A 45,549-nucleotide genomic window follows, 5' to 3' on the forward strand; every position below is an offset into this window, starting at 1 on the left:
GGCGCAAACGGCGTCGCCATTGACATTAAGGGAAAAACCCGAGATCTGCGAATCATCGATAATCAAATCCGCGAAACGCGAGCCCCGATGCACCGGATCGGCATTCGCATTGGAAAACAAGCCGGTGAAATCTCTTTAAAGAATAATCTGTTCGCGGGATTCTCGCGGGATGTGGATGACCAGCGCGATCGTAGTTAGCAATCGATTCACCGTCACCCGTGACGAAACGATTGACTCATCGGCCACTCGCATCGTGTGCCAACTCAAAGCGACAACTGGCAATCGCGGCTGAATTCTATCCAAACAAGGGCAGGGCGGTACCGTCGCTGAGCGGTAACGGGCGATCTTCTAAATCGTGAATGGTAAAAGTCGGATCGATGCCTAATGCATGAAAGATCGTCGCGTGCAGATCTTCGGGCGTGCACGGATCGTCGAGAGGTTCGATCCCGTTGGCATCGGAGCTGCCGTAAACCTGCCCTCCCTGGATACCACCGCCAGCAAACCACATCGAATAACACCCGGGAAAGTGATCGCGGCCTGCGGAACCGTTAATTTTCGGTGTGCGGCCAAATTCACCCAACATGACAACCATGATGTCGTCGAGCCGTCCCCGCTCGTGCAAATCAGCTAACAAGGCACTTGCCGCTCGATCGATGGGAGGCAACAAATCCGACTTCAATCGCACAAAATTATTTCCGTGCGTATCCCAGTGATCACCTTGACCGCTGTTCAGATCACCGGAAGAACAATAAACGGTGATCAAGGGCACACCCGCTTCTGCAAGACGTCGCGCCTGAAGCACACTTTGACCGCAGACATGGTTTCCGTAAGCTTCACGCAACTTATGTGGCTCACGCCGCAAATCAAATGCTTCTTGTACCGTTGGCGACATGAGCATATTGATTGCCTGGGTTCGTTTGTGACTAGTATTTGCGAAATCAGACGGGCTAAAGTAAGTTCCTTCAAGATTCTCCAGAAGCTTGATTCGTGCTCGAAATCGCGATCGGCCAATGCCACCAACAGGTCCTAGATCTACATGCCCCGTTTGTCGCGACAACCCTTTGAATGGTCGTCCTCGCTTGGGGCGAATGAAAACAGGATCAAACGTATCTCCAAGAAACCCACCAAATTGGCCGTTTAACACTCCGCGGTCAGATACAGGGTACGGCATGCTGATCGTCTTTGGCAGCGCCGCAGCAATCTTGTCGTTAACCGCTCTCGGTTCCAACTCAGGTTCTGCCGGTGGTTGTTTGACCTTTCGTTCGAACGCTTCCGGTGGAAGATCACCTTCAATCAGCGAAAGCTTGAGATCTCGGAGGGCCACATCATCGTAAAGAGTTGAGTCAGGACCATTTAACATGGCAAGCGTTAGCCAACGCCGATCCGATTCAATGAACAGATCGATTCCATGAGGTAATTCCATTTGAGCGCGCTGTTCACTCACATCGACAGGCTTTCCGTCAATCCAGACGCCCGCTTGAATCGCGGCGTGAGCCGGCACACTGGGCGCTCCATTCACGCCAACAAATCCTGTCAATTTCCAATGTCCCGTTTGATTCGCGAACTGTTTTCGCCGGACGGCGGTCAAGTCGAATGTGATGAACTTGTTAGCGTGGGCTCCGAAGCCGGGCTGCGGCACGTTCGACTCGCCGGCGCCCGGTAGAAAAAGGTTTCCACCTCTCCCATGGGTATCACTTCCCCAATCACCCGCCGTGCTATCGCCGGCCAGGTACGGACTAAAATCGGCCACTGGGCCATCTAACTGCCGTGTTAAGGGACAACGATCCTGTGATGCCAAGGATATCTTCCCAATCAGTTCAACCGTATCGTTGTTGGTATAGCCATCTTGTCGGTCAAAATTTCCCGTTGAATATCTGCCAGGACCAAGTACGTCGGTACTGAGACTTGTTGATTGGATAATTGGAGCCTTCAGGGGGGGTGAGTCTTCGTGAGGCGTTGGTACCGTCAATTCCCCATCCTGATCGATTGCGTCGTCGACAATCGAGGCGGCACTGCTGCTTGGATTGTTCGAATAATCACGATCAAGTGCCTTGGCCACTTGCGAACCAATGCAAGGCCAATCGTTTCGTGAGGGAAGCTGGACAGGTTCGACTCCAAACACCGTCGGAGGATGCCCGGTAAGACTCCAGTAAGCTGCCTTGCGATGATCAGTCGCCTGATGGTGAACGCTACGCACGAGCGCAAGATGATGCATTTGCTGCGACATCAACGGTAAGTGCTCACAGATGCGCAGACCGTTAACAGAAGTGGAAATCGAATTGAATTCTCCGCGAATGTCTGACGAAGCTTTCGGTTTCATGTCCCAAGTATCAAGATGGCTCATTCCTCCCCACGTAAACAACAAAATAACCGATCGTGCCTTGCCACCTTTTGTTTGAGAATGAGCAAAGGCCCGTTGCAGCGCGCTGTTGAGAGGAAGCCCCACAGCAGATCCAATTCCGAAACGAAGCAGACTGCGTCGCGTTATCTGTGGAAGCTCAAACTGATCAAACATCATCAAGGTCCTAAATCGAGAAGTATTTCATTGGATCCTGTCAATCGAATCAGTAAAGTTATTCTGCTGCCGTGACACGCACTTCTCGCAGTAAGAAATTCGTTTCGGCTGACTGCTTTGAGTGAATGGAAAATCCGACATGGCCAGAAGGGTGAACCACGAATTTATCGATCGCACCGAGGTGATCAGGCTTTTCTTCTTGCATGGAGACGGAGCTTGCTTTGAATCGATTTATCTTGAATCCATTGATCCAAACGGTAATCTCCGGATCAGATCCAACACAACGAACCTTGACTAGATTCCAGTAAGCACCGTCCCATTCATTCAGAAACTCGCTTAGCTTACAGCAGTCCAGTAGCTTGTCTCTGGACAGACCGTCGTAATTCACCCTGCCATCGAATTGAACATGATCATGCGTCGCCGCACCAACACCGCGTTGCTCACGAGATTCGACTACCAGAAAGGGGCGAGAGGCGCCGGTTGCGGACTTTGGAAAACCCACAATGCCTTCGTCGATGTGGTCGAGACTGAGTGCAATTCCGTCGCCCACTTCATCGGCGCGAAGGAGAACACTTGCAGAAATACCCCACGATGAACGGTATTCAAAGCAAAGTTCAAAATCGCTAAAGCTCGACTGACTCATCAACGTCGCCCCAACACGACTCGACGAATTGACAGCCGCGATCGTCTGATCCACGACTTCCCAAGCCGCCGGCGTTTCTGGGGCTGAGGGAGTCATCGACCACCCCGTAAGACTATTGCCATCGAAAAGGGACGTTACCGTCGGCTGCTTCGCAGGCAGTTCGACCTTTTCGACGCGATCAATCCAGACAATCTGACTACCGCGCAGAGCCGCCTCCTCGAGAAAATTATAGACGGCACCTGCTTTGGAGTAATTCCCGCTGATCCGGATCGGTTTGTCATAGATGACTTTCCCATCCACCACCGCTTCCGACTTTTGCAAAGCATCCCAGATGTAATACATGTGGGAGAAGTAATAAAGCCGTTGGTTTGTCCTGAAATGAATCAGCTTGTCACGTCCAACGTAGAGTCGACCTACCTCAGAAAATTCTCTCCCATGAATACCACCGCGCCACACGAGGGGATCGTCGCCCCGCACCTGGATTGAACCAAGAACGCACTCTAAGACTGTGGCCACAAGGAGGTAACGTATCATCTTGGCACTCGGTTAAATGAGAACTTCACTGAGGGGACCTTCCTGGATACCTTGCTCCAATCCGGGAATCTTCAATCCAAAGTGATCCACCGGGCGCCCCGACGCGTACAGCAACGTATTGTGAATCGTATTGACCGTACGGTGGCCTCGGCGATCGACATCCGCATAGGTAAGACATCGCCCCCCCAACTTGATCCGAGGATGACCACCGAGAATGACGTAAGGCCATTCCACACACTTCGTATGATGTTCGTTGGCAGCATCGCTCAAATAAACGATCAGCGTGTTATCAAGCATCGTCCCAGATCCCTCTGGGATAGTTTCCAGCATTTTTAGTGTTCGTGCGATCAGATCAAAGTGAAATGTTCGTATCGTTTGTGAAGCTTCGATTGCGACAGTTTCTTGGTTGTAAAGCGCATGACCGATTGAGTGTTTTTCCAGTCCAACGCCCAATTTATCAAACACAATCGAAAAATCCTGATGGCCAACTCCTGAGGCGATAGTGGCAACATTGGTCAGACCACTGACCAGAGCAGAAGTCGCCATTTCAAAATGACACTCGAGTCGATCAACCGGATTACTCGAAAGATATTTATCCGTCAGTGGTGCCACTCGACCCTTGACCGCCAGATCCAGATCCGCGATGGCGGAATGCCGATGCCCGATTTGCTCATAGGCCGCGAGATAGCGGTCCAACTTCTCCTTCTCCACCGCGCCCAAGCGGTTTTGAACCGTTCGAATATCATCTTTCACATAATCCAATAAACTGGTTTTTACTCCCAGGTTTTTTTGATCGCCGATCGCCGCAAACATGCGTTTATAGGCGGTCACCGGATTACAAATCGTCGCGATTGGACTGTTGGCACCCGAAGCCGAACTGTTGAACACGATATCCAGGTTTGCCCGTTGCGAAATCCCCAACACAATATTCTTAAACAGCGTCGCGTTCTGGCGTCCTAATTCATAATCGACAGTTGGACCCAGAATGTGTTTGCCTTCCCGTGTGTTGAAACACCCCAAAGCTCCAAAATAGGTCGAGTGTCCACCACCACAAATACGGCCAGAGATTCCTTGTAAGATCAACATGCGGTTTACATAATCGGCCACCGGCTGCAGTGATACGGGGAGATGGCTGGGATCGATCTGCTCCTCGACGGTCTGTTTCCTCTCACCGATGGGCGTGAGCGTCAGGTTGGTCGGGTGCACCTGATTGGGCGGGCAACCGTTGCCCTCCAACACGAACAAAAAGCGAGTGGGTTGTCCGTGACCCTCAACCTCGGCATGAAGCCTCCCGATCAACGGATTCAGCAGCACCGATCCGGCAGCTGAGAGACTGACCCCACGTAGAAACTCTTTGCGGGTAAGAAACCCGGGACAACCGGCCTCGCCGTTTTGCTGTTGAAAAGGTTTTTCTTTCATAGCCTTGACTCATTACTGGGAAGGTAAACCCTGACGCTGTATAAACGAATCTGAAACCAGCAATTCTAACAGGGACTCTTTCAGACTGCCCTCGTGTTGGTGATAGGCGACTTCCATATCTCTTAATGTTTGGGCATCACTTAAGGTTTCATTGCGTCCGCAGAAGAAGCGGAAAGTATGTCGCAAGAACACCTGATGCACACGTTTCGAATCGGCCAAGCGCTGCAACAATTCGATCGGATCTTTGACCACTTCGCCATTCAAAACACCTGTCGTGTTCACGGGTTGGTCAAGTTCTTGCGTTCGATGCCGGCCCCACAAATCAAATTGTTCGAAAGGCAATCCCAACGGATCCATTCGTTGATGGCATCCCCAACAGTCATCCTGCCGTACGACCTGCATTTTGCCCCTAAGAGTCAATGTGGGATCTTCGGGAAATCTCGCGTCAACTTCGACCGGCGTATCGGGAATCACCCCCCCCAGAAGCTTCGTCTGGATCCAGCGCCCACGTTGAATGGCGTGATTTTTGGTGTTATCCGAGAATGCAATCAACCAAGCCGGATGACAGAGGATACCGGCTCGTTCCTGCGAAAAGTCTCGCCAGCCGGGATCTTTCCCCAAATCTTCTTTCGCGAGATTGTAACAAGTGTGGTAGAAGAGATGCCCGTTCGTTTCATCTTGAAACCACTTCGGCGCAAAATTCGTATTGAAGGCGCCCCTCACATTGTATTCACTCGATGTTAGCAATTGCTTCAGAACGTCGCGGTCCTGTTCGACAATTCGAGCAACAAATTTTTCGACATCCTCCATCATCCAACCGGGGCGGTAGCGGCGATGATGCTTGTCCTTAAAGACAAAGGCAGCATTCCCGTACTCAAAATACTCTTCCATGAAACGCAGAACCCGTTGATGCGCCGCATTTGTTTGCAAAAACGGCCAAATCACGTCCTTCAACTCAGCCTTGGATTTTCTTTCATAACCTTCCGATGCTCGCACAAGATCTGGAGTCGGACCTGTACGATTAAGGGCAAATCCGACGGCACAAGCGTACTGCAGTGGTGTCAAACCTGCTCGATCGCCTGAGGCAGAAGGCTCGCCACCGATTTCAAACCGAAACAACGACTCGGGTCGTAGGTAGGTGGCCGCAATCATCGCCTGATTGGCCCGCTCGATACTGGCTATTTTTACCAACTTTTTCTGAAGATCCAACAGCGACTTTTTTTCCGTAGCGGTCGCATCTCGGTGATATAGTTTTTGAAAATGCTCGTCGAGAATTTGACTCCACTGAGCATCGCCAGCTGGCAATATCCGATAATCCCGCAAGCTACCCGAGGCAAGCTGTGCCTCAGCGAGTTCTTCTGCAAGGCCGATGAGTAGCTCCGTCTCTGTCAAACCAAAGTCATGGATGTGGGCGTAATCCTTTGCGGTGTGAGCTGGACCTTTGTACGGAAAAGCCGGATGCTTCAGCCCTTTCTGTGGAACCGGAAAAGTCGCGACCGGAATGAACTTGATAACATCTCGCCCCACAATACGATTTACTCGAGCCGAAAACGTCTCTGGACTATATCTCCAAATACGAGCTGCCGCCGCCGGCTGCGACTTGGTCAGCCGAGTTTTAAAGAGACTGTCATGGTCAACATAGTTCCCGTAGCCAGGAAGTAACTTTTTGTCGATCGCAACGGCTCCGCTTGCCTGGATCAGTCCGTCCAGCGAGCCCAGCATCTTGGCGCGCTCAGCAATAGTTGGCCGATCCGCGTCAGCGGGTGGCATCTGCTCCAGGTTGATCTGATCATAAACAGACAACAACAGTTGACGGTCCAGTCGGCTGGGATCCCGCAACAACGACTGCAGGTTAATCTCCCCATTTTGCTCCTGATCATTATGACAGTCGATGCAAAACGTTTGCATAAAAAGCTGCGGAGAGTCTGCCGAAGCGGGTGTTTCCTGGGCCGTTGCGCCCATCGAAAACAACATCACACTGGAAGCGATTACCGTGCTGAAGGTCACTTTCATCATCGAGTACGGTTCCATTTGGCTACAAGTTGCTTAATCAGCCAGCAATTGCTGCACACCATCTTAACTGAAATCGATACCGAATAGAAATTCTAATGATTGAGACAAATACGAGAAAACTCAACGAAATCGAGGCAGATCGTTCGATTGATAGAACACGAGCAACTTAGAACTTCTCGTATGCTGCCACTGCGGGGCAATACGCCCAGACAGCGTTTAACGCCGATCGTCGGTCGGTCGATTTCGCCTGCAAGGCAAAATCCCAGTGACGATCCGTCTTTCAACGTGTGAGCGGCCGTCATTCTGCGAAGAAGCCGAGTCAACGAATTCAGATTTTCTTCTTCGGCGATGAATCGAGCGGAAGAAGAGACAGCTTCGATGACGCGACAGGCTCAACCGCGCGTTGACTCGACTGACGTGCTTCCCGAAATAAGCTGTCGTTCTTGGAAACATCGTCCAGCTGATCTACCGTGCGATTGTTCGACTCTTGTTGAAGTTGTCGAACAGCTTCGTCCCTTAGTTTTCCCTCGTCCAGACTTCCACTCGACTGATCACTGCGACTTGTGAGTGCAGACGCAAGTCGATCGATCACGCCATCAAATTTGGCAGCGATCTGGGGTAATCCAAAATCAGGAACGGCAGTTGACGATTCCGCAACCATCGCTGCGATAGGTCGAGCAGCCTGCTGGTACGCGCCCTCCTGAAATGCCTTGACGAGATCTCCGGAGCTGAATTCTTGATCTCCGTTCCAATCGCCGCTGGCCCAGGTCGAATTGGCCGCAATTCCATCTTCGTACTCACCCGCTTGAAATACGGCTACCAGATCTGCTGAATCGAATTTTCCATCGAGTGTTGCGTCACCATATGGCACCTGCAAAACTTTTCGCACCAAATGATCGTAGTCTTGCGTGTCGATGACTCCATTCCCATCGACATTGAAGGCCGGATCTGTCGAACCCGTAAAAATCGCGGTAACTAACATCGCGATGTCAGCATCATCGACCGCTTCGTCCAGATTAAAGTCACCGGGCTTTGAAGGCCTCGGCGCGGGTGAATAGAGAATGCTCAATTTTGGGCGTTGACTAACCGTTGAATGCTCACGGGAATAGAGATCGACTCCGTCCGTTGCGCGTTGTGGATTCGCGATCACAACCCCATGATTGCTAGCCGCTGGATTGGCGAGCCATGACTGAACCATCGCCAGCCCAGATGGGTTCATATCGATGACAACCGTCCCATTTGAGCCATTCAAGGTACCGACCTGCGATCCGCGATCGGACGCACCACGTGCGCCACCGACTTGCCATGACTGACCGGTGGTGGAATTATTCCAGGTTACTTGGGACTCATTCCAATCTTTCCGCATCTGATAGACGCTATATTCATCACCGGGATTGGACACGTCCAGGCTGATGAAGGCTCCCACGACAACGGCATCTGCCGGAACACTCAAATCATCCCAACGAAGAAGAATGGAAAGTTCGGTTCCACCGTCTTCACCGTCAACCTCTAAGTCACGATCTGTCAATCCGTTATTGCTATCTGGATCACCTTCGCGAATTTCTGCGTCGCTAGCTCCACGGTAACCGTTGGCACCCTGTTGAAACGCGGCGACTTGCGCACCAAAAACAACGGATTCCAACGTCGCTTCACCTTCGAGTCCGTCACCGTTGACTGCAGCAACTCGATATCGATTGGGAGCCGATGATGAAAACTGTAGATCGCCGGTAAATCGAGTGACGACTGACGTACCCACCACCTGCCCATCACGATAGATTCGATAGTGATCGATACCACTTTCATCATCACTTGATGCGGTCCAGGCTAACGCGACAGTAGACGAATTTTCGACCCGACCCACCAGATCGGTCGGTTGTGTTGGCGGTGTCGTATCCTCATATGCATTTTCGCGGCCCGGTGTTCCACCGCTAGTAGATACGCCCCAACTCGCAACATCGTTCCCATAGGCCGACCCATCAAATCGACTCAAGGAAGGTCCAAGCCCATCGGGTTGCAAGGCCCAGGGCAGCTGATCGTTGTACTTCACCGCATCCACGATTCCGTAAGCACCCAAAGGCAGATCCTCGATAGGCATTTCGAGAAAAATCTTTTCGCCATCATTGTTCAAATTGCCATGGATCTCTGCCGAATAGGTCCAGATTGGCACGGACGCATCAATTCGATGACGAAGGCGGAACGCCGCTTCATCCGCCGTCGGATCACCCGCCTCGGATTGCTGCAACAAAACGCCGAAGCCACCCGCCGCGAGCTGCGCTTCTGAAGAAAATTCGAAGTCAATCGCACCGCGAACTCGCCAGGAACGTCCCAGTCCCTTGCCGAGTTGCAAGGGAGTCTCGGAGGTATTCCATAGTTCGATAAATTCTGATTCATCCGAGACAGGATGGTACATGACTTCATTGATTACGACTGGTCCCACGATCGGCTCATCATTGGCTGCACCGGCAGTGGGTGACTGCAGTCGAACAAAGTCCGTCGCCGAGGTCGACTTCACATATCGTCCTAGCGACACTCCCACCTCGGCACTCGCATACGCCTGATCTTCTCGATAGCCGAGCAAACGGCCCTGCTGATCGCCACCGCTCAAATAAATCTGACCACCAAAGCGACTTAGTCCAAACGGTTCCAGCGCGCCAGGATCGGTGCTTCCGTTGCCAAACTGCGTCGCCTCATCGACCACCAGATACCCCCTTGCTGGCACCGTTGTTCCCGCCAGGAATTGATATTTCCGCAGTTGTTCTGCCGAATCAGCGAGGTACCAGTGACCAATATCGATCGACTGTCCCGTCGCATTGTGCAGTTCTAACCAGCCGCTCCCATTACTCGTTGCCAACAACTCATGAATGACGAGTCCCGCAGCATCCACACCCGTATCTGCGTCACCAGGCGATCCCCCTATCAAACGACTTGTTCGCCAAGCAGCGGCATCATCAAGTTCTGTGCTCGTGTCACTTGGATTGCGAATGGTCAAAGAATATCCCTCGCCATCGACAAGTCCGAACCAGTCATCTTGATAATCGAATTCGAATAGCGTTTCGCCTAATACGTCCACCGCTTGCACGATTTCACCGCCGTTATTGAGCGATCCTGCGTACTCGCCGGCAATCGTAATCGAATCGAGAACATCCGCATAGCGTATCGAAAACGCTTCCATGTTGCTGACAACAACAACCCGTTGGCTGGGAGTCAGGCGATTTGTGGGACTGTCGGAAAACTGGAATTCCACACCATCGACCAACTGGACACCCTCCAGATTGATCGTCGCATCCCCGACGTTCACGAACTCGATAAACTCAAAATCATCGTTGTCAAACGAGGGATTGATCGCAAGTTCTGCTGCTGTCGGTTCGGCCGGATTAAAGTGAACCTCCGAAACTCGCATTCCCGATTGGTCAAATGTAAAGAATGCTTCCGTGAGGGCGCTCCATTCCGTACCGATCAACGTGCGTGCCTTTAAGGTCCCCGATTCGATGAGCGAAAATGACTCCGTGAACCGAGTCGCGCTAGTCGCATTGACCGCTCCGCCCGGTTGACGCGGATCGCTGCCGTCGGTCGTAAACCAGATCGTTCCCTGGCCACCGTTCGGATTATCCAGTCCGATCCGCGATCCGGCTGGCACAGCGCCACCATGTTGCCGTGCGCCATCAACTTCGAACTCAGGGGCCTCCGTATCTGGATAAAGGTTCTCTGCACGTAGCTGATTCATCACAATCGCGGTACGCCGCGGGAAAAAGGTTCTCAGCATGTAATCCAGTTTACTCTGCCATTCTGCATTGCGAGTGTACGGGGTACCTCGATGCTGGTCTCCCCAGCGAGCCGATTCGGGTCCGATGGCTGGCGCGACCAGATCGGTGATTTCCACCATCCGAGCGGCGGGCATATTTCGTTCTGGGTTGGCAGGATCCCAGTTAGAATTGTTCGGATCGACGTAGAAAACACCATGATTGAAGAAGTGCTTATGCACTCGATCGGCGAATGCAAGTTGGAATTCGTCATACCGTCTCAGCGAACCGTAGGCCTGTGCTGCGTCCTGGGGTTGGTTGTTCGCGTCACGAATCACGTTCTCGTTGAGATGAGTCCGATTACTAAGATCCATCGAAATCTCGCTATCCCAAGCAAAAAACTGATAACCTTCGCTTTCGTCTCCACGACGCCGAGCCGCATACCAATTTCTGCCGGGCCAATCGTCATTTCCACTGTAAAAACTGATCAACAGGTAGTCGATATAGTTTTCAATGTCTAAATAGTCTTCTCGTGACGCATCGTTGTTGCCGTTGGAATCATTGCCTTGTAAACGTTGATAGGCGGCCCATTTGGAAGCCGTTCCGGATGCCGTATTCACGGACCGTGCCAAAGATTGCATTCTGCTCCAGGCTGAACTACTTCCATCCACGACACCATTGTGATTCATGGCGTCCCATTCCGTTTTGTCACCCCCCAAATGTTGTGCGGCAAAGGACGCATCCGGACGTTCGCTCGGATTATAAAGCCCCCAATAGATCCCATTGATGTAAAGATGGGCGTAGGCGTAGCCTGCCGCCGTATGCCCCATCGCAGCCTGGGTCTGGCGATGCCATTGGTCGCGTGCAAAGAGTGGATCGCCACCAGCGCCGCCCCACCCCCATCCGTCATTAAAATGTGCTCGCAGCACGACGGTATCAAACCGATCAACGCCGTTGCCGAACCATGGATAGTCGAGCTTGGTCTCGCCGTACTGCTCCTTAAACAACAGTCGCATGTTATTTTTGCGAGACAAGCTTCGCGAGGCACCCCCATGCATCCGAATTCCCGCGTCAATCTGAAAACCTTCGGTTCCATCCGGATAAATCAGCTCTGCCGAAACCGGTCGTTCCCAGGCTTGCCCCCGACTGCCGACGTTAGAATAGATACCGCGTGATCCAAACATATCATCGATGTCGAGCACCAACGAAATAGTGGGCAACGATTTCAGATCGTCTGCAAACGACGCCGCATAGATTCCATCATACGAATCATTCGGACCTACCACATCGGGATCCAAACCATAGTCAGCACCGCGACCACCCCAACTGGAAGGAAAACCGGCATTAATCGTCGCTCGACTTGTTTGCTTGATGATATCGCTAGGGAATAGATAGGTTTGCGTATCGACGTTGCTCGATCGCAAACCTGTTTTGTAGGCAAGTGCACGCAATGTCGTCGTGCTGGCCACCGTAATCGGAGCGACGTATTCCAGACCGTTACGGATCGTCCCGTTGGAACTCACTTCTGGGGGAGTGCCATCCAAGGTATAGATAATCGACGCAGCCGGTGTCGTGGTTGAGATGCTCACATCGACGGGCGCATCGTAGAATCCCCGGTCAGCACTGAACTTGGTGTCGGCAACCGTATTATAGCCCGCCTCCACACTCGCCTTACCCGGTGTAGCGTCTGCAAAAAACTGCCCCGTTCCTTCGCTGCTGGCTAACAATTCCATCTGAAGCAAGAGGTCAGGATCGTCCACGGAAGCGTTTAGCAGGTGGACGGCCAGGACATGATTACCGGCAGCCAATTGAGACAGCGCATCTCGGACATCAATATCCTCAAACGTAATTGCAGCGGCAGGGGTCCTCGTTGCAGTCGCTGTCGAGTCAAATGTCAAATCGGCCGGCGCGTTGCGAGCTACCAATGGCACTCCATCCAGGTAGGCTTGAAATCCGTCGTCATAACGAGCGCGCAATGTCAGTTCATCATAGGTCGTCACGTCCGCCGAATTGAACTCGAAACGAGTCCAAAGCGATGGGGTCGTGCCTTGCATCGCAGCAGCGACATCGGTCTGAATCAAATCCTCCAAACGCGGATCGCCACCCCCAAATCCGATGCCAGCGATCGTCGGAACCACACCACCAAACAACGGCCCAGAATCTGGGTTCTGCGTTCCAAGCGTCGAGCTGTCAGCGCGAACAAAATTGTCGGCCACATCATCATCGACAATGCCAGTCCGCGTTAAGACCGTTGTGGCGCTGCCTCCTGTGCCTACGGTCACCTCATACGCATACGTGCGATCATTTAATGCGCCGTGACTGAAATCCGAAATCGTTTGCCCGGCGCGAGTCGGCGTAACCGGACTGTTGTCGTGATTGGTCACTGTGGCCGTTTTGCTAAAACGCACCTTCGCGCTACCGTCGTGCCAGGCACCTGCGTAGACATCCGCTTTGGAATCAAGCGTAAACTGTTGCGCTCCCGCTCCATATTTGACCGCATGGATCGAATTCCCTGCGGCAGGAGACGTCGCTGGACTCACCCAGATTGTCCGGTAGCTGGTTCCACCGGTCGCCACCGCCAGGAATGTTCGTAGGCTGCCATTGCCATCGGAACTGGCGGCAATCGAGATCTCCTGGACGTCGTAAGTCCCTGCAGGCAACGACTGAAGATATTCAGGTTCGACGTTAAGTCGCACCCCCGGTGAATCGATCTCATTTGCCCCGGCCAGATTAGCGCCGGACCCAATCATGACGGGGTCAGTAATCACACCGCCCGTGGCTCCGACCGGCGCACCGTCCCCTTGCCAATGATTGGCAAGCACAAGCGCCTGATGCGGACCAACATCAACACGAATCGTAGCAATCTGGGCCGCCGTATAGCCCCAGATCACCGTGTCCTGGACCTCACCCTCATCGCTCACAATCATCGCCCAGCCAGATCCGTCCAGCTCCCAGGGTATCGAAGCCCCCCAATATTGATCGGTGACTTGATCCGTGCGATAGAGTATTTCGGCGGAATCCACGTATCGAGGCAAACTCCAAGAACGATTCGCCACTCCGCTCGGACCCTGGGATGGATCATTGATCACCACGGTCCAACCAACGGTATCAATCACCGCGTCCGAAACATTTTGGATCTCCACCGATTTCGTTTCGTCACCCGTAGTGATCTCAGTAATCAGTAAGCCTGAACCAGCAACCGTTTGCTGTTGGGTAAATTGACTATCATCGAAATCGACGCCAGTCCACGTCGTAGGGTGGTCGCCAACCGTGGGTACCCGGTATGACAACGGTGCCGATGACGAAAGGAGTGTCTCGCTAACTCCGTCAATGCTGATTCCAAAGCTGATGTCCGCGCTCTGCTCCGGATAGTCGAGAAAGGTCGGATCATAATTGACACCACCAGGCTCAACGAGCAACAAGTCCCCGCCAGCACCGTCCAATCGAAAGTTCGTATGGTAATTCCCCTTCGCATCCACGTAGTCATCAACATCTTGCCCCGAGGCAAATACGACCAGATACTGTCCGCCGTCCAGATTCACATTGGGCAACGACCATTGGCTTAAATCATCACGGTCGTCGGTCAAATGCCAACCATCAAGACTTAGAGCTGAAGAGGTGGGATTATGGATTTCGATCCAATCGGAGAAAACACCATCGCCATCGGCAAGTTCCGAGTCATTGACCGCCAGAAATTCGGTAATCAGCGGACCGGCAGCTAACACCCTTCGCGGCTCAAGCGACTCGAGGGATGTTCTTTTGGTGCGGTGACTGCGTAAATCTCGAGTCGCCTTGGCACGAGCCATACGACGGCAACTGACTCGGTTGGAAAAACTAGAAAACAGCATGCGAAAAGTCACCTCTGCTCCGAGACTACTCTCAACCCAATAGAGAACCAGACCCATCTCATGACACACTCCTCACACTGAGGACGAAGCGACGATCGCATGCGAGAGCACGCGTGCTGAGACAAGCTGTTAACCATTCGTCGAAATTAATAAAAACTGACCGTTTTTAATTTATTCTGAATCAGCCTCTATTGTACAGCACCGTCTCACAGAACGCGTAAACGATCTGTAGATCCCAGACTCAAGGTTAGTTTCGATGATGTTTGAAGAATTAAACGTCACAAAATCGAAACTTTCTTCGTTGATGCATTCAAGCGTCACCTCAGCGGATCGAACTCCCCACTGCATTGCCCACGGTGTCAACGATCGTGACTTGGCACGCAACCACAGGGGTGAATCAGAAGACTCGTCACGCTTGCCACCGTTTGGCTGTAGCACCAACAAAAAGAAGTCGTTTATCGCTTAAATACGATTTTGAGAGTTTGAACTTTCTAGATTTTGCGATCGGCAGCACCGATGCCAACCTTGCGGATGCCGTGCTGTGGATCGCGGACGGATCATTGAAATTGAAACGAAAAGAGATCCGCATCGCGAAGTTCGAACACCAGCTTGATCGGACGACCGGACAAGGAGGTCACGTCAGAGTCAACACGGTCGTCGCGAATCCACTCCACAGGACGATCGAGCGAATCGCCGTAGATCCAGGGGCAATCCTCCATGGCAAAACCGGGCACGGGCTCACCTTTTTCATTCTGGACTTCGATACGAATGCCACCTCGAGCAGAACTGGAATAGTTGATCGACATCCGCTTGCCGCTAAAACGCAATGTTTTTGTTGACAGACGCCCGCCCGACATGGGTGCATTGACTGCCACAAACCCATCCATGCGGAGGGTGTAACGGCGAAGCTTTGCCGGCTTCCCATTTTGCAGAGTGCCCTCATTCAAATACATCGACAGCTCATCCGGCGCGTCATCGGCTACAACCGATCGGGTTTCGACCAATCCCAGATTTTGGTAGTTGTCGCCGTAGAACCAACTATCCTTCGTTCGCAGTCCAGGACGAATAAATGCTTCTTGCCAGACTTCGAAATTAAGTCCATCACGACTGGCCATAAATAGCCCTTCCGTGACCGCGGTCCCTTCTCTGAGCGAGGCGGCTGCTCGTTTTTGACGATAATCAAACTGCGGCAGATAGCGCATCGACGGACTGCGCCCGCGGTCTTCATAGCGAGTGGGAAAGCCGAGCAGAATGTGCGGGGCTCGATGATAAGGATTAATCTGATTGGTGTAGAGTTGGCCGCCACGACTGGGTGAGTAGTTTAAGAAGATGGGCTTCGTCCACTTGACCAAATCATCGGATGTTTCCGTCATAATATCACGCCCGTCACGAAACTCTCGATGGTAAGCGCGATAGGTGTTTCGATAAGCGTCCCAAAAGACCAGATTTTGGGAATCAAAAGCGCCTTCTGTAATCACGGGTGCATCCTGTGATTTTTTCCACTGAATCCCATCGGCGGAAACGAGCAAATGAAGCGGCGCGCCACCGATCGCCTTAAAACGTTCGTCTGCAGATACACCGGGTCGGCTATCGATAAAGGGGCTGAAATTATGTGCAATACCGCCAAATTGATCTTCGGAAATAACAATATTGTTATTCTTTGACCCTGCAAACTCGATCAAACCAATTTTCGGCCGTCTCCAATGGATACCATCCTTACTTTCCGCGTAGCAATAGGTTTGGGGATGCGTTGCCTCTAAGCCATATCGATAGTCGCCGCCGCGATAATACATCCGGTAGCGATCTCCATCTTGTATCACCGTAATATAACCCAGGCCATTTCCTTCCCAGGGCTTGTCACACACCAGCACGATTTCGCGCGGTGTAGGATGCTGCAAGACTCGCCGAGCCTGACCTTCCAGTGATTCCACCAGAACTTCGTCGACAAACAATTCACGACGCGATCCAATATCGACGACCGACTTGTCAGGAGATTCTGCGGCGAAAGACGCGACCGTCAGCCCCATCAGCAAGCCTGCAGTCGCAGTGACAATCATTGGGTTCATCATTCAAGTCTCCACCAACATTTCCAGCTATTCGCCGATCAATTCTGCTGCCAATTGTAGAGCGTCTGCTCCGCATTTACGAATTAACATTGTTGAAACAACGATCCACCTACCGAAAAGTTCAGCTCCAATCACACGGGCTAGAATCCTGCCAACCCATTTCAGGCGAACTCATGCCTGAGGATCAAACGAGAACTTCGTCCGCTGATTGAATCAACGCGCCAAGTCGTTGCAACCAACGAGCCGCCGGCGCACCATCCGTCACCCGATGGTCAAAAGTCAGACTTAACGTCAACATCTGGCCAATGACAATTTGGTGATCTCTGACGACAGGCTCTTGGACGATACGGCCGACACCGAGAATCGCTGCCTGTGGCAGATTAATAATCGGGGTAAAACTGTCGATCTCAAACATGCCAAGATTCGTCACCGTGAAGGTGCCACCTTCGATATCACTCTGAGACAAGCTACCCGACTTCGCCCGTTGAATTAAGGTTTCCGAGCATTCCGAGATCTCTGCCAACGTCAACTGGTCGGCATTTCGGATCACAGGAGCAACCAATCCGCTTTCCAGATCCACCCCGATGGCAAGATTGATTTGGTCATAAACCCAGATGCCATCATCATGCCAAACCGCGTTAAGCTGAGACTGTTCTTTCAAGGCGACCGCTGCAAGTTTGACCAGCATGTCATTGTAAGTTGGTGTTTTGGAAACTGGCTTTTCCGCTCGCCAGTTCTTGCGACACGAAACCAGTGCCGAAGCGTCTACTTTCGTCGTCAGCGTCACGGGTGCGGTTTGGTGAACTCCGGCAAACATCCGCTGCGCAAGCGTCTGACGAATTTTCTCAGCCGGATGATGCACGCCGGCAACGGTCGGAGAAATCGTTTTCTTGAAAGCCGCATCCATGGACGACCGCAAGGAGGGTGCGCTACCCAACCTCTTAATAAATGCATCCACATCTCGTTCGCGGATTCGACCTCCACGTCCCATGCCCTTGATTTGGCGCAAATCCACACCTTGTTCGCGAGCGAAACGACGCGCCCGAGGGCTAGCAATCAATCGCGAGTTGCTCGCCGCTGGTTGCGTACGGTTGAAAGAGTCGTTGCATGATTTGGCTTTTAAAACATCCTCGGAGGTAACACGCCCTGTGGGATCGGGTGTGGCAATATCATTCAGGTCGATTCCAAGTTGTTGAGCGAGTCGTCTGGCTGCGGGTCCGGCCACACGCGGGCGCGATTCAGCAGCCGATATCCCATCGTCGTTTGTCCGCTGGACGTTGTCCGCAACCACCCTTTTGCTGTCGGTGCGATTCACTTGGGTACCGACGCTTGCGGGAGCCACCTCGTCGGCTGCCAAAAGAAAACCGATAACTTGCCCCACCTGAACGATTTCGCCAGGCTGGGCCGCGTCAGCAGGAATGCAGAGAACGCCTGAGTCAAATGATTCAATTTCCTGCACGGCCTTTTCACCCTCGAGTTCGAAGATGAAATCCCCCTGAGCGACGAACTCTCCTGGCTGCTTGAGCCACTTAGCCAACGTGCCCTCATCCATCGACCAACCCAAGCGGGGAATTCTAATTTCAATCATGATTGCATGCCTGATTATCTGGCTCACCGATCAAGTTTGCCAAAGCCTATTCCTCTGACAATTGCTGCGCCGCCAGGACAATATCATCAACGCCTGGCACAACCGCCGTCTCCAAACTCGGTGCGTAGGGCGTTGGCGTATATACACCATTGAGTCGCTTGATTGGTGCATCCAGATCATCAAAGCCCTGATCAGAAACCAGAGCTGCGATTTCGGATGTCAGACTACAGGGACCAAAAGCCTCATCAACAACCAGCAAACGTCCTGTCTTCGCCACCGACCTTAGGATCGTCTCAAAATCAAGTGGCGATACGGTTCGCGGATCGACGATTTCCGCCGATACGCCTTGCGCCGACAATTGCTCAGCCGCTTCGATTGCATGATGGACCATGAGAGAAACCGCGACGATTGTCAGATCGCTTCCCTCTCGTACAAGCTTCGCGCAACCGAACGGTATCTCAAAGTCTTCCGCTGGAACCGGACCTTTTTTCGCCATTAGCTCACGATGTTCCAAAAACAGCACCGGATCATTGCCCCGCAAAGCGTGCGTCATGAGGCCTTTCGCGTCGTACGGCGTCGACGGCATCACAACTCGCAAACCGGGAATGTGTGAATAGATCGAATGATATAAGCCCGAGTGATGCGTTGCCGCAGAGTGGCCAATGCCTCCACAGCCACGAAGCACGATCGGCATTTTCAATCGACCACTACTCATATACTGCATTTTGGCGATCTGGTTGATGATTTCACCAAACGCATCGTTGATAAAATCGATAAACATAAAATCAACGACCGGACGGGTTCCCGTCATAGCCGCGCCACAAGCCAGGCCTACGAATCCCCGCTCGCAAATCGGCGTATCGCAAAGTCGATCTGCACCGTATTTGTCGTACATTCCAACCGTGGTCGCAAAGTTGCCTCCTCGAACGCCAATTCCTTCCCCCATCACCCAAGTCGTCGAGTTCCTCTCCATTTCTTGGTCGAGTGCTTCATGCGTGGCCGCAGCAAAAGTGACCCTTCGCTCACCCAGGTCAGGCAGTTCTACGACTGGCTGAGACGGTTCTTCACAGTAAACGTGTCTTGAGGCGCTGGATGACTTTGGCCAGCCGGCAGCTTCCGCGGAAATGCAGGCTTGTTGGACGCGGGTTGATACGTCGGCAGCAATCTCAGACAGCTCGGACTCCGTCACTAGCTCCGCTTCGATCAACCGTTGAGTAAAACCCTGGATCGGACAACGCTGCTTCCATTTGTCGACGTCTTCACGGGTTCTGTAGGTGAAATCAACCATGCCTTCCGCATGCGATCGCGTGCGGTACGTCTTGCATTCGATCAGGGTCGCGCCTTGACCTGCTCGAGCTCGATCAATGGCCTCGGCAGCTGCCTGGTAAACGGCCATCACGTCATTGCCATCTATTTCGAATCCTGGCATGCCATAATTTTCAGCCCGCCGTCCCACATCAGGAATACCGCTGGAATAATCAAAAGGAACCTCGGTTGCAAATTGATTATTTTCGCAAACAAAGATAACTGGCAGATTCCAGATACTGGCCATATTCAAGCCTTCGTGGAATGCGCCGTTGTTGACGGCTCCGTCACCAAAAAAGGCAACCGCCACCCTATTTTGCCGCAGAATCTTGAAGCTGTAGCCGCCACCGCAAGCCTGCAGGATGGAAGGACCGACAATACCACTGGTCCCCATCAGACCAATCTCAGGCGCGAACAGATGCATGCTACCCCCACGACCGCGCGACACACCCGCTTCACGACCAAATAACTCAGCCATCAACTTTTCGGGTTCTAATCCCTTGGCCAGCGCATGACCGTGCCCACGATGGGTACTGAACACGACATCATCACGGTTCAGCTGCGCACAAACAGCAGCGGCGACTGCTTCCTGTCCTACAGACGTATGGCAGGCACCCAGGACTAATCCTTTTTGATGACTTCGAGCTAGTTCCTCTTCGGTTTGACGAATAATCTGCATCGTTCGATACAGCGACATAGCCACATTGCGGCTCAATCCGTCTAGCTGTCGATTGGCTATCCTATCCGTCACTTCATCGTTTCCTCTCTGCAAAATACCGGGGCTGATCATGCCCGTGTATCATCCTTTTGCCTGATGCCCTGGCGTACCGCCAGCGTTCATGGCCAGATTGCCACCATCCATGGGAATAATCGCACCAGTAATCCAGGTCGAAGAATCGGCAGCAAGCAACACAGCGAGTGCTTGGATATCGGATGGCGCACCCATTCGCCCCACAGGGATACCGCGTAGAAATTGTGATTCTAAGGTCGGATCGTTGTTCATTCGTTCCACCAAACTCGGGTTGGTGACCTGGGCCGGCGTCACGCAATTTACTCGCACACCTCGGTGGCTCCATTCCGTACTCAACTCTCGCGTCATCTGGATCACCGCACCCATCGCCATGCTGTAGGCGATATGTCCTCGTCCCAATGCGGTGGAACTTGCAAGTGATCCGATATTCATAATCGAACCCAATCCCTGCGACAGCATGCGGCGCCCTGCCTGCTGACACATCGCAAAGCGACCAACGACTAAGTTTTGCAATACACAATGAAGATCATCAATCAGCAGGTCTTCGGGGGGACAAAGCTGTCCGTCGCCCGCAATGTTGCCCAAGAAATCAACCCGGCCAAATTTATTATCAACATCATCGAACAAGTCAGCGATCGCATTTGGATCCGACACGTTCGTAGCTTGAACGAGCGTCTTACGACCCATGTGCTCGATTTGATCGGCAGTCTCTTCTGCACCCGCGAGGTTTCGGTCAACCAACACAACATCGGCTCCACATTCCGCCAACGCCAAGGATGTTGCCTGTCCCAAGCCCTGAGCGGCCCCGGAAACAACCGCCACTTTCCCGGTGAGGTCAAATAGTTTACTACTCATGCTATTTCCATCCCATCACTCGGAAAAAAAGGGGACGACCTTCACGCAAAAAACGAGCACCGTCATCCCAAGATAAAAAATTCCACAACAAGCAATCCCTAGTACATTGAACCACTTTGGCTGTATTTGCTTCGGCAAAAACGATCGATTCAACCACAAAATATGAAACGATGTCACCGCAAGGGCTACGTTATTCAGATTCGCAATCACCACCACCATCAACGTCGGCGCATTTCCAAAGCTGAGAAAGATGGTTGCAGCAATAAACGACCAAACCACATAGCATCCGAGCAAAAAGTAATAAATCCGATTGGCTTGGTGTGGCTGCATCTTTCCGCGGATTTTCTGATTTGAGGACCAAAAAATGTCAGTCCATCGACGAGCAAAGTCGTCGACGATAGACATCTGACTCGGCAAAAAAACCATCAATCCAACAAACAGGGTAATTTGCCAAAGCAACTCGCGAACGTTTGCTGAGATACCTTCCGAATGACGAATCCCGTCAGCCGAAATCAGCGGCTGTGCGTAGGGAACTTCCGTGCCAAACATCGTCGAGCTATGAGCAAACTCAATCGACAGCAACGCCGGTAACGCCATGCCCATGAAACAACCCGGAGCCCAGATGCAAAACTGGTCGGTAATAATATATTTCCACCAAGCCCTCCACTTGCGCAAGTTCTCATCGTTCATTTCAAAGACTTTACCAATGTGACTTAGCGAGACTTTGCGACCACCGACGGCACTGGCAATTGCACCCACCTGGCTTCCCATCCCCCAGCCTTTGTCGCGAACGAAATTACTGTAGGTGGAATTGCCAAGCCCACCTCCGCCAGCATATCCCGCGAACGCCCCCAAGACAGCGATGTTGGCGAGAGCGATCACCGGCCATTCCCCATGTTCGGCATAGTAGGAAAAAGCATTGACAACGGTTTCATGACCCTGGTTGTCGTTGACCGGTACATTTCCGAAACGCAGAAATCCGGAGAAGACATCATACCAGCCCTGAGCACTGACAAAAAACAGACCGATGAACAAACAGAATCCCAGTACGATGAACACCTTGGCCGTCATAACCAGCTGCAGCATGTTATAGACCTTGCCGCCAACCAGGACAGGAAGAACGACAATCCCCAGGCACACATAGGCAACCGTATTCACTAGCCAGGTGTCCTCCAAGGTCGGTGCACGATTCAGGTACATTGAGACGATCAACACGGCTGCATTGGTCGACAATCCCGGAATCAATGTCCCCAAACTGAGCATCATCGCGACACCCTGCCAAAACACGGGGCCGGGTTTCGTCCGCATGAATCCGGTGAAAACTGGCTCACCCGTGTAGAGCGTATAGCGACCGCATTCCACGTTGTAGAACACCTGACACAGGATCGCGACCGTCGCAATCCACATCAGGCCCCCACCATATTCCGCCGTAATCGTCGGCCCAAAGAGCCATTCACCACCACCAATTTGAATCCCACACATGACGATGCCTGGCCCGATGAATCCGGTAAGATTTTTCAAGCCCAATGGCTTCGGCTCGGGAAGTTCAGCAACGTCCCAGGTAGGGAGACAAGTTTCAGGAAGCTTCGCTTTTGCATTTTCAGTCATGCAACACCATCGCTCGCCCAGGACCACCGTGGCAGTTTTTAATTTTCACCGCAGCGAATAAAAAGTAGGAGTTCTTGGGTACATTGCGGACATTCACTAAAAACTCGACACCCACCATCTCTTGAGATCCAAGTGTCCAATAGGTCATCAGCGCGCGACGGGGATCGACACCACCAAGATCAGGTGCATCCGTGGCAACACAACGAATACCCTTCGATTTAAGATAGACGATCGCCGCCGGCCCGGGAGCCGGCCAACCTTCCGACTTTCCCAGCAATGGATCGGTCCACAAGCCAACATCGTCCGGCGCTAGTTTCAGATTTTTTTCAACATGATCGGTTCGAAAAATGACAATGTCTCCCTCACGCAAAGTGCCGTTTTTCGCTTCGAATGCCCGAATGTGATCCGGTGAAATTTCCGGCGAAGCTGGCCAGTTTTCCTTGTTCGTGGTGTTGATCAATGAAGTCACATCGATCACCCGAGCCTCTCCGCAGGTCCAATCAAGGGGTACTTTTTCGGTGGTCATTGAGCTAAAGCCACGCTTGCCGAATTCGCGCTCATATTGCTGCAACCAGCCTCGCACCTCCGGCGCATAGGGAACATAAGTGTCTTCGGCCGGCAGCGCATACGCGGGAGGAACTAAATGCGTTCCTGCCATGCTGTCCATCAGATGAGCATGATGATAGAGGTCCAACGTTTCGGCGTAGAGAAAATCGATTTTGAGATAGACCTGACGATGTTTGCCGGTACCGATGCCGGGCGAAGTCAGAGGCAATCCCTGTTGGAGCGTCGGTGACAAATCGATCGCTCGCTTGGCCTTTGCTGCGGCAATCAGCCGCTGCGGCAACTTGCCCCCGACGATGGAGAACGCACGACCTTCTCCGTAGGGACCGTCTTTGTGCTTAGGACCTAGCATGGTGTAAAAGGCCCCTGTCGCGGGCAGCGCACCGAGATTGGTGGCACCCTCGGTCCAAATCATGCCGTGTTTTAGTCCGGCGTAATGTGTGGGTTCCGCCAGATTCGGTAGCGGCCCCATGCTCGCACTATCGGTACCAAGCGTCATGACCTTACGAGTTGCGAGTAACTCCATGCAATCCGGATTGGGATCGGGATAACCGGGGGCCTTCCGCTCAAGAATATCGGCAATGTACCGAGTCCCTTCGGGAAACGGTCGGTAAAATTTGTCGGAGTAATCACTGCGAAACAACACCACGTCACCAAAGCGCAAGCGGCGATGCTTTTTCTCAAAGCGTTCGACGCGCTGAGGAAGCACGAGCGGACTCGTACCCTTCGGGGCCTGCCCCAGCAAATCCCGCACATCAACGACGCACGCTTCACCGCCAAACTGCCAAGCCTCAATCTTGTCCGTGAAGGCGAGTCCCAGCGGCCCGGACTTCGGACCTTTCAAATCAGGCCGCGTGACGGAGTGTGGAGGCACATCGAGCTGAGTGCCCGAATTCCCATCGATCAACAACACATCAACGTTGTAAGCACAGTCAGATCCAATCACCCGCTCCGACGTAATTTGAAAACGCGGAAAAGGAGCCGCCGGCCACGTTACTGGGTATTCGGGAGCAACTAATAAGGAATGGTCGACAAATCGCGACTCTTGCGCCGCAACATCGTTGAACCGCCCCCACAAGACCAAGGTGATCGCGAAGACCAATCGAAGGGCCCATCGGTCAACGGAAATGCTCGACATCATTTCTCACCTCCCTCCGCAATAACAGGATTGGTTAGCGCCCCGATCGATTCAATCTCGATGCTCACCGTATCCCCCGGCTGTAAGAAAACAGGCGGATCCATAGCGCCTCCAACTCCATGAGGCGTTCCAGTCAAGATCACCGTCCCAGCTGCCAGTCGCGTGCTACCGCTGAGAAACTCAATCAACGTGGGCACGTCAAAGATCATGTCATTGGTGTTCCAATCCTGCATCGACTTACCATTCAGAATGGTTTTGATCCCCAATGCGTTTGGGTCAGGAATCTGATCGGATGTCACGAGACACGGACCCAAGGGACAGAAAGTGGCAAACGTTTTGCCACGGCACCATTGGCTTCCACCATATTTCAGCTGCCAGTCACGAGCACTCACATCGTTAGCACAGGTGTAACCTAAGACATAATCGAGCGCATCCGCCTTCGACACGTTATGGCAAGTCTTCCCGATTACTACAGCCAGTTCGCACTCATAATCAACCGAATCACTTGGCAGTTTTCTCGGAAGAACAATGGGATCACCAGGATGTTGCAACGCACCACTGTTTTTCATGAAAACAATAGGCCATTCCGGAATTGGCTGCTTTCCCTCTGCCGCATGCCGGCGGTAGTTGAGTCCGATACAGAAAATGTCACGCGGTTCGATCGGCGCCAACAGCTTGCGCACCTCGACAGTCTCCCCCGTATCTTCCAGATCCCCAAACGGATCACCCACTAAGCGAGTCACACGACCATCTTCATGTTGTTTACCGTAACAACAATCTCCGCTACCCGTTTCTAAACGAACGATTCTCACAAGGGAACTCCTATTCGCGATCACTAGGATTCGAACTGTTTCGCGCCAGCAAATCGATCTATCTCATCCTGACGATAAAATCCGACCGTGCTTCAGTTGCCAACATTTTGGTCCCAAAACAATTGCATTTCAACTAGATTCGAGATTAGCGGGCCACAAAGCGGGCCACAAATTGATCGACATTACCAGCTCCCAATACGGCTAACCATTTCTCCTGTCCCGCCGTCGGCGATAATAATCTGCGGTCCGGTTCACCCCTTCTTCCAGCCGAGTGGCAACCCAGTCGGGAAAAAGTTCAGCTATATAATGTGGACTTGGCAACAGGTTTGAAGGGATCACCGGTCCAGCCACCGAAATTCCTGCTGCAGATTCTGACACAAGAGCGTTGATTAGGCTGGCAAAATGTTCCGTGCTGGAGCTCTCACCAGGCAAATCGACAACGGTCGCTTTGCCCTCACATTCGAACGCCGTGCGGACCAAGGCTCGCGCCACATCTTCTACGTAGTCATAGGTTACTTCACCACGGTAACCGATGCTGTAATCGTTACCCATGACCGCTGCTTTGATCGCCAGTGACGGCCCTGCCGTCAAGCCAAGTTCGCGTAAGGGTCCGTAAACAACGTGCGGACGTACGGCGACCGATGGAAGCGAAAAATGTCGCCAATACTGTGCCGCAATTGCATCGGCCGCCAACTTAAACGCTCCATAAAACGTTGGTGCTTGCGAAGCTGAAACATCTGTCCTCACCTCATCACCATGTACAGCGCGAGAACTTGCATAAGAGATCGCTTTCACGCAACCCGCCCGTCGAGCAGCGTCGAAGACACCTGTCGTGCCCAGCACATTGACACGACATCCATCCCAAGGACGCTCCTGACAATCTGGTGTTAGTAATGCCGCCAGGTGAATCACGTGCGCTATCTCATGATGTTCGATGGCACTCTGCATGCTGTCGCGGTCGAGTAACGAGGCATCTGACCAAACAACGTCCTCCGCCCGATCACCAAGCAACTCTTTCCATAGATCCCAAGCAGGCACAAGATCAACCACGACGGGTACGGCATCACGTTCCAACAATTCACGCAAGACCCAACAGCCGATAAAGCCACTTCCTCCGGTTACCAAAACGTATGGCTTCATCTAACGCTCCTTACTTGGAGCCAAACAGCGTCCCTTTTCACCGATCGCACCATTTCATCCTTAACTTCCTATCCAAACATCCGGCCAAGATTCAGTCGATCATCTCGAGAGGCAGATGACGTTGTGATCCGAACAGTCACTGCGACTTAACAATAACACAGTTTCCTCACGGGCCCACTTGTCACGGGCCCACTTGATTGACAATGTTCTGAAGCGGCTCATCTCGGACAGCTGCAACCGCCAGTCTTGCTGCCGTTTCGCGCAATCGATGAATCGCTTTGGTGCTAACGGAAGCAACATGGGACGAAACAACAACATTGTTCATCTGTAGAAGAGGGCTATCTGCGCAAAGTGGCTCTGGATCAAAAACATCCAACGCGGCGGCCCCGAGATGCCCAGATTTCAACGCTGAAACCAACGCATCTTGTTCGATCAGATCACCTCGGCCCACATTGATAAGAATTGACCCCGGCTTCATCGACCGCAGATTCTGCTCGTTGATCAATCCACGAGTTATGTCGGTCGAGGGACAGTGCAATGTGACAACATCAGATTCAGCAAGCAATTCCTCGGGTGTCATTAGAACACAGCCTTGCATGGCTACCGCTTCAGCAGAAACAAACGGATCCGCCACCAGTATTTTCGGCCGAAACGGCTTCAGGCGCTCAACGACCGCAGATCCGATGCGACCCAATCCAATCACACCGACCGTTTGATCACAGAGAGCTCGCATCTGATCGACTTCAACGCCAAGCCCCCATTCGTTTTCCAGCAATTTAGCGCAGTTCGCTCGAAGATGCCGCGTCATTGCCAGGATAAACGCCAGCGTGTGATCGGCAACTTCATCCACGCAATAATCGGGAATATTGCAAACGGGTATTTTTCGTTCTCGAGCTACATCGCAGGCCACATTGTCGTAGCCAACCCCATAGCGAACGATCACTCGAGCCCTTTCCATTGAACGGACCACATCCGCGTTGACCGGCGCGAATTGAGTTATAACCGCATCAACGCCTGACACGAGTGGAATCAGCAACTCTGGCGTCTTACATTGCCCACTGACAACCTGACCGCCCGCCGCCTCAATAATGCCTTTCTCAATCTCCAACGACGAAAAGGTAAAATCCGTTATCGCCACTTTGAACATTATGAGTCTCCTTCGTCACACACTTGCATGGACACGGTTCCGTCAACCGCCAATCTAATGGCTCAAATATCCACCGTCAACGGCGTACCAATCGTCGGCCGCACGCAGAAGAATAGCAGCATGGCCGCACTCGATACGGGCAAATCAGAACAACCGATCAGAAAATCCAAATCGGGTATCAAGAAGGGTTTCAGGACATTTTCAAAAATGGACGGTCATGACATGGATGGCGATGATACACGAGTTAGGCGGAATGGCTTTGCAGCAATCGCGAACACTTAATCGCGAACACTTAATCGCGAACACTGGCACGAGATACAAGGGGTCATTCCCACACGTTTCTGAATGAATCGCAAAAAAATCACGACAGCCGCTCACTGCCATGGTCTCCTTGTCAGCCTTTTGCTGACAAGGAAAAATGTTGTCCACCGAGAATCAGGAACAGCGCCTTGGACGAGCAATCACCAGCATTACGAACATCCTGACTTACGCCAGCAGTTCTCCGACGACTTTTCCGTAGACATCGGTCAATCGATAGTCGCGACCTTGATGCAGGTAGGTCAGTCGCTCGTGATTCAGACCGAGCTGATGCATGAGGGTCGCATGGAGATCGCATGGAGATCGTGAACAGGCAGTTCATCACGTACGGCAGTATAGCAGAAGTCATCCGTTTCCCCATGGATGAGCCCGGACTTAAATCCGCCCCCGCCTACCAGCATCGTAAAGCAGTTCGCATGATGGTCTCGACCATACGACTCCTTTACTTTTCCAGTCTGACTGAACGTAGTGCGACCGAATTCGCCACCCCAGACAACGATCGTATCATCAAACAGTCCGCGTTGGATAAAGGTCTTGGATTAATCCAGCTGTAGCGCGGTCTGTTTCCTAACAACGTTTGGGCAAATGATCAGGCAGATTGAAATGATGGTCCCAACCAGAATGATAAAGCGGGATGAAGCGTACATCTCGCTCTGCCAGTCTCCGTGCCATCAGGCAATTGTACGCATAGGTTCCTGGCTGCCTTGCCTCCTCTCCATAGAGTTGATAAGTCGATTTTGTTCGTCGGACAGATCGGCAAATTCGAGAACGGGGGTCCGCATACGGAGCGCCATTTCGTATTGTGCGATGCGTGCCTCCACCGCCGGGTCACCACTAGAAGCCAACTCTTGCTCGTTCAGGGCATTGACCACATCGAGGATTTTGCGTTTGTCGCCGATGGGCTTCTGCGTCGGATCCTTCAGATACAACACGGGCTCGGCCCCGGAACGCAGCCGCACTCCAGCAAAACGCGATGATAGAAAGCCGCTCCCCCAAAGCGATTATTCAACGGTTGCATATTGCCGAGGTCACCACGTGACACCAGCACAACAAAATCAGGCAGTTCACGATTCATCGTACCCAAACCATCACTGAGCCAAGCTCCGATCGAGGGTTGCCCAGGTAAATTGTGGCCGGTGTGCATGAAGTTCAGCGCCGGATCGTTGTTGACTGGTGTGGTGCTTACGCTGCGAACAATTGAGACTTTTTCCGTTGAGACTTTGTCCGTGATCGTACTGATATGGGGTAACAACTCGCTCACTCACGCACTATTTTCACCGTGCTGGAAAAATCGATAGCGTGTATTGATCACAGGATGAATCTCGTGCTGATTCGTGCAGCCAGTCAGACGACCTGATTTTTCAACGAGCTTAAAAATATCTTGCCCATGAAACTTAGCGAGTGCGGGCTTGTAATCGAACAAATCGACCTGTGACGGCCCACCGGACTGGAACAGGTAAATCACCCGTTTGGCAGGCGGCGCATGATGCGATCGTTGCCTCGTGACCTGCTCGACACCTTCAAGTTTGGCAAGTGCCATACTGCCGAGACCGACGCCACTACCCCGTAGAAATGTACAGCGATCAATTCGGTGGAGTATCGATGTAAGCTGCGTCATCTCGACTTACTTTCTCATGATTGTTTCACTGAGATTAAAGATGGCCAGACAAACGTCGGACATCGCCGCCAATCGCACGGCATCAATTTTGGGATCGGCGGTCGACTCACCAACCTGCAGTAATTTCGCAGCCTGCGCTGGATCGGCCGCATAGCCGTCAAGCCGTTGGTGATACAACTGACTCAGCAGGGCCAATTCTCGCTTGGTCGGAGAGCGTGATAGAGTTCGCCGCATCCCACTGACAATCATTGCGTGTTCAGACGGCTCACTTTTGATGATTCGTTCCGCCAATTTACGAGCTGCCTCGATATAGGTCGGGGCGTGCTGGAGGGCCAAAGCTTGTAACGGCGTGTTCGTCGTCGAACGCAGCACGCTACACATATCGCGACTCGGAGCATCAAACACGGCCATGGCCGGATGCATCGCCGCGCGCCGCCAAAATATATACATACTCTTTCGATAAAGCGCTCCACCACTGTCCTGTTCGTAGACTTCGTCATATCCGGCGGGAGCGTTCACATCCTCCCAGATGCCAGAGGGTTGGTACGGTTTAACACTCGGCCCGCCCACTTGACGCGTCAACAAGCCACTAACAGCAAGCGCCTGATCACGAATCATCTCGGCAGGTAGACAGAACGAAGCTCCGCGCGCCAGGAGCCGATTCTCGAAGTCTTCCAGTTCGAGACGGCGTCTGGACGATTGTCGGTAGGTTGATGACAGCACGATGGTGGGAATCAAATGGTGCAAGTCCCAGCCGCTCTCGCGAAAGTCGGCCGCCAGCCAATCAAGTAATTCTGGCTTGCTGGGCGTTTCACCCTGCACACCAAAATTGTCGACCGTCTTCACCAACCCAACTCCGAAGAACTGCTGCCAGATACGATTGACGGTGACTCGAGCCAACAACGGATTCTCTGCCGCCGTCAACCAGGCCGCCAGACTAAGTCGCCAGACCAAGTCGCCAGACTAAGTCGCCAGACTAAGTCGATTGCGCGGACGATTCCCAAAACTCGGCAGCACCGCTGGAGTGTCTGGCTGCACTACCTCGCCTTGCTGGTCGAATGGGCCGCCCTGCAAAATATATCTTGCATCACCATGACGTACCCGCTGCCCACATTGAAGGCAGGCGCGATCGGCTTATCTTTTTCTCCGATGCCCTTTTCCGCATTACTGTCGAAGAAGGCGTATAACTGGTAATACTCCTTCATGGAAATCGGATCATACTTGTGATCGTGACACCGCGAGCACTCCAGCGTCAGGCCGAGAAATAACGTTCCAGCAGTGGTCGTCTTATCGTTGACGTACATCACACGATACTCTTCATCGAAGACGCCACCTTCAATCGTGAATCGATGATTGGGATTGAATCCGGTCGCAATCTTTTGATCCTGCGTAGCACCTGGCAGTAAATCACCAGCCAGCTGCTGACTGACAAACCGATCAAACGGCATGTTCCGTTGAAAGGCGCGAATCACCCAATCACGCCACGGCCACATCTGCCGGACGTTGTCGAATTGAAAACCGTTGCTGTCCGCGTAGCAGCATTGTCCAGCCAGATCGTTGCCATCCGCTCCGCGTAATCATCACTCTGAAGTAGCCTTTCGACTACTTTTTCGTAAGCGTCAACCGAACGATCCGCAAGCAACGCATCCAATTCGGCAATCGTCGGTGGCAAGCCCGTAAGGTCAAGCGTCACGCGTCGCAAATAGCACTCTCGATCGGTCTCCGCAGCCGGATCGATCCCTCGACCCTGCAAACGTTTCAGCACAAACTGATCCAATTCGCTGCGAGCCCAATCGTTTTCGACAACCTTTGGAACAGGTTTCGCAATGGGCTTGAATGCCCAATGCCGACCGTATTCGGCACCCTGATCAATCCAATTCCGCAAGAGCTGCTTCTGCGCCTCGAGCAACGGTTTATTGAACTCCGCTGGAGGCATCTGCTCATCCGATTCATCACTCAGGATCCGCCGAATCAGCTCGCTGTCATCTGCCTGACCCGGTACGACCGCCTCATGTTCGACCGCCGATTGACGGCGATCGAGTCGCAGCCCCGCCTCACGGACCTTTTCACCGGGACCATGACAAGCGTAGCAGTGATTCGCCAAGATCGGCTGGATGTCGCGGCCAAAATCGATCTGTTCCTCACCACGAACGGAGAGGACTGGACCGATCACGCTAACCAAGCTCAGCCGAACCATGCGACAACTTATTCATCCCATCGCGTTTCATTCGCTCGTCAACTCTCCCGATGGTCCAAGGGTCTACACGCTGGCGTAACAACACTCTATTCTACGGCGAGTGCACCGCGAGTTGAACGTCGTAATCGGGACAACTTTCGAAGAAATGTCAAGTCACCTCATCCTGGATCTGCAAGAACAAAGGACTTCTGATACAAAGATCCAGAAGTCGCGATTCAACTGTTGAGGGCCGAGCTACAAAAACCTCTATGGCAAATTGGCAGTTGTAACCAACTCCCCTTCATGATCACGAAGACCGAGGTCGTTAAGTTATGAGCAGAAAGAGCAGTTGGTTCACCCCGTTTTTATTCTTCATGGTGTTAGCTGGGGTCGCGAATGAACTTCGAGCAGAATTTCGTTTGGCGACATTTCGTTGTGACGTGACGATACCGATTGGCCATCGTTGCATGGGGGTCTTGCCAACCAAGTCGAAAACCATCACTGACCGACTTTACGCAAACGGTTTTGTATTGCTAAGCCAGGACAAACCGGTGGTTGTCTGCGCGGTGGACTGGTGTGAAATACGAAACGGCTCCTACGATCAATGGCGTGATGCCCTGGCAAAATCGGCAAATACAACTCGCGAACGCGTGCTGGTTTGTTCGTTGCACCAACATGACGCACCCGTCACCGACAAAAACGCCGCAGACCTGCTCCGAGCAGCCAACTTGACCGGCGAACTCTACGACGAACCTTTCCATGACGATGCCGTAAAACGCGTTGCCAATTCGCTCGCTACCAGCTTGAAACACGCCCAAACAGTCACCCACCTCGGGATGGGACAAGCCAAGGTGAAACGCATCGCATCAAATCGTCGAGTGGTGATGCCGAGTGGGCAAGTGATGTATAGCCGTGGTAGTCGGAGTGGGAGCGAAACGTTTCATCGCCAAGCAGCCGACGGCGAGATCGATCCATTCTTAAAGACCATCAGCTTCTGGACGAATGAGCAGCCACGATTGGCGTTACACGCTTACGCAACCCATCCCATGAGCTATTACGGTGCGGGAGAAGTATCCGCTGACTTTGTCGGACTTGCTCGTGAACGACGACAGCGAGATGATCTATCGATAAAACAGATCTATGTCTCCGGTTGCAGCGGCGATGTGACTGCGGGCAAATACAATGACGGCAGCGCCGACAGTCGACTGGCTCTGACAGAACGACTGTACAACGCCATGGTCACTGCCTGGAAGAACACGCGCCGAGTCCCCTTAACCCAGGTCCGCTTTCGCAATACTCAGTTCGAATTAGACTTCCACCCTGACCCGTCCCTCTCGGAAAAAGCGCTAGCAAACGTACTTGCTGATGATTCGAAAACGGTCGAGACTCGTATACTCGCGGCGATGGGACTGGCGAGTCGACAGCGAGTTGGCCGCCGTCAGAAAATCGACATGCCTTGTCTCGATTTGGGTGAGGCCAAACTTCTGCTGTTTCCGGGTGAGTCCTTCGTAGGCTACCAACTTCTGGCGCAAGAAATGTGCCCCGAGTCATTTGTCCTATCCATTGGATACGGAGAATGTTGGCCTGGCTATATCCCGACGGAATCCGCGTTCCGAGATGCTTTCCATGACAAATGGCTTTGGGTAGCGCCCGGTTCAGAAGCCCGAATTCGCCAAGCGATGGCCTCTGTGTTATTGCCCAACTAGCCACGTGCTTGGCTGACATCGGCAACAAAATAACAGCGACAAACAATCATGGCTTCCTTCGACGCATCTCAGCGTCGAAAGTGCAACGATTCACGAGTTCCAGATCGCCTTCATTCACTCCTGCGGAGGATGTCCCTTTCTTGGAGAAGGTCACGCTCAGGCGAATATCTGGCCTACGAAAGAGAGCAAGGAATTGGTTTGACACTGGTATCCCACCAATACAAATAACACTTTTGAAAATTGATGTGGGTAACTGCTGAGCCCTTATCGCACATGAGAGATGTCAGTAGGCCGATTTTTTCCGTCAAGAACAATCAGTGGGGACTGCAACTTAGCTTTTACTCAGTGTTTCTATTTCTTCTTGAATCAACGAGACATTTATTCACGTCAACAACAAAGGAACATCAACATGAAATTCGTCTTCACGGGGTGCGTTCTACTCTGCCTATCTGCCTTTACTCTGGCTGGTGAACAAACAACCATTGAGATCCCATCTGAATCGTTTACGGTCAAAGGAAAACTGCGGAACGTAGAACTCACCGACCAAGGTGGAGTCGTTACGGTATCGGGAGTTGCGGGAAAATACGGTCGCGTTTTTATCACTTACAAGATGAAGCCAAATCCTAATTCTCCTTCTCAGGGATGCTTTACTGGCAGAGGTTTCGGCATCGACGATGAGGGAAAAAGCGAGTCAGCTACCCGCCAAGGAGTTTGGAAGCGAGAAGGAACAAAATACACCATGTTGTCTCTTGATGATTTAACCGATGGCACTCAAAATTTGTGCAAATCCATCCTTGATGTGGCTACTGAAGAGTTTGAAATGACTTTCTATCCCATGCCATAGCACCCATTTTTGCCTCTGAACTGTTGCTGCCAAGCCAAAAACCAGCTGGGAAACACTGATCAGGATGCGATACGTATTCCGATGACAATTCCCGGATCGACACTTTGGAGCCATCAGTTCGCTCAACTTGATCAATCCCGGTTTTCAAAACGCTGGCAATCTGCTGAGCTGCGCTACATGAAGCACACTCAGCTCAGAATCTCACGAATCACCCTGCCATAGTCGAGTTCCAATCGCTTTCTTCCCGGGAAATTGAGCCGTCGATTATCAAGACCGAGCAAATGCAGCACGGTGGCATGCAAATCTGTCACATAATGGGCGTCCCCCAACGCATGGTAACCGAGTTCGTCAGTTTCCCCGTGAACATGCCCCTTCTTGATCCCGGCACCGGCCATCCAGATCGTGAAGCCATTCGGATGATGGTCTCGCCCCGTCAGTCCACCGGAACGTTTTTCGAGTCCCGGTGTGCGACCAAATTCGGTGCAAAACACGACCGTCACTTGATCCAGCAGCCCCCGCTGCTTTAAGTCTTTGATCAATCCGGCCACGGGCTTATCGACCGTTTGGCAAAGCCGCGTGTGGTTTTCACGCAGCTTTTGATGTGAATCCCAGACCCCGTACGGCGAGGGAAACACTTGCACAAATCGCACACCTCTTTCCACCAAGCGCCGAGCTACGAGCAATCGCCCGGCCGCCAACTCCGTCGTCTTCTCATCCAAACCATAAAGTTGCTTGGTGGCCTCCGATTCATGGCGAAGGTCCACCGCTTCGGGAACAGCTGCCTGCATGCGGAAGGCAAGTTCATAAGATCGAATCCGAGCAATCAACTCCTGGTCCTGCGGATATTCGACTGCTGAGAGCGTGTTCAGCTGATGAATCAGCGCGAATTCAGCTTGCTGAGCTGCAAAGCTTTGACCACTCTGTCGCTGACCAAACGGCAACGGATTTTTCGGGTCGAGTGCAATGGGTACACCCGCATGCTGCGGCCCCAGATACATCGAATCGATTGACAGCCGCGTATCGGAACGAGTCGGCCCCCCCAAAACGGTGAACTTCGGCAGATTGTCGTTGATCGCACCAAGACCGTAATGCACCCAGGAACCGATACTCGGTTCTTGAGGATCCAGCCGATGCCGGCCGGTGTGGATCTGATTTTCAGCCGCGTGATCATTGTCTGTCGTCCACATGTTCCGAACGAAACAGAGATCATCAACGTGCTGAGCTAAGTGCGGCCACCAATCTGTTACTTCCATGCCCGATTGACCATACTTTTTCCAGCCGACCTGCATCGGGAAAATGGTGGGATAAACGTCTCTCACATTGATCTCTTCTGCCGCAACGGAGCGAAATCGCTGCTCGTGAAGCGGGGATTTCAATGGATTTTCCAATGGCGTCTCATCAAATGTCTTGCCGGCATATTTGTTCAGTGCCGGCTTAGGATCGAACGTTTCCACATGGCTATATCCGCCCGATAAGAATATCCAGATGATCGACTTCGTCTTGGGCAGGTAGTGCGGCATGCCGTCAGGTGAACGTTCGCGAGGATCCTCGCTGGCGCGGACGATCCCATCTTCGGCCAACATTGCACCGAGTGCGGCACCGGTAAATCCCATACCCAGATCGGACAAAAATGCTCGTCGCGTCGACCGATGACGAACGTTTTGATTCAGCAGGTTGGAATGAATCATATCATCACCTTCATGAGTTCACCGAATCGTGACAAACTCGTTGTGGTTCAGTAGAGAGCGAACAAGACTCTGGTAAGCAGCCGTTTGAATCTTCGGGATCGATGCTTCGCCCGCTGCCTCGAAGGATCGGATCTCAATTTGTTGATTGATCGCCGCGATGCACAATTGTTTTTCTTCGGGGGTGGGCGTTTTTGAGAGAATCTGTTCGAACAGATCGACAATGAGCTGTTCTCGGCTTGAATTGGGATTTTGTTGCTGCCAAGCACCGACAATTTCTTCACTCACTTGATGCACTAACTCACTATTGGTTAATGCGAGTGCCTGCTGAGGCACGATGCTACGTGTGCGGCGATAACATTCGAGTGGATTGGGGGCATCGAACAACGTGCTCAGTTGATTTGCGCCTCCATCTTCCGGGAAAACTTCGTAGTACAAGCTACGGCGATACGTGTTGAATGCCTGATCATTTTCGAGCGGCTGCCCTCCGATGGTCGCGTCCAAGATTCCACTACAGTGGAGCAGACTATCGCGTAAAACTTCCGACTCCATCCGTCCGGAATTCATTCGCCAAAGTAGTCGATTATTTGGATCGACTTCCATGGGAGCGTTTTTGCTTATCCCATTGTCCCAGGTCGAATCAACACTAACATTCGATGACCGGCGATAGGTATCACTCGTAACGATAAGTCGATGAAGATGTTTCATACTCCAGCCCGCTTCGATCAACTCGACCGCGAGCCAATCCAGCAGTTTCGGATGGGTAGGCTCAGCACCATTGCGGCCAAAATCATACACGGTCGCGACCAACGGCTGGTGAAAATGTCGCATCCAGATGTGATTAACAGCGACTCGCGCGGTCAGCGGATTATCCCGATCAGCAATCCAATCGGCCAGCGCTCGCCTTCGCCCTGTACTTGTTCGCGGGTAGACCTCGCTGATGGGAGTATATGTCCAGGTCATATCACGGGGACTGTCTTCACCGGCTTGCGCAAACTCCTGCTCGGCCACGGCAAGCTGATCTTGCGCCAAAGCAATTTGTTTGGGTCGTTTTTCATCGTCGGCAGATAGCGATTGGGCACAAACGAGTGCATATTTTTTCGCCATCAGTTCCGCTTCGAATTTGCAAAGTTTTGCCTTTCGCTCAAGCTCGCTGGCGGTTCGAGTCAACACATCGGAGTCGGCATCGACCCTCTCCCCATACTTCGCTCGATCAGCAGCAATCCGCGCTTCCACACTTGCCAGTTCTGCACGAGCTGAAGCGAGACGAGCTTCCAAGCTTTTCTGTCGAGCTGAAACAACGTTGGCGTCCTCTGGAGGATCGTTGTGAGCTCCCGCCAGCAGCAATTCGGATAACTGATCATATTTCGACTTTGACAATTCCAACTTCTGCCGAGCATCGGCCAACACGGCCGCTTGCATTTCCGGGTCAAATCCCGGGTACCATCCCCGCACGGGTAAGTTAACTGGTTTGACCTCACGACCGTTTTCGGAGAGAAACGAGGGAACGCCCGGGCGAATCGTACCACGCTGTTTAACACGATTACGCTCGTCGCCGTCGGTGTAGAACCAAGTTGGCGCATCCGGTGTTTTGTCAAACACGCGAACAGCACCAAGTCGCTGAATCTTTCGCAAGGTGCTGTACTCGTAATCTTGAAATGGCCCGGGATCCGCCTCACCACGAACGCGATCTTGTCGCACGTACATTGGCTCAAAAAACGCTCGCAAGCGAAAGTAATCTTCCTGACTGATCGGATCATATTTGTGGTCATGACAATGAGCACAATTGAAGGTTAAACCCAAAAATGCCTTACCAGTGTGTTCGACCGTGTTTCGCATCCAGTCATTTGGATTGAGAGCATACCAGTTGCGGATCAAATAGCCCGTCGCAACCGTGGCATGCGAATCCTCAGGCATGATCTCATCGGCAGCCAGCATCTCCCTAAGCATTTGATCGTAGCCTTTGTCTTCGTTCAAGGAACGAACAATCCAGTCCCGCCAACGCCACACCTGCGGTGCGCTGTTCCATACATCGGGTACGTTTCGCCGACCATACCAATCACTGTATCTCCAAACATCCATCCAATGGCGGCCCCATCGTTCTCCGTATCGCGGATCGTTCAACAAGCGATCGACAACCTGTTCATACGCGTGATCCGAGTTGCTATGAAGAAATCGATTGAGCTCCGTACGAGTCGGCGGAACACCAATCAGGTCGAGATAAACCCGTCGCAATTGAATCTGCTTTGGTGCGTGGGATTGCGGCATCAAGTGGTGTGCAGCCAACTGGCCGTTAATGAATACATCGATTGGATTGCCCACACGTTCGATGATTGGTTGGCGTGGAAGATCAACCGATACTTGGACCGATCGAACAGGCCGCGAACCCGGCACCGCCGGACGCTGCAAAGCACGAAATGACCAATGATCGCGCGGATTTGCTTCCGGCTCTTCGTTTTCGGGTGACTCTGCACCCTGGCGGATCCACCGTCGCATCAGCTCAACTTGCTCGCTGGTCAGCGGTTCGCCATCCGGCGGCATCCGTGCTGAATCATCTCCTGTCAAAACTCGCTCGATCAGCAAACTCTCATCCGCCTTCGCCGCGACCACGACAGAACCGCTGTCGCCACCCAGGCGAATCGTTTTGCCCGTGTCGAGTCGCAGCCCCGCCTCTTGCTTCAGCCCGCCGTGACAAGCATAGCAGCGTGTTTTTAGAATTGGCTTGATTTGTTTTGTATAATCGACCGTTGACTGGGAGCAAGCAACGCTCGCAGACCAATGAATTATCAAAACCAACGTGCATCGAAATGCTTGATTCTTATTAGAAAAGAGCAGCATCGTTGGGTGAACACAGCGAGTCCCGGTCGACGTTATCTTCAGCGTAATCATTGTTGGCTATCAATGTTCGATGGAAAATAAAAACGAACGGTAGTGATCAACCCATTTCATCACCACGTGACCATCAGCTTACCGCAAGCGAACGCATGGCGAAACAAAACACCCCAAATCAATTCGCAAAGTGGCTGCTCGGGTGGCTTTCCATCTGGTTTGCGACTGCTTTTGCAGCTCCCCCCTGCGTTGCACAGGGTTTTTCGCCCTCGGAATCACTTCGGCAAATGCAGCTCGCCGATGGTTTTCGCGTGAACATCATCGCTGCGGAACCGCTTGTGCGACAACCTGTCGCGATTGAATTCGACGATCGCGGCCGTTTGTGGGTAATTCAATACTTACAATATCCCAACCCAGCTGGCCTCAAACGTATTCAGGTAGATCGTTATTCGCGGACAAAATACGATCGCATTCCTGCACCCCCACCGCATGGTCCACGCGGAGCCGATCGGATTTCTATTCTGGAGGACACCAATCGAGACGGTCAAATGGACTCCAGCAAAGATTTCATCGGCGGACTGAATTTAGCTTCCGGAATCGCCTTCGGCCACGGAGGTGTGTTTGTGCTCAACGTGCCTTACTTGCTCTTCTATCCAGATCGCAACCGCGACGACATACCCGACAGCGATCCAGAAGTTTTATTAACTGGTTTCGGGATGGAAGATGCGCACAGCGTCGCCAATTCGCTCACCTGGGGACCTGACGGCTGGCTTTACGGTTGCCAAGGAAGTACGGTCACAGCGCGGATCCGCGGAATCGAGTTTCAACAGGGCGTCTGGCGATATCATCCTGTAAAAAAACAGTTCGAACTGTTTTGCGAAGGCGGCGGAAATTCCTGGGGATTAGACTTCGATGCAGTTGGCAACCTGTTCTACAGCACGAACTACGGCGGCTACGTGCTCTTACACGGAGTACAAGGTGGTTATTTCGTCAAGTCGTTTTCGAAACACGGCAATCTTCATAACCCGCACGCTTACGGCTATTTCAATCATGCCCCTCACGACAACTTCTACGGCGGACATGTGACCGTTGGAGGTATCGTCTATCAGGGAAACACATTCCCCGCTTCCTTCCGCGGAAAGTATGTCGCGGCTGACCTGCTTGGTCATGGCGTGTACTGGCATGAAATCCAACCGCACGGATCAACGGTCAAGACGGCCCACGGGGGCGAACTATTGGCCAGTGATGACCGTTGGTTCGCACCGACCGATGTCACGACGGGACCCGACGGATCGGTTTATGTGTCCGACTGGCATGACGCTAGAACAGCACACCCGGATCCCGATGCAGACTGGGACCGGTCAAATGGTCGCATCATTCGCATCTCCTATGCAACGCAGGCAAGTTCGGTAAGTGTTGATCCTCCTGCTATCGACATCGCCCAACTGCCAACGAAAAAACTGCTCTCCCTCCATCAGCACAAAAATCAATGGTGGGTTCGTAAAGCACGAAACGAATTGGCCAATCGAAGCACACGTGCGGGCCATCTTGGCATGGATTTATCTGCAATTCAAAAAACACTGTTTCATCAAGTATCAACAGCCCAAGATCAAGTCACAGCTCTAGAATCGCTCTGGACACTCGAGGTAACCGGTGGACTCAACGAGGCACTGGCCAGTCAACTGCTCCAAAGTCAGCACCCAGCCGTACGACTCTGGGTGATCCAACTGCTCGGTAATAGAGCAACACTGTCTGATGCTTTTGCTCATCGTCTCAACGAATGCGCAGAACAGGAACCGGTCGTTGAGGTACGTCGCCAATTGGCCTCGACCGCAAAACGCTTACCCGCGCGGCACGCAGCTCCGCTCATCTATGCCAACATGATCCGGGACGTCGACGGGAACGATCCCTATCTCAACCTATTGTGGTGGTGGGCAGTCGAACATCACAGCATTCGTGGGCGGGAGGAAATTCTCAATCGTTTCGTTCGGCCGAGCAACTGGGAATCACGACTGGGTCGTGAGGAATTACTCCCGCGTTTGATCCGACGTTATGCGGCCGAAGGCGGCGACGACGGATTATCTGCCGTCGTTCGTTTACTTGCTTCCGCTCCCGATAATGAAGCACGAGAGCCACTGTGGCAAGCGATCCTCGCAGGCTGGCACGAACAACACTCCGATGATCATGCCGTAGCAATCGCCCAAACCCATGATTTTTCGCGGATCGTTATCCAAGCCTGGAAGCAGCGACCCGCTGACCTCCACCTCACTGAGCTTGCCGTTGCTTTACGACATCGTGCTGCGATCGATGTGACGATCCGCGATGCGTTTGACGATTCGATCGATCTTTCTCGACGTGTGGGCCTGCTGAAGATCCTGGCAAAAGTTCAGCCTCAACAGATTGTTGAGCCAGCGCTGGCGTTGGTTTCATCAAGCAATCCAGAACCGATCCGACAAGCAGCACTGAAAGTGGTTTCTCAGCTCGAATCCCAAGCCGTCACAAACCAGTTGATACGCCTGTTACTCTCCCGCGAGAATCAGGCTTTTCATTCGCAAGTTATCGATATCCTCGTGTCCCGTCGCTCCTCCGCAAGCGGCCTACTTGCCGCAGTGGAAGACGGCAAGATTCCATCTAAATCGATTCCGCTCACGCAAATTCGTCGAGTGACACTATTCAACGATCGGGGCTTAAATTCGATCGTTGGCAAATACTGGGGCAAAATGAAACCTGTCAGCCGCGGTGAACAGCTTGCTGAAGTGCGACGCCTGAATAACGACCTTCGAGCCGGGACAGGCAATTTGGCCAATGGCAAAGCCCTCTTTAAAAAGCAGTGTGCATCCTGTCACAAACTGTTCGGAGAGGGATCGACCATTGGCCCCGAGTTAACCACCGCAAATCGCGCCGACCGCAATTTCTTACTCATCAGCCTTGTCGATCCGGACGACGTGATTCGCAAGGAATACACGAGTCTCGTGGTCGAAACCAACGATGGCCGATTTTTAACCGGAGTACGCATCAATCATGATCCGGCGACAATTACGTTGGCAGATGGAAAAAATGAGCAACAGATCACGGTCCAAACTTCTGAGATCAAAAACATCCATGAGTCTCCAATTTCCCTGATGCCAAAAGACCTTTATCGGCAATTTAACCCTCAGCAACTGAGAGATCTGTTTCGATACCTTGAATCCGAAACAGGCCAATCTGTCAGGAGCCAACCATGAAGATTCTTTGTTTACTGCCATTCTTCGGTCTGTTGTTTTGCGTCTGTCATGCTCACGCTCAACAAACAGATCAGAAACTACGAATTTATGAGAATCGGCTACGCCAAATCAAAGAGCCTAAGCCTTTGCTCAACGACCATCCTGAATTTTTTGAACCGATCATTGAGCGAACTCATTTCGAATCGCCACCCCTAGTGATCGACGAGCCTGCAAATCTGAATGTCCGAGCTTGGCGGTTTTCCTACAACGCGCGTGGCATCATTGAGATCCCCAATCATCTCGATGCAAAACGAACCGCGGTGATCATGGTGCACCCTTGGGGGATCGACGACGGCCAAGGATGGAACACACCCGAACCGGCTGGCGTCGCGGACTTCTGCACAAAGGAAAAAAATCACTTCGCGGCTCGTCACACCCGCTCAGTCGTGCGGCCCTTCATCAACGCCCTCCGAGATCATGTGGGGTTGGTGATGTATAGCTTGCCTGGCAAGCAGGATTCGATTCGCAAGAAACTCTACCGATCATTTCAACACACCCCGAGCTTAGCCGAACGCAATCGCGGAAAAATCGAACTCAGAGATAAATTGAACCGTTTTAACTACGAGGGCAAATCACTTCCGCAGACGGTGACGCTATCGAACGACAAACCGGTCGCCGACTATTTTCGGCAATTCCCCGGACTCGATGCCGGAGAGAAGTACAATAACGCTGGTTTTTGGGATTTGCCCATTCCCGTCACGCGCGATGTGGACGTCGATCCCAACGACGTCGTCATCTATGACGCGGAAGGGTACGAGCCACTGAAAAAGTTTCTAATCGCCAACGGAATCCACCATATCTTGCTGACGGGATATGCAACCGACATGTGCTTCTGCCGCACAACCGCAGGCTACGAAAACTTGTCGAAAGACTTCAACGTCTTTCTCGTCGGCGACGCGTCTCTCGCTACGTTTCCCTCAAACGCGTCACCTCGATTTGCCGTCAATGCGGCGATCTCCTACGCCGCTCTCAACCAGCTGATTACTCAGGTCTCCTGGATCAGCTTGGCCGATGTGGAGGAATAAACATCGTGACAAATAACTTGCACCCTCGTCGTGTTGCTACGGATGCAAATCCTGACGATTGCCTAACTCGCAGACGTTGGATTAGCGAAGGTGCGGCTGCGACGGTGGCCGGCCTAATTTTCCCGACTCTCTCGACCCGCATTTCCTCGGCTGCAGAACCGCGCAAGGCACAAATCGCAATCACGCTCGACCTCGAAATGAGTCGCAATTTTCCCAACTGGGCAGATACTTCCTGGGATTATGAAAAAGGAAATCTCAATGAAGAAACAAAGCGGTATTCGGTCGAAGCAGCCCACCGCGTCAAAGATGCCGGCAGCGCAATTCACTTTTTTGCAGTGGGTCGAGTTCTGGAACAGCAAAATGTCGATTGGCTACGACAACTTGCGGAGCAGGGTCACCCCATCGGCAACCACACCTATGATCACGTCAATGTCCTGGCAAAAACAGTGAACGACGTTCAGTTTCGATTTCAACGATCACCCTGGTTGGTCGAAGGCAAAACACCAACTGAAATCATTCGGGAAAACGTACGTTTATGTAGCATTGCGATGAAGAGCCGTTTGAAAATCACGCCTAACGGTTTTCGGACACCTGGCGGTTTTGCTACCGGGCTGAAGAGCCGACCAGACGTCCGATCAATGCTGCAAGAACAGGGCTTCGATTGGGTCAGCAGTCTCTACCCGGCTCATCGATATACAAAACCAAAGCAACGGCCCGACGCCCAAATCATGAAAAGCATTCTCTCAGCGCAAGCGAATGCACAACCCTTCGCCTATCCCGACGGATTGGTAGAGATCCCTATGAGCCCCATTAGCGATATCGGAGCATTCCGCACAGGCCAGTGGAAACTGGAATGGTTTCTCGATGCGATTCGTGAAACGATCGAATGGACCATCGACAATCAGGCAACTTTCGACTTCCTGGCGCATCCATCCTGCCTCTACGTCGTCGACCCAACCTTCAAGTCAATCGAACTGATCTGTGAACTAGTTGAGAAAAATCGCCAACGAGCGACGCTCGTTGATTTGGGCACCATTGCCCGGCATTTCACCGCCTAGAACATTACGTCCTCAACCCGACACAATTCACCCCAGTTGTTTTGTTTCCGTTTGCATACTCACAGTGTTATGATCATCAGTCATAATACTTCACTTTCGCCTACACCTACGAGCAACGCCCGATCTAGCCTGTAAATACAAGGGTTTCTGAGCCACCATCAGCTACCTACGCGATTCGGCCCATTTGGGAACACTTTCGTTGGGGTGTTCCCTAATATACTCATGACGCCGCACAGTCCATTTCATGGACAACTCTGCGATGAACTGATTTACTGCGGACGTGCAACCACAATTCAAACGACAGGGGAAACGATGAGAACGCTATTCACGACTGCGATGCTCTTCGCTGTCACAACCACTGCCAACGCCGACATAATGTCGTTGGGCGGAACACTGGGCGGAACAATTCAAGGATTATTCACTCCGGTAGGCGGCAGGGTTATCTACGAGCCTGACACCGGGGAAGTCGTTGGTGCTCGGATGTCCTACGATGGCTATTTCCGAACGTGCAAGTTTGATGACGCAAACGGTTGGGTAAATCCGCTGACAGGCGAGTTCTATTTAGAAATCGGCTTCCACGATCCGTACAAGAGGTGCTCGTGGACCGATCCGGAGAACCCACTGCTCCAGGCATACATGAACAGTGAGGGATACTACCAGCAAGCCTGGAGGGGCGGGGATCCCGGAACAACCACCGTCCATTGGCGTTACGTCACATTCTCAGTCCCGGAGCCGTCAAGCATTACGTTGATGGCACTCGCTGGGCTGTTCTTGCTCCGTTTCAGAAGGCCCTGACAACTCACGGGTCATTTGCTGTACAGAACTCTGCCAAGATGGTTTACTGGTGGACGTGCTACACACTTCAACGGCACGAGGGGGAACGGATGAGAACGCTGCTTGCAATCGCCTCCATCCGATGGAGGGGAATAAATTCTGGCGGTTGAGTAATTCAGCTAGCGCGTTAACCAGCTTTATGAGCAACGTGCGATTCAAACCCGAAGCGAGGGTTACCAGAGACGATGGAAGAGATGGGTTACCCGTGGACTTGGTAGGTGGGCTGAACGGCTGAGGGCTTTTGACGACGAAGACGCCTGCCTGGCTCATGAAGCTGGCGGAATAACGGCCGACGTTTGCTTCGTTCTTTCGCGTGATACACGCACCCAGGTTTCTCAATCGCGCGCCGCCTACGGCGGCCAAGAAAAAGGGTAAAAGGTAGAAAGGGAAAAGGGTTATTTCCTCGCCCGCCTTCTTCGCCAACACAAACCGATTCCACCTAGCACGGCCCAAACGGCTAGCGAGCCGGGCTCTGGCACACTGGCGGGAGAGGAAAGACTTGCGACT

The 45,549-nt window shown here is 52.5% G+C and carries 30 protein-coding genes and 1 pseudogene (1 of these 31 only partly in view); 7 read left to right on the forward strand and 24 right to left on the reverse strand.

The annotated features are described in order from the left end of the window. Window positions 1–198, forward strand: partial view of a right-handed parallel beta-helix repeat-containing protein gene (locus tag P8N76_22940; GenBank protein ID MDG2384544.1) — the end only. It extends 1,140 nt beyond the left edge of the window; the window shows 198 of its 1,338 coding nt (coding positions 1,141–1,338); its start codon lies beyond the left edge, outside the window; the stop codon is at window positions 196–198. A 97-nt stretch (window positions 199–295) separates the two neighbouring features. Here the strand turns inward: P8N76_22940 and P8N76_22945 are convergent, their stop codons facing one another. The 22 genes and pseudogenes from P8N76_22945 to P8N76_23050 all read right to left on the reverse strand — a co-directional run bounded on the left by P8N76_22945 (window position 296) and on the right by P8N76_23050 (window position 31,819). Beyond that, window positions 296–2,518: a DUF1501 domain-containing protein gene (locus P8N76_22945; protein ID MDG2384545.1), complete on the reverse strand. Its 2,223-nt coding sequence runs from the start codon at window positions 2,516–2,518 to the stop codon at window positions 296–298. 55 nt (window positions 2,519–2,573) lie between these two features. Continuing rightward, window positions 2,574–3,692, reverse strand: coding sequence for a DUF1080 domain-containing protein (locus P8N76_22950; protein ID MDG2384546.1), 1,119 nt, complete (start codon window positions 3,690–3,692; stop codon window positions 2,574–2,576). Window positions 3,693–3,704: 12 nt separating this feature from the next. Then, window positions 3,705–5,111 carry a DUF1552 domain-containing protein gene (locus tag P8N76_22955; protein ID MDG2384547.1) on the reverse strand — a complete coding sequence of 469 codons (1,407 nt, stop codon included), beginning with the start codon at window positions 5,109–5,111 and terminating at the stop codon, window positions 3,705–3,707. A gap of 12 nt (window positions 5,112–5,123) precedes the next feature. Further along, entirely contained in the window at window positions 5,124–7,127 is a 2,004-nt protein-coding gene (locus tag P8N76_22960) for a DUF1588 domain-containing protein (GenBank protein ID MDG2384548.1), read from the reverse strand. A 325-nt stretch (window positions 7,128–7,452) separates the two neighbouring features. Continuing rightward, window positions 7,453–14,769: a lamin tail domain-containing protein gene (locus P8N76_22965; GenBank protein ID MDG2384549.1), complete on the reverse strand. Its 7,317-nt coding sequence runs from the start codon at window positions 14,767–14,769 to the stop codon at window positions 7,453–7,455. A 500-nt stretch (window positions 14,770–15,269) separates the two neighbouring features. After that, complete coding sequence (locus tag P8N76_22970) at window positions 15,270–16,781, reverse strand: hypothetical protein (protein MDG2384550.1); 1,512 nt, start codon at window positions 16,779–16,781, stop codon at window positions 15,270–15,272. A gap of 181 nt (window positions 16,782–16,962) precedes the next feature. Then, entirely contained in the window at window positions 16,963–18,366 is a 1,404-nt protein-coding gene (locus P8N76_22975; GenBank protein ID MDG2384551.1) for a 2-oxo acid dehydrogenase subunit E2, read from the reverse strand. Window positions 18,367–18,412: 46 nt separating this feature from the next. Beyond that, entirely contained in the window at window positions 18,413–20,422 is a 2,010-nt protein-coding gene (locus tag P8N76_22980; protein MDG2384552.1) for a dehydrogenase E1 component subunit alpha/beta, read from the reverse strand. 48 nt (window positions 20,423–20,470) lie between these two features. Next, window positions 20,471–21,277, reverse strand: a complete 807-nt coding sequence (locus tag P8N76_22985) for an SDR family oxidoreductase (GenBank protein ID MDG2384553.1) — start codon at window positions 21,275–21,277, stop codon at window positions 20,471–20,473. 15 nt (window positions 21,278–21,292) lie between these two features. After that, the gene (locus tag P8N76_22990; GenBank protein ID MDG2384554.1) at window positions 21,293–22,885 is read right to left on the reverse strand and encodes an Nramp family divalent metal transporter; all 1,593 of its coding nucleotides are present in this window, start codon (window positions 22,883–22,885) and stop codon (window positions 21,293–21,295) included. Next, the gene (locus tag P8N76_22995) at window positions 22,878–24,590 is read right to left on the reverse strand and encodes a cyclase family protein (GenBank protein MDG2384555.1); all 1,713 of its coding nucleotides are present in this window, start codon (window positions 24,588–24,590) and stop codon (window positions 22,878–22,880) included. Before P8N76_22995 ends, P8N76_22990 begins: the two co-directional genes overlap by 8 nt. Then, complete coding sequence (locus P8N76_23000) at window positions 24,587–25,399, reverse strand: fumarylacetoacetate hydrolase family protein (GenBank protein ID MDG2384556.1); 813 nt, start codon at window positions 25,397–25,399, stop codon at window positions 24,587–24,589. The genes P8N76_22995 and P8N76_23000 overlap by 4 nt, the downstream gene beginning before the upstream one ends. Window positions 25,400–25,600: 201 nt before the next feature. Further along, window positions 25,601–26,539 carry an SDR family oxidoreductase gene (locus tag P8N76_23005; protein MDG2384557.1) on the reverse strand — a complete coding sequence of 313 codons (939 nt, stop codon included), beginning with the start codon at window positions 26,537–26,539 and terminating at the stop codon, window positions 25,601–25,603. Between the two features lie 181 nt (window positions 26,540–26,720). Then, complete coding sequence (locus P8N76_23010) at window positions 26,721–27,686, reverse strand: C-terminal binding protein (protein ID MDG2384558.1); 966 nt, start codon at window positions 27,684–27,686, stop codon at window positions 26,721–26,723. Window positions 27,687–28,172: 486 nt separating this feature from the next. Continuing rightward, window positions 28,173–28,280 carry a DUF1501 domain-containing protein gene (locus P8N76_23015; protein ID MDG2384559.1) on the reverse strand — a complete coding sequence of 36 codons (108 nt, stop codon included), beginning with the start codon at window positions 28,278–28,280 and terminating at the stop codon, window positions 28,173–28,175. Next, window positions 28,262–28,504, reverse strand: a complete 243-nt coding sequence (locus P8N76_23020) for a DUF1501 domain-containing protein (GenBank protein ID MDG2384560.1) — start codon at window positions 28,502–28,504, stop codon at window positions 28,262–28,264. Before P8N76_23020 ends, P8N76_23015 begins: the two co-directional genes overlap by 19 nt. 67 nt (window positions 28,505–28,571) lie before the next feature. Beyond that, on the reverse strand, window positions 28,572–28,766 hold the full coding sequence (locus P8N76_23025) for a DUF1501 domain-containing protein (protein ID MDG2384561.1): 195 nt from the start codon (window positions 28,764–28,766) through the stop codon (window positions 28,572–28,574). Continuing rightward, window positions 28,676–28,963: a DUF1501 domain-containing protein gene (locus P8N76_23030; protein MDG2384562.1), complete on the reverse strand. Its 288-nt coding sequence runs from the start codon at window positions 28,961–28,963 to the stop codon at window positions 28,676–28,678. The genes P8N76_23025 and P8N76_23030 overlap by 91 nt, the downstream gene beginning before the upstream one ends. Further along, a pseudogene (locus P8N76_23035) lies at window positions 28,924–29,544 on the reverse strand (DUF1501 domain-containing protein). Before P8N76_23035 ends, P8N76_23030 begins: the two are co-directional and overlap by 40 nt. Window positions 29,545–29,628: 84 nt before the next feature. Further along, window positions 29,629–30,576 (reverse strand): DUF1553 domain-containing protein, encoded by a 948-nt coding sequence (locus P8N76_23040; GenBank protein ID MDG2384563.1) that lies wholly within the window; start codon window positions 30,574–30,576, stop codon window positions 29,629–29,631. 83 nt (window positions 30,577–30,659) lie between these two features. Then, entirely contained in the window at window positions 30,660–31,115 is a 456-nt protein-coding gene (locus P8N76_23045) for a DUF1549 domain-containing protein (GenBank protein MDG2384564.1), read from the reverse strand. Then, a complete protein-coding gene (locus P8N76_23050) occupies window positions 31,091–31,819 on the reverse strand; it encodes a DUF1549 domain-containing protein (GenBank protein MDG2384565.1) in 729 nt (242 codons plus the stop codon). The genes P8N76_23045 and P8N76_23050 overlap by 25 nt, the downstream gene beginning before the upstream one ends. Before the next feature lie 311 nt (window positions 31,820–32,130). On the opposite strand from P8N76_23050, the gene P8N76_23055 reads away from it, so the two are divergent. Both P8N76_23055 and P8N76_23060 read left to right on the forward strand, forming a co-directional pair. Then, window positions 32,131–33,504 (forward strand): hypothetical protein, encoded by a 1,374-nt coding sequence (locus P8N76_23055; protein ID MDG2384566.1) that lies wholly within the window; start codon window positions 32,131–32,133, stop codon window positions 33,502–33,504. 409 nt (window positions 33,505–33,913) lie between these two features. After that, window positions 33,914–34,348: a hypothetical protein gene (locus tag P8N76_23060; GenBank protein ID MDG2384567.1), complete on the forward strand. Its 435-nt coding sequence runs from the start codon at window positions 33,914–33,916 to the stop codon at window positions 34,346–34,348. 188 nt (window positions 34,349–34,536) lie between these two features. On the opposite strand, the gene P8N76_23065 is transcribed toward P8N76_23060, so the two are convergent. Further along, entirely contained in the window at window positions 34,537–36,036 is a 1,500-nt protein-coding gene (locus P8N76_23065) for a DUF1501 domain-containing protein (protein ID MDG2384568.1), read from the reverse strand. Window positions 36,037–36,054: 18 nt separating this feature from the next. Continuing rightward, window positions 36,055–38,922 (reverse strand): DUF1553 domain-containing protein, encoded by a 2,868-nt coding sequence (locus tag P8N76_23070; GenBank protein MDG2384569.1) that lies wholly within the window; start codon window positions 38,920–38,922, stop codon window positions 36,055–36,057. 95 nt (window positions 38,923–39,017) lie between these two features. Here P8N76_23070 and P8N76_23075 point away from each other — a divergent pair, with 95 nt between their 5' ends. The 4 genes from P8N76_23075 to P8N76_23090 all read left to right on the forward strand — a co-directional run bounded on the left by P8N76_23075 (window position 39,018) and on the right by P8N76_23090 (window position 45,003). Then, entirely contained in the window at window positions 39,018–42,086 is a 3,069-nt protein-coding gene (locus P8N76_23075) for a c-type cytochrome (GenBank protein MDG2384570.1), read from the forward strand. After that, on the forward strand, window positions 42,083–43,150 hold the full coding sequence (locus P8N76_23080; protein MDG2384571.1) for an isochorismatase family protein: 1,068 nt from the start codon (window positions 42,083–42,085) through the stop codon (window positions 43,148–43,150). Before P8N76_23075 ends, P8N76_23080 begins: the two co-directional genes overlap by 4 nt. A 5-nt stretch (window positions 43,151–43,155) precedes the next feature. Further along, window positions 43,156–44,208, forward strand: a complete 1,053-nt coding sequence (locus P8N76_23085) for a polysaccharide deacetylase family protein (GenBank protein ID MDG2384572.1) — start codon at window positions 43,156–43,158, stop codon at window positions 44,206–44,208. Window positions 44,209–44,520: 312 nt separating this feature from the next. Further along, window positions 44,521–45,003, forward strand: a complete 483-nt coding sequence (locus P8N76_23090; protein ID MDG2384573.1) for a PEP-CTERM sorting domain-containing protein — start codon at window positions 44,521–44,523, stop codon at window positions 45,001–45,003. The last annotated feature ends 546 nt before the right edge of the window (window positions 45,004–45,549 follow it).

The organism is Pirellulaceae bacterium (assembly GCA_029243025.1).
Classification (GTDB): Bacteria; Planctomycetota; Planctomycetia; order Pirellulales; family Pirellulaceae.

Coding starts and splice junctions, on each gene's coding strand:
- P8N76_22945 (MDG2384545.1), bottom strand. CDS start 2,518: ATGATGTTTGATCAGTTTGAGCTTCCACAGATAACGCGACGCAGTCTG.
- P8N76_22950 (MDG2384546.1), bottom strand. CDS start 3,692: ATGATACGTTACCTCCTTGTGGCCACAGTCTTAGAGTGCGTTCTTGGT.
- P8N76_22955 (MDG2384547.1), bottom strand. CDS start 5,111: ATGAAAGAAAAACCTTTTCAACAGCAAAACGGCGAGGCCGGTTGTCCC.
- P8N76_22960 (MDG2384548.1), bottom strand. CDS start 7,127: ATGATGAAAGTGACCTTCAGCACGGTAATCGCTTCCAGTGTGATGTTG.
- P8N76_22965 (MDG2384549.1), bottom strand. CDS start 14,769: ATGGGTCTGGTTCTCTATTGGGTTGAGAGTAGTCTCGGAGCAGAGGTG.
- P8N76_22970 (MDG2384550.1), bottom strand. CDS start 16,781: ATGATGAACCCAATGATTGTCACTGCGACTGCAGGCTTGCTGATGGGG.
- P8N76_22975 (MDG2384551.1), bottom strand. CDS start 18,366: ATGATTGAAATTAGAATTCCCCGCTTGGGTTGGTCGATGGATGAGGGC.
- P8N76_22985 (MDG2384553.1), bottom strand. CDS start 21,277: ATGAGTAGTAAACTATTTGACCTCACCGGGAAAGTGGCGGTTGTTTCC.
- P8N76_22990 (MDG2384554.1), bottom strand. CDS start 22,885: ATGACTGAAAATGCAAAAGCGAAGCTTCCTGAAACTTGTCTCCCTACC.
- P8N76_22995 (MDG2384555.1), bottom strand. CDS start 24,590: ATGATGTCGAGCATTTCCGTTGACCGATGGGCCCTTCGATTGGTCTTC.
- P8N76_23005 (MDG2384557.1), bottom strand. CDS start 26,539: ATGAAGCCATACGTTTTGGTAACCGGAGGAAGTGGCTTTATCGGCTGT.
- P8N76_23010 (MDG2384558.1), bottom strand. CDS start 27,686: ATGTTCAAAGTGGCGATAACGGATTTTACCTTTTCGTCGTTGGAGATT.
- P8N76_23015 (MDG2384559.1), bottom strand. CDS start 28,280: ATGCATCAGCTCGGTCTGAATCACGAGCGACTGACCTACCTGCATCAA.
- P8N76_23045 (MDG2384564.1), bottom strand. CDS start 31,115: ATGTGGCCGTGGCGTGATTGGGTGATTCGCGCCTTTCAACGGAACATG.
- P8N76_23050 (MDG2384565.1), bottom strand. CDS start 31,819: ATGGTTCGGCTGAGCTTGGTTAGCGTGATCGGTCCAGTCCTCTCCGTT.
- P8N76_23055 (MDG2384566.1), top strand. CDS start 32,131: ATGAGCAGAAAGAGCAGTTGGTTCACCCCGTTTTTATTCTTCATGGTG.
- P8N76_23060 (MDG2384567.1), top strand. CDS start 33,914: ATGAAATTCGTCTTCACGGGGTGCGTTCTACTCTGCCTATCTGCCTTT.
- P8N76_23065 (MDG2384568.1), bottom strand. CDS start 36,036: ATGATTCATTCCAACCTGCTGAATCAAAACGTTCGTCATCGGTCGACG.
- P8N76_23070 (MDG2384569.1), bottom strand. CDS start 38,922: ATGATTACGCTGAAGATAACGTCGACCGGGACTCGCTGTGTTCACCCA.
- P8N76_23075 (MDG2384570.1), top strand. CDS start 39,018: ATGGCGAAACAAAACACCCCAAATCAATTCGCAAAGTGGCTGCTCGGG.
- P8N76_23080 (MDG2384571.1), top strand. CDS start 42,083: ATGAAGATTCTTTGTTTACTGCCATTCTTCGGTCTGTTGTTTTGCGTC.
- P8N76_23090 (MDG2384573.1), top strand. CDS start 44,521: ATGAGAACGCTATTCACGACTGCGATGCTCTTCGCTGTCACAACCACT.